Origin of the sequence: Streptomyces sp. CB02261 (assembly GCF_001905665.1) — a bacterium.
Classification (GTDB): Bacteria; Actinomycetota; Actinomycetes; order Streptomycetales; family Streptomycetaceae; genus Streptomyces.
In genome coordinates this window covers 110,931-159,299 of the sequence record NZ_LIVX01000015.1, presented here as the reverse complement: position 1 = coordinate 159,299, position 48,369 = coordinate 110,931, and the positions used below count along the sequence as shown (strand labels likewise).

The 48,369-nt window shown below is 72.3% G+C and carries 49 protein-coding genes and 1 riboswitch (1 of these 50 cut by a window edge); of the genes, 20 read left to right on the top strand and 29 right to left on the bottom strand.

Annotated elements, in window-relative coordinates:
* The 12 genes from AMK29_RS34720 to AMK29_RS34665 all read right to left on the bottom strand — a co-directional run.
* On the bottom strand, positions 1–1,233 hold a 1,233-nt coding region (locus AMK29_RS34720), incomplete at its 3' end, for a homocysteine S-methyltransferase family protein (RefSeq protein ID WP_158071377.1).
* On the bottom strand, positions 1,230–2,213 hold the full coding sequence (locus AMK29_RS34715) for a carbohydrate kinase family protein (protein WP_073820062.1): 984 nt from the start codon (positions 2,211–2,213) through the stop codon (positions 1,230–1,232). The genes AMK29_RS34720 and AMK29_RS34715, both read right to left, overlap by 4 nt.
* A 1-nt stretch (position 2,214) precedes the next feature.
* A complete protein-coding gene (gene metK / locus AMK29_RS34710) occupies positions 2,215–3,423 on the bottom strand; it encodes a methionine adenosyltransferase (protein ID WP_073820061.1) in 1,209 nt (402 codons plus the stop codon).
* On the bottom strand, positions 3,420–3,671 hold the full coding sequence (locus AMK29_RS34705; protein ID WP_073820060.1) for an acyl carrier protein: 252 nt from the start codon (positions 3,669–3,671) through the stop codon (positions 3,420–3,422). The genes metK and AMK29_RS34705 overlap by 4 nt, the downstream gene beginning before the upstream one ends.
* A gap of 19 nt (positions 3,672–3,690) precedes the next feature.
* Positions 3,691–4,128 carry a holo-ACP synthase gene (gene acpS / locus AMK29_RS34700; RefSeq protein WP_079197252.1) on the bottom strand — a complete coding sequence of 146 codons (438 nt, stop codon included), beginning with the start codon at positions 4,126–4,128 and terminating at the stop codon, positions 3,691–3,693.
* Between the two features lies 1 nt (position 4,129).
* Positions 4,130–5,029 (bottom strand): hypothetical protein, encoded by a 900-nt coding sequence (locus AMK29_RS34695; RefSeq protein ID WP_073820059.1) that lies wholly within the window; start codon positions 5,027–5,029, stop codon positions 4,130–4,132.
* A gap of 52 nt (positions 5,030–5,081) precedes the next feature.
* The gene (locus AMK29_RS34690; protein WP_073820058.1) at positions 5,082–5,975 is read right to left on the bottom strand and encodes a diiron oxygenase; all 894 of its coding nucleotides are present in this window, start codon (positions 5,973–5,975) and stop codon (positions 5,082–5,084) included.
* Positions 5,976–5,998: 23 nt separating this feature from the next.
* Positions 5,999–7,042, bottom strand: a complete 1,044-nt coding sequence (locus AMK29_RS34685) for a class I SAM-dependent methyltransferase (RefSeq protein WP_073820057.1) — start codon at positions 7,040–7,042, stop codon at positions 5,999–6,001.
* A 91-nt stretch (positions 7,043–7,133) separates the two neighbouring features.
* Positions 7,134–7,985, bottom strand: coding sequence for a class I SAM-dependent methyltransferase (locus AMK29_RS34680; RefSeq protein WP_073820056.1), 852 nt, complete (start codon positions 7,983–7,985; stop codon positions 7,134–7,136).
* A gap of 78 nt (positions 7,986–8,063) precedes the next feature.
* A complete protein-coding gene (locus AMK29_RS34675) occupies positions 8,064–8,603 on the bottom strand; it encodes a MaoC/PaaZ C-terminal domain-containing protein (RefSeq protein WP_073820055.1) in 540 nt (179 codons plus the stop codon).
* 121 nt (positions 8,604–8,724) lie between these two features.
* Positions 8,725–9,894, bottom strand: a complete 1,170-nt coding sequence (locus AMK29_RS34670) for a trans-sulfuration enzyme family protein (protein ID WP_241845816.1) — start codon at positions 9,892–9,894, stop codon at positions 8,725–8,727.
* Positions 9,895–9,970: 76 nt separating this feature from the next.
* Positions 9,971–11,410 carry an MFS transporter gene (locus AMK29_RS34665; RefSeq protein ID WP_073820053.1) on the bottom strand — a complete coding sequence of 480 codons (1,440 nt, stop codon included), beginning with the start codon at positions 11,408–11,410 and terminating at the stop codon, positions 9,971–9,973.
* A 176-nt stretch (positions 11,411–11,586) separates the two neighbouring features.
* On the opposite strand from AMK29_RS34665, the gene AMK29_RS34660 reads away from it, so the two are divergent.
* The 3 genes from AMK29_RS34660 (at position 11,587) to cpt (ending at position 14,229) form a co-directional block, all read left to right on the top strand.
* Positions 11,587–12,249 carry an HD domain-containing protein gene (locus AMK29_RS34660; RefSeq protein WP_073820052.1) on the top strand — a complete coding sequence of 221 codons (663 nt, stop codon included), beginning with the start codon at positions 11,587–11,589 and terminating at the stop codon, positions 12,247–12,249.
* Positions 12,250–12,449: 200 nt separating this feature from the next.
* On the top strand, positions 12,450–13,652 hold the full coding sequence (locus AMK29_RS34655; RefSeq protein ID WP_073820072.1) for a Cmx/CmrA family chloramphenicol efflux MFS transporter: 1,203 nt from the start codon (positions 12,450–12,452) through the stop codon (positions 13,650–13,652).
* Between the two features lie 55 nt (positions 13,653–13,707).
* Positions 13,708–14,229, top strand: coding sequence for a chloramphenicol phosphotransferase CPT (cpt, locus tag AMK29_RS34650; RefSeq protein WP_073820051.1), 522 nt, complete (start codon positions 13,708–13,710; stop codon positions 14,227–14,229).
* A gap of 66 nt (positions 14,230–14,295) precedes the next feature.
* Here the strand turns inward: cpt and AMK29_RS34645 are convergent, their stop codons facing one another.
* Together AMK29_RS34645 and AMK29_RS34640 are read right to left on the bottom strand one after the other, a co-directional pair.
* Positions 14,296–14,565, bottom strand: coding sequence for a DUF4031 domain-containing protein (locus AMK29_RS34645; protein ID WP_073820050.1), 270 nt, complete (start codon positions 14,563–14,565; stop codon positions 14,296–14,298).
* Positions 14,566–14,602: 37 nt separating this feature from the next.
* On the bottom strand, positions 14,603–14,959 hold the full coding sequence (locus tag AMK29_RS34640) for a hypothetical protein (protein ID WP_073820049.1): 357 nt from the start codon (positions 14,957–14,959) through the stop codon (positions 14,603–14,605).
* Positions 14,960–15,104: 145 nt separating this feature from the next.
* On the opposite strand from AMK29_RS34640, the gene AMK29_RS34635 reads away from it, so the two are divergent.
* Together AMK29_RS34635 and murQ are read left to right on the top strand one after the other, a co-directional pair.
* A complete protein-coding gene (locus tag AMK29_RS34635; RefSeq protein WP_073820048.1) occupies positions 15,105–16,022 on the top strand; it encodes a MurR/RpiR family transcriptional regulator in 918 nt (305 codons plus the stop codon).
* 86 nt (positions 16,023–16,108) lie between these two features.
* Positions 16,109–17,044, top strand: a complete 936-nt coding sequence (murQ, locus tag AMK29_RS34630; RefSeq protein ID WP_073820047.1) for an N-acetylmuramic acid 6-phosphate etherase — start codon at positions 16,109–16,111, stop codon at positions 17,042–17,044.
* A 28-nt stretch (positions 17,045–17,072) separates the two neighbouring features.
* Here the strand turns inward: murQ and AMK29_RS34625 are convergent, their stop codons facing one another.
* A complete protein-coding gene (locus tag AMK29_RS34625; protein ID WP_079197250.1) occupies positions 17,073–18,569 on the bottom strand; it encodes an alpha/beta hydrolase in 1,497 nt (498 codons plus the stop codon).
* A 101-nt stretch (positions 18,570–18,670) separates the two neighbouring features.
* Here AMK29_RS34625 and AMK29_RS34620 point away from each other — a divergent pair, with 101 nt between their 5' ends.
* Positions 18,671–19,123: a hypothetical protein gene (locus tag AMK29_RS34620; protein WP_073820045.1), complete on the top strand. Its 453-nt coding sequence runs from the start codon at positions 18,671–18,673 to the stop codon at positions 19,121–19,123.
* Positions 19,124–19,154: 31 nt separating this feature from the next.
* Here AMK29_RS34620 and AMK29_RS34615 read toward each other — a convergent pair whose 3' ends face one another.
* On the bottom strand, positions 19,155–19,625 hold the full coding sequence (locus tag AMK29_RS34615; protein WP_073820044.1) for an SRPBCC domain-containing protein: 471 nt from the start codon (positions 19,623–19,625) through the stop codon (positions 19,155–19,157).
* A gap of 153 nt (positions 19,626–19,778) precedes the next feature.
* Here AMK29_RS34615 and AMK29_RS34610 point away from each other — a divergent pair, with 153 nt between their 5' ends.
* Both AMK29_RS34610 and AMK29_RS34605 read left to right on the top strand, forming a co-directional pair.
* Complete coding sequence (locus tag AMK29_RS34610; RefSeq protein WP_073820043.1) at positions 19,779–21,449, top strand: hypothetical protein; 1,671 nt, start codon at positions 19,779–19,781, stop codon at positions 21,447–21,449.
* Complete coding sequence (locus AMK29_RS34605; protein ID WP_073820042.1) at positions 21,439–23,136, top strand: hypothetical protein; 1,698 nt, start codon at positions 21,439–21,441, stop codon at positions 23,134–23,136. Before AMK29_RS34610 ends, AMK29_RS34605 begins: the two co-directional genes overlap by 11 nt.
* A gap of 114 nt (positions 23,137–23,250) precedes the next feature.
* Here the strand turns inward: AMK29_RS34605 and groL are convergent, their stop codons facing one another.
* From groL to thrC, 4 genes are all read right to left on the bottom strand, one after another.
* On the bottom strand, positions 23,251–24,879 hold the full coding sequence (groL, locus tag AMK29_RS34600; RefSeq protein ID WP_055598877.1) for a chaperonin GroEL: 1,629 nt from the start codon (positions 24,877–24,879) through the stop codon (positions 23,251–23,253).
* A 331-nt stretch (positions 24,880–25,210) separates the two neighbouring features.
* Positions 25,211–25,414, bottom strand: a complete 204-nt coding sequence (locus tag AMK29_RS34595; protein ID WP_015035246.1) for a cold-shock protein — start codon at positions 25,412–25,414, stop codon at positions 25,211–25,213.
* 485 nt (positions 25,415–25,899) lie between these two features.
* Positions 25,900–26,175, bottom strand: a complete 276-nt coding sequence (locus AMK29_RS34590) for a MoaD/ThiS family protein (RefSeq protein WP_055642141.1) — start codon at positions 26,173–26,175, stop codon at positions 25,900–25,902.
* Between the two features lie 14 nt (positions 26,176–26,189).
* Positions 26,190–27,500, bottom strand: coding sequence for a threonine synthase (gene thrC / locus AMK29_RS34585; RefSeq protein ID WP_073820041.1), 1,311 nt, complete (start codon positions 27,498–27,500; stop codon positions 26,190–26,192).
* Positions 27,494–27,652: riboswitch (SAM riboswitch) on the bottom strand. (Overlaps the previous gene by 7 nt.)
* A gap of 120 nt (positions 27,653–27,772) precedes the next feature.
* On the opposite strand from thrC, the gene AMK29_RS34580 reads away from it, so the two are divergent.
* The 3 genes from AMK29_RS34580 to AMK29_RS34570 all read left to right on the top strand — a co-directional run bounded on the left by AMK29_RS34580 (position 27,773) and on the right by AMK29_RS34570 (position 31,610).
* Positions 27,773–28,714 (top strand): glucosyl-3-phosphoglycerate synthase, encoded by a 942-nt coding sequence (locus tag AMK29_RS34580; RefSeq protein WP_073820040.1) that lies wholly within the window; start codon positions 27,773–27,775, stop codon positions 28,712–28,714.
* Positions 28,715–28,752: 38 nt separating this feature from the next.
* Positions 28,753–30,120, top strand: a complete 1,368-nt coding sequence (locus AMK29_RS34575) for a hypothetical protein (protein ID WP_073820039.1) — start codon at positions 28,753–28,755, stop codon at positions 30,118–30,120.
* Positions 30,121–30,254: 134 nt separating this feature from the next.
* Positions 30,255–31,610: an alpha,alpha-trehalose-phosphate synthase (UDP-forming) gene (locus AMK29_RS34570; RefSeq protein ID WP_073820038.1), complete on the top strand. Its 1,356-nt coding sequence runs from the start codon at positions 30,255–30,257 to the stop codon at positions 31,608–31,610.
* Here the strand turns inward: AMK29_RS34570 and AMK29_RS34565 are convergent.
* Positions 31,600–31,944: a winged helix-turn-helix transcriptional regulator gene (locus AMK29_RS34565; RefSeq protein ID WP_073820037.1), complete on the bottom strand. Its 345-nt coding sequence runs from the start codon at positions 31,942–31,944 to the stop codon at positions 31,600–31,602. The two genes, AMK29_RS34570 and AMK29_RS34565, sit on opposite strands and share 11 nt — an antisense overlap.
* Positions 31,945–32,042: 98 nt before the next feature.
* Here AMK29_RS34565 and AMK29_RS34560 point away from each other — a divergent pair, with 98 nt between their 5' ends.
* The gene (locus tag AMK29_RS34560) at positions 32,043–32,927 is read left to right on the top strand and encodes an NAD(P)-dependent oxidoreductase (protein WP_073820036.1); all 885 of its coding nucleotides are present in this window, start codon (positions 32,043–32,045) and stop codon (positions 32,925–32,927) included.
* Positions 32,928–32,998: 71 nt separating this feature from the next.
* On the opposite strand, the gene otsB is transcribed toward AMK29_RS34560, so the two are convergent.
* Genes otsB through AMK29_RS34545 form a run of 3 tightly spaced genes read right to left on the bottom strand, consistent with a single transcriptional unit; the run spans position 32,999 to position 35,471 of the window.
* Positions 32,999–33,841, bottom strand: coding sequence for a trehalose-phosphatase (gene otsB / locus AMK29_RS34555; protein ID WP_073820035.1), 843 nt, complete (start codon positions 33,839–33,841; stop codon positions 32,999–33,001).
* A 58-nt stretch (positions 33,842–33,899) separates the two neighbouring features.
* A complete protein-coding gene (locus AMK29_RS34550) occupies positions 33,900–34,169 on the bottom strand; it encodes a DUF3263 domain-containing protein (protein WP_073820034.1) in 270 nt (89 codons plus the stop codon).
* Between the two features lie 18 nt (positions 34,170–34,187).
* The gene (locus tag AMK29_RS34545) at positions 34,188–35,471 is read right to left on the bottom strand and encodes an ABC transporter substrate-binding protein (RefSeq protein WP_073820033.1); all 1,284 of its coding nucleotides are present in this window, start codon (positions 35,469–35,471) and stop codon (positions 34,188–34,190) included.
* A 218-nt stretch (positions 35,472–35,689) separates the two neighbouring features.
* Between AMK29_RS34545 and AMK29_RS34540 the strand changes: the two genes are divergently transcribed.
* From AMK29_RS34540 to AMK29_RS34525, 4 genes are all read left to right on the top strand, one after another.
* Entirely contained in the window at positions 35,690–36,640 is a 951-nt protein-coding gene (locus tag AMK29_RS34540) for an ROK family protein (RefSeq protein ID WP_073820032.1), read from the top strand.
* Positions 36,640–37,785 (top strand): N-acetylglucosamine-6-phosphate deacetylase, encoded by a 1,146-nt coding sequence (gene nagA / locus AMK29_RS34535; RefSeq protein WP_073820031.1) that lies wholly within the window; start codon positions 36,640–36,642, stop codon positions 37,783–37,785. The genes AMK29_RS34540 and nagA overlap by 1 nt, the downstream gene beginning before the upstream one ends.
* A gap of 152 nt (positions 37,786–37,937) precedes the next feature.
* Positions 37,938–38,864, top strand: coding sequence for a 1-phosphofructokinase family hexose kinase (locus tag AMK29_RS34530; protein ID WP_073820030.1), 927 nt, complete (start codon positions 37,938–37,940; stop codon positions 38,862–38,864).
* Between the two features lie 155 nt (positions 38,865–39,019).
* On the top strand, positions 39,020–39,436 hold the full coding sequence (locus tag AMK29_RS34525) for a hypothetical protein (protein ID WP_073820029.1): 417 nt from the start codon (positions 39,020–39,022) through the stop codon (positions 39,434–39,436).
* Between the two features lie 105 nt (positions 39,437–39,541).
* On the opposite strand, the gene AMK29_RS34520 is transcribed toward AMK29_RS34525, so the two are convergent.
* Positions 39,542–40,519: a carbohydrate-binding protein gene (locus AMK29_RS34520; RefSeq protein WP_073820028.1), complete on the bottom strand. Its 978-nt coding sequence runs from the start codon at positions 40,517–40,519 to the stop codon at positions 39,542–39,544.
* A 117-nt stretch (positions 40,520–40,636) separates the two neighbouring features.
* On the bottom strand, positions 40,637–42,331 hold the full coding sequence (gene cdgB, locus AMK29_RS34515; RefSeq protein WP_073820027.1) for a diguanylate cyclase CdgB: 1,695 nt from the start codon (positions 42,329–42,331) through the stop codon (positions 40,637–40,639).
* Positions 42,332–42,587: 256 nt separating this feature from the next.
* Here cdgB and AMK29_RS34510 point away from each other — a divergent pair, with 256 nt between their 5' ends.
* Complete coding sequence (locus AMK29_RS34510) at positions 42,588–43,151, top strand: flavin reductase family protein (RefSeq protein WP_073820026.1); 564 nt, start codon at positions 42,588–42,590, stop codon at positions 43,149–43,151.
* 116 nt (positions 43,152–43,267) lie between these two features.
* Here AMK29_RS34510 and arfB read toward each other — a convergent pair whose 3' ends face one another.
* A complete protein-coding gene (gene arfB, locus AMK29_RS34505; protein ID WP_073820025.1) occupies positions 43,268–43,705 on the bottom strand; it encodes an alternative ribosome rescue aminoacyl-tRNA hydrolase ArfB in 438 nt (145 codons plus the stop codon).
* A gap of 115 nt (positions 43,706–43,820) precedes the next feature.
* Here arfB and AMK29_RS34500 point away from each other — a divergent pair, with 115 nt between their 5' ends.
* Together AMK29_RS34500 and AMK29_RS34495 are read left to right on the top strand one after the other, a co-directional pair.
* Positions 43,821–44,396, top strand: a complete 576-nt coding sequence (locus tag AMK29_RS34500; RefSeq protein ID WP_073820024.1) for a TerD family protein — start codon at positions 43,821–43,823, stop codon at positions 44,394–44,396.
* Positions 44,397–44,509: 113 nt separating this feature from the next.
* Positions 44,510–45,037, top strand: a complete 528-nt coding sequence (locus tag AMK29_RS34495; RefSeq protein ID WP_073820023.1) for a GNAT family N-acetyltransferase — start codon at positions 44,510–44,512, stop codon at positions 45,035–45,037.
* Positions 45,038–45,046: 9 nt separating this feature from the next.
* On the opposite strand, the gene AMK29_RS34490 is transcribed toward AMK29_RS34495, so the two are convergent.
* On the bottom strand, positions 45,047–46,453 hold the full coding sequence (locus AMK29_RS34490; RefSeq protein WP_073820022.1) for a M1 family metallopeptidase: 1,407 nt from the start codon (positions 46,451–46,453) through the stop codon (positions 45,047–45,049).
* A 238-nt stretch (positions 46,454–46,691) separates the two neighbouring features.
* Positions 46,692–47,231 carry a GlcG/HbpS family heme-binding protein gene (locus AMK29_RS34485; RefSeq protein ID WP_073820021.1) on the bottom strand — a complete coding sequence of 180 codons (540 nt, stop codon included), beginning with the start codon at positions 47,229–47,231 and terminating at the stop codon, positions 46,692–46,694.
* 421 nt (positions 47,232–47,652) lie between these two features.
* On the opposite strand from AMK29_RS34485, the gene AMK29_RS34480 reads away from it, so the two are divergent.
* On the top strand, positions 47,653–48,369 hold the 5' portion of the coding sequence (locus tag AMK29_RS34480; RefSeq protein ID WP_073820071.1) for a sensor histidine kinase. It continues 396 nt past the right edge of the window; only the first 717 of its 1,113 coding nucleotides appear in the window; its start codon is at positions 47,653–47,655; the stop codon falls past the right edge of the window.

Genomic DNA, 48,369 nt, shown 5'->3' with positions numbered 1-48,369 from the left:
GATCGGGAGGGTGGAGGCGGTGGCGAAACGGCCGGCCAGCTCCTCCATGTCGGCGACGCCGTCGCGGCCCACGTAGTCCACGCACAGGTCGAGCATGTGCGCGCCCTCGCGGATCTGGTCGCGGGCCATCTCGACGCAGTCGTCCCAGCGCGCTTCGAGCATCGCCTCGCGGAACTTCTTCGAGCCGTTGGCGTTGGTGCGCTCGCCGATCGCCAGGTACGCGGTGTCCTGCCGGAACGGCACATGGCTGTACAGGGACGAGGCGCCCGGCTCGGGCGTCGGCCGCCGGTCGAGGACTGCGGCGCCCCGGACCCGGTCCACGATCTGCCGCAGGTGCTCCGGGGTCGTCCCGCAGCAGCCGCCGACCAGGGCGGGCCCGTAGTCCCGTACGAACGCCTCCTGCGCGTCGGCCAGTTCGGCCGGGGACAGCGGGTAGTGGGCGCCGTCGGAGGTGAGGACGGGCAGGCCGGCGTTCGGCATGACGGAGAGCGGGATGCGCGAGTGGCGTGCCAGGTGCCGCAGGTGCTCGGCCATCTCCGCCGGGCCCGTGGCGCAGTTCAGGCCGATCATGTCGATGCCCAGCGGCTCCAGCGCGGTGAGCGCCGCCCCGATCTCGGAGCCGAGGAGCATCGTGCCCGTCGTCTCCACGGTGACCTGCACGATGACCGGGAGGTCCAGGCCGGCCCGGACCAGGGCGCGGCGGGCGCCGACGACGGCCGCCTTCGTCTGGAGCAGGTCCTGCGAGGTCTCGACGAGGAGGGCGTCGGCGCCGCCCCTGATCAGGCCCTCCGCGTTCTGCTGGAAGGCCTCGCGGAGCGGCTCGTACGTCACGTGGCCGAGGGTGGGCAGCTTCGTACCGGGGCCCATGGAGCCGAGGACCCAGCGGGGGCGGCCGTCGGCGGCCGTGTGCGCGTCCGCGGTGGTGCGGGCGATCCGGGCGCCGGCCTCGGACAGCTCGTACACCTGGTGCTCGATGCCGTACTCGGCGAGCGCCGCGAGGTTCGCTCCGAAGGTGTTGGTCTCGACGCAGTCCACGCCCACGGAGAAGTAGGCGTCGTGGACGGAGGCGACGATGTCGGGGCGCGTGAGGTTGAGGATCTCGTTGCAGCCCTCCAGGTTGCGGAAGTCGTCCAGGCTCGGGTCGGCGGTCTGGAGCATGGTGCCCATCGCCCCGTCGGCGACGACGACCCGCTTGGCGAACTCGTCCCGGAGCGGGGGCCGGGCAGTGCTCATGACAGCCCCCGCAAGGGGGTGACCAGCGTCGCCGTGCAGCCCACCCCGTACGTGGTCCTGATCCGGTCCAGGAGCGGTTCCCGGTGCAGCCGGTACTCCTGCGTCCCCACGTAGTCGAGGACGGTCGCGGCGACGGCGCAGCCCAGCTGCGCCGCGCACCGCTCCGGCACGCCCCACAGCGTCCCGGCGAGGAACCCGGCCCTGAAGGCGTCGCCGACGCCGGTAGGGTCGACGACGGCGGGGACCTCGACCGCCGGCACGGCCAGCGGTTCGCGGCCCTCGCCGCGGATGCGGACGCCGGCCTCGCCGTGGGTGGTGATCCAGGTGCCGACGCGGCGCAGCACCTCCGGCTCCGCCCAGCCGGACTTCTCCAGGAGCAGGGCCGTCTCGTACTCGTTGGTGAACAGGTACCGGGCTCCGTCCACCAGCTCCCGCACCTGGTCCCCGTCGAGCCGCGCCAGCTGCTGCGACGGGTCGGCGGCGAAGGGGATGCCGAGGTCCCGGCAGGTGCGGGTGTGCCGGAGCATCGCCTCGGGGTCGTCCGGGGAGACCAGGACGAGTTCCAGGCGGCCGGTGCGGGCGACGACGTCCCTCAGGTCGATCTCGCGCGCCTCGGCCATCGCCCCCGCGTAGAAGGTGGCGATCTGGTTCTGGGCCCGGTCGGTGGTACAGACGAACCGGGCGGTGTGGAGCGACTCGCTGACGCGCACCGAGTCGGTGTCCACACCGTGGTCCTTCAGCCAGACGCGGTACGGGTCGAAGTCGGCGCCGACCGCGCCCACGAGGACGGGCCGGAGGCCGAGGACGCCGAGTCCGAAGGCGATGTTCGCTGCCACTCCGCCGCGCCTGACCTCCAGGTTGTCGGCGAGGAACGACAGGGAGACCCGGTCGAGCCGGTCGGCGAGCAGCTGCTCGCTGAACCAGCCGGGGAAGGTCATCAGATGGTCGGTCGCGATGGATCCCGTGACAGCGATGCGCATCTCAGGCCCCCGCTGCCTTCTTCAGGGCCTCCACGCGGTCCGTGCGCTCCCAGGTGAACTCGGGCAGCTCGCGGCCGAAGTGGCCGTACGCCGCCGTCCTGGCGTAGATCGGCCGCTTGAGGTCCAGGTCGCGGATGATCGCCGCGGGCCGCAGGTCGAAGACGGCGCCGACCGCCTCCTGGATCCGCTCGTCCGGCAGGGTGCCGGTGCCGAAGGTCTCCACGAAGAGGCCGACCGGTTCGGCCTTGCCGATCGCGTACGCCACCTGTACCTCGCAGCGGCGGGCGAGGCCGGCCGCGACGACGTTCTTCGCGACCCAGCGCATGGCGTACGCGGCCGAGCGGTCCACCTTCGACGGGTCCTTGCCGGAGAACGCGCCGCCGCCGTGCCGGGCCATCCCGCCGTAGGTGTCGATGATGATCTTCCGGCCGGTGAGTCCGGCGTCGCCCATGGGGCCGCCGATCTCGAAGCGCCCGGTCGGGTTGACCAGGAGGCGGTAGCCGTCGGACTCCAGGACGACGCCCTCCTCGACGAGCTCCTTGAGGACGTGCTCGACGACGTACTCGCGCACGTCCGGGGCGAGCAGGCCCTCGACGGAGATGTCGGCGGCGTGCTGCGAGGACACGACGACCGTGTCGAGGCGGACCGGGCGGTCCCCGTCGTACTCGATGGTGACCTGGGTCTTGCCGTCGGGCCGCAGGTACGGCACGGTGCCGTTCTTGCGGACCTCGGTCAGCCGGCGCGACAGCCGGTGCGCCAGGGCGATCGGCAGCGGCATCAGTTCGGCCGTGTCGTCGCAGGCGTAGCCGAACATGAGGCCCTGGTCTCCGGCGCCCTGGGCGGCGAGCTCGTCGCCCGCGCCCTCGACCCGGGACTCGTACGCCGAGTCGACGCCCTGCGCGATGTCCGGCGACTGTGCGCCGATGGACACCGACACCCCGCAGGAGGCGCCGTCGAAGCCCTTCGCGGAGGAGTCGTAGCCGATGTCGAGGACGGCCTCGCGGACCAGCTTCGCTATCGGCGCGTACGCGGTGGTGGTGACCTCGCCGGCGATGTGCACCAGACCCGTGGTGATCAGGGTCTCCACCGCCACCCGCGAGGACGGGTCCTCGGTGAGGAGCGCATCGAGGATGGTGTCGCTGATCCGGTCGGCGATCTTGTCGGGGTGGCCCTCGGTCACCGACTCGGAGGTGAAGAGGCGGCGGCTCATGCCTGGACCTCCACCGCGGCCGTGAAGAAGTGCCGCTCGATGGCGGCGAGGGTACGGATGGACTCGACCTCCAGGGTCTCCATCTGGATGGCGGTGCCGCTCTCCTGCTCCAGCAGGAAGACGAACTCGACGAAGGACAGCGAGTCGATGAGCCGGTTCTCGATCAGGTCGAGGTCGGGCGCGATGTCCTGGCGCTCGGGGTGACGCGCGAGGATCCAGCTCTTCACCGTCTGCAGGCCGTCGGCCATGGTTGAACTCCTTTAGCTGCTACTGGATGGGTGTGGCGGGGGCGATGATCGGGGCGGCCACCGCCACCGCGTAGTCCACGTCGTGGCTGATGGACACGGTGATCTCGGTGATGCCGGACGCGGCGGCCATCTCGGCGGCCGACCGGTGCAGCTCCACGAGCGGCCAGCCGCCCTCGGAGCGCCGCACCACGATGTCCGGCCAGGGCAGGAACCTGCCCCTGACCCGTAGGGTCTTGAAGGCCGCCTCCTTGGCCGCGATCCGCCCGCACAGGCTCAGCACGTCGAGCCCGGAGGAGGTGCGGCAGTCGGCGAGCTCGCCGGGGGTGAGCATCCGCTCGAAGAACCGCTCCCCGTACTGGTTGAGGAGCGTGCGGACACGGTTGACGGACACGATGTCCATGCCGAGGTTCGCCCACCCCAGGCCGCCCGCCGGCGGGGCGGCGGGACGGGCCGGCACGTCAGATCACCGGCCCGGCCGCGCCACTCGCACCGGTCCGCGCGCGGGCGTTCGCGTCGAGCACCGCCCGTGTGGCGGCGTCCCAGCCGCCGTGGCGGCGGGTCAGTGCGGACAGCCAGCGTTCGAGGCCGAAGGCGACGCAGCTGGTGAAGGCCGGTCCGCCGGACGACCCGAGCGTGATGTCGCACCGGTCGCCGAAGAAGTTCCGGTGGGTGTTGACCGAGGCGATGGCCAGGTCCTCGTACAGGAACTCGTACTTCACCGGGGTGAGCCGCTGGAGCAGCGCCTTCGAGCCGCCCTTGTCGAAGAACGGGTCGCAGGCGGCCTCCTTGCGCAGCGGCAGGTCGAGCGCGGCGGCGAAGCCCTGGATCTTCTCGGTGAAGTCGGCGAGGTGGGTCTCGGCGTGTTCGCGGGTGCCGATGGCGACGATCTCCCGCATGCGGAAGCCGAGCTGGCGCCGCATCCCCTCGTAGTGGGTCTCCTTGCGGAAGCACCAGGAGCAGATGGTGACGAGGGTGTCGTCGGCGACCCGGGTGCCCTGGTGGTCGAGGTAGACGGCGTAGCAGGACGCCGAGGGCAGTCCGAGCGCGGCGGGTTCGAGGGCGTCGCTCGGGAAGCGGCCGGTGTCGGCGGAGAAGGGCGCGGTCTCCCGGCGTTCCAGGTCGAGCGGGGTGGCGACGACGGCCTGGTGCGGGAAGTTGTCGTAGTAGTCGAGCTTCGCGAGGTCGGCGGCCGGCAGGAGCGGGGGCATGGTCATCGGGCGGGCGCCCGCGGTCACGCCCCAGCTCTCGAAGGTGTCGTCGAGGAGCCGCAGCAGGCGGGTCCCCTCCGGGCCGAGCGAGGGCAGGCCCCTCGCCTGCCCCGGGGCTGCCCCGGCGGTCGCGGGGGTCGTCACGGTCATGGTCACTTCACCTCTCGGGTGGGAGGTCCGGGGGCATCCCCTAGGGGCGCGCTCAGACGACGGGCAGGGTGTCGTCGGAGAAGATCCCGGTCCTCAGGAAGAAGGAGAGCGGCTTGCGGATGGCCTTGCGCTCGTGGGGGCGGCGGCTCGGGTCGGCGACCAGCGCGTTGCGCAGGGCGAGCGGGTCGGGGATGCCGGCGTCGCGGTACACGTGGGGGTTGTAGAGGGAGTTGACGCTGTAGACGACGTACCGCTTGAGGTACGCCTCCACCTCGCGGACCCGGTCGGCGCTCACGGCCTGGCACATGCGGCTGTACAGGAGGGAGACCAGCTCGCGCCCGAAGGCGATGTGGCGGGACTCGTCCTGGTGGTGGATGCGGTTGACCTCGCGGATGGTGTGGCAGAGGGACTCGTCCTTCGCCATCCGGGAGTTGTAGTGGTCGACGAGCTCCTCGAAGAAGAGGATGCGGGTGAAGACGAGGAAGTTCTCCACCTCCGGCTCCCAGGCCGCGTCGGCGCGCATGGCGGTGGAGCCGTAGATCTTGTTGCCGTAGCGGCGGCAGAACTCGGAGAAGAACCACATGTGTTCGTTCTCCTCGCCGATGAAGTGGTGGAAGAAGTCCGAGGGCACCTCGAAGCCGGGCATGTGGATGCGGCCGACGACCTCGATGAGCAGCTCGCGGATGCCGTGCACGTTGAGGCTGTAGAAGTTGACGGACTCCCACTTCGACAGGCGCTGCAGCGTGTCCTCGCCGAGGGTGTCGTAGTGCTCGGTGCCGTAGACGGTGAGCAGCTCCGGCGTCATCCAGAAACGGTTCTCCTCCAGCGTTTCGGGCCACTGGAAGGTCTGGTACGGGTTGTAGTAGTCCTCGACCGAGCGCTCGCTGAGCCGCTCCAGGACCTCCAGGAACCGGTCGGTGACGGGCAGGGGGGCGGTCACGCCCATGGCGGTAACTCCTCTTGGTCGGATTACGGGCGGACTTCGTAGACCGCGTTGACCGGGGTCTCCGTGGCGCGGCGCCAGCGGGTGAAGCCGGCCTCCTCCGCGATGGCCCGGAAGGCCTTCTCGCCCGAGTGGTTGCCGAGCGCGTGCGGGCCGCGCTGGGCGACCGCGACGGGCAGGCACATCACGGCCGACAGGGCCATGAACATGCGGGCGGCGGGCGTCTGGACGTCGACGTCCTGCGGGGACACGTTCGACTCGACGAGCATCCAGGTGCCGTCGGCGTCCAGCGACTTGTGGACGTGCCGGGCGGCGGCGACCGGGTCGCCCATGTCGTGCAGGGCGTTGAAGAAGCACACCAGGTCGTAGCCGGAGCCGGGGTAGTCGTCGGCCGACGCGACCTCGAAGACGACCCGGTCGGAGAGTCCGGCCTCCTCGGCCAGCTCCCGCGCGATCGAGATGGCCTCCTCCGAGTAGTCGAAACCGTGGACGGTGGCGTTCGGGAAGGCGCGGGCGATGAGGAGGGTGGTGTGGCCGACGCCGCAGCCGACGTCCGCGACCGTGCCGCCGTCCGCCAGCTTGTCGGTGACCTGGTGGAGGGCGGGCAGCCACTCCGGGACCAGCTTGTGCTCGTACGTCGGCTGGAAGAAGGAGCCCATGCCGGTGTCGAGGGCCGCGTCGTGCTCGGCCCAGCCGACGCCGTCGCCGGTGCGGTACGCCTCGACCAGCAGGTCCTCGGTGGCGTACAGCGCCTTCAGGGCGGTGAAGAACCCGGCGGCGTACGTGACGGCCTTCGGGTCGGCGAGCACCTCGACGTGGTCGGCGGGGAGCGTGTACGTGCGGGAGCTCGGGTGCCGCTCGACGTACCCGGCGGAGAGCTGGGCGTGCAGCCACTCCTCGACGTACCGCTCGTTCGTGCCGGTCGCCTCCGCGAGCTGCCCGGCGGTCAGGGGACCGCCGGCGGCCAGCGCCTTGTACAGGCCGAGGCGCTCGCCGAGGGCGACGGTCAGACCGCGGACGGCCGCGCCGGCGTCGGTGATGACCCGCTGGTGGAAGTCGTGGGCGGTCATGCGGCGGCCTCCGAGTCGTGTGCGGTGGTGCCCGGCAGGTCGCAGGTGCTGTGCCGAACCGGGGGACGACCCCCGGACCCCCGACGGGCGGTCATGCGGCCACCTCCGAGTCGCGTCCGGTCGCGCCCGGCAGGTCGCAGGTGAACAGGAAGGAGCGGGGCACGCGCGGGACGGACCGGGCCGGGACCGGGTAGGGCCAGCGGTCGAAGTCGGCGCCCGGTTCGCCGGGCTGCTTGACCTCCCGTACGGACCAGCCGCAGTCGTCGAGCAGCGCCTCGGGCTCCTCGGTGCCGAACAGCCACGGGTTGCCGTCCTCGTCCAGGGCCTTCATGAAGCCGCGGGCGAGCGGGTTCTCCAGGGCGGCCCTGGAGATGACGTCGCCGAGCAGCACGGAGCCGGGGGCGGCGTGCGCGGAGAGCGTCGAGATCAGGGTCCGTACGGCCGGCTCGGGCAGGAAGAAGAGCAGGCCCTCGACGACCCACAGGACGGGCTCGTCGCTCTTCCAGCCCGCCTCCTTGAGGGGTCCCGTCCAGTCCTGGGTCAGGTCGACGGGGACGGTGACCCGGGTGCGGCCGGCCGGCCGGGGCTCGCCCGCCAGCATCTCGGCCTTGGCCTCCAGGAGGGCGGGGCGGTCGAGCTCGTAGACGGTGACGCCGTCGGGCCAGGGCAGCCGGAAGAAGCGGGTGTCCATGCCGGCGGCGAGGAAGACGACCTGGCGGATGCCCCGCTCCTCCACGGCCCGGACGATGGCGCGGTCGAGGTAGGTGGTGCGGATGGCGAGGAACGGCACGGTGCCGCCCCCGGCGTAGCGCTCCAGCAGTTCGAAGCCGATGCGGTCGGCGACGGTGCGCGCGTAAGGATCGGCGAACAGCCGGTCCTCGCGCTCGGTCTCCAGGGCGCGCGCGGCGGCGGTCCACTGGGCGGTGCGGGATACGGCCTCCACAGGAGGTCCCCCTTCAGTTGGTTTCCGGTGATACGGACGGCCGTGTTCAGGGGCAGGGCCCGACGAAAAACGGTCTCGTCAGGCGCTCATGACGGGGGCACAGGTCGTGGCCGGTCGCGCACAGGCGACGGGGTCCTCGGCCGCGGGCATCGACGACAGATGGCCGGCCTCGGCGTCGGCGGGGCGCCGGCGGAAGATGCTGTGCAGGATCATGCTGAACACGGCCGTCCCGTCGGGGGCCACCAGGGTGCACCGCGGTTTGACGGTGCCGGTGGCGGGGTTGAACGGCGACGGGGTGGATCCGAGGATCTCGACGCGCGCGGCGAGGACGTCGCCCGGGCGGACGGGCCGCAGGTAGCGGACCTCGTCGATGCCGGGCGAGCCCATACAGGCGCTGTAGGCGAGCAGCCCGTCGACGTAGCGGCGCATGAACATCGCCTGGGTGTGGAACCCGCTCGCGATCAGGCCGCGGAACTGCGAGTGCTCCGCGAGCGCGGGGTCCGTGTGGAAGGGCTGCGGGTCGAAGCGCCTGCCGAACTCCAGCACCTCCTCCGTCGAGACGGTGACGGTGCCCAGCTCGTGGACGTCGCCGGGCCGGAAGTCCTCGAAGTAGCGCATCGCGCGCCCCCCTTGACCTAGGAGTGGTCTTTCCCTGGCGACATCCAATCTACGAATTGACCATTTATTTTGTCAACCCAAAAAAAGGCTCATGAGGATCCGGCTCCGCGTCCGACTCCCTTCAGCCGAGGGCCTGTTCGATGTCGGCCCAGAGGTCCTCCACGTGCTCGATGCCGACGGACATCCGCACCAGACCCGGGGCTATCCCGGCGGCGGCCAGCGCGGCCCCGTCCAGCTCGCGGTGCGAGGTCGACGCGGGATGCGTCACGAGGGTCTCCACCCCGCCGAGGGAGAGTGCGAGCCGGGCCAGTCGCACGCGCTCGACGAAGGCCCGGCCCGCCTCCCGGCCGCCCGCCGGCTCGAACGAGAGCAGCCCCCCGCCGCCCGCGAGCACCTCGCGCGCGACGGCGTACGAGGGGTGGCCGGGGAGCAGGGGGTGGTGGACGGCCGTGACGGCGGGGTGGGCGGTGAGCCGCTCGGCGAGGACGGTGGCGTTGGCGCAGTGCTCCCGCATCCGCAGCGGCAGCGTCGGGATCCCGCGCAGGGTCAGCCAGGCGGCGAACGGGTCCGCGCACGCGCCGAGTTCGACCGTTCGGGGCCACACCCGGCGCCGCAGGGCGTCGTCGGCGAACACGGCGGCGCCGCCGAGGACGTCGGAGTGCCCGGAGAGGTACTTGGTGGTGGAGTGGACGACGATGTCGGCGCCGCGCTCCAGCGGGCGGCACAGCACCGGCGAGGCGAGCGAGTTGTCGACGACGCTCGTCACCCCGAGCGTGCGGGCGGCGGCGAGCAGGCCCGGCAGGTCGGGGACCTGGCCGGTGGGGTTGGCGATGGTCTCCAGGATCAGCAGCCGGGTCGCGGGGTGCACGGCGGCGGCTTCGAGCTCGGCGGGATCGTCGCCCGAGATCCGTACGACCTCGATCCCGTACCGCCCGGCCAGGTCCCCGAGGACGGCGTGCGTCCCGCCGTACAGGCAGCGCTGGGCCACCACGCGGTCACCGGGCCGCAGGAGCGCGAGCAGCACCCCGCTGATCGCGCCCATCCCGGAGGCGAAGGCGATGGCCCCGGCGCCCTGTTCGAGCCCCGCGAGGGTCTGCTCCAGGGCCCGGACGGTCGGGTTGCCGCGGCGGCCGTAGACGTACGCCCCGTCCGGCCCGGCCATGGCGTCCGCGAGCTCGTCGGCGGAGTCGAAGGCGAAGGCGGAGGACAGCACGAGGGGCACGGAGAGCGGCCGGCTGCCGGTGGGCAGGGGTTCGTTGGCGACGTGCACGGCACGGGTGTTCAGTTCCACGGCTTTCCTTTCCGGATACGGGAAAGGGGCCGCCCGACGTCCGGCGACGGACATCGGGCGGCCCCTTCGGGGCGGTTCAGGCCGAGACCTTCTCGCTCTGCGGGGCGGGAGCGGCCGCGGCCTCGGCGGCGACCGTCTTGTCGCTCTTCATGACGAGCAGGGTGATCACACCGCCGGCGGCGGCGACGATCGCGGCGCCGATGAAGGCGGACGAGAAGCCGTCCGTCAGCCTGGGCAGGTTGCCGAGCTGGTCGGCGCCCTGCGACATGGCGACGGCGGTGAGGGCGGCGAGACCCAGCGCGGAGCCCACGTTGTAGGTGGTGTTGACGATGCCGGAGGCGAGACCGGCCTGCTCCTGCGGGGCGCCGGACATGGCGGCGATCATCGCCGGGATGTAGGCGAGGGACATGCCGAGCGCGGCGACCAGGGAGGCCGGCAGGACGTCGACGAGGAAGGTGCCGGTGGGCGGGACGGCCGCCAGCCAGACCAGACCGGCCGCGAGGACGAGGAGGCCGCCCGCGATGAGCGGCTTGGCACCGACCTTCATCATGAGCCGGGCCGTGATGGCCGTCATGAAGATCATGAGGAGCACGGTCATCGGGAGCAGCGCGGCACCGGACTCGAAGGCGCCGAAGCCGAGGACCTGCTGGAGGTACAGGTTGAGGAAGTACCACATCGGGATCCACGCGGCGCCGAGCAGCGTCATGGCCAGGTTGGCCGAGCCGAGGCGCGGGACGCGCCAGACGCTGAGGGGCATGAGCGGCTCGCCGATGCTCTTCTGGATCACGAAGAAGAGCGCGAGGAGGGCGGCGGCGCCGATCAGCTGGAGGATCGTGCCGGTGGATCCCCAGCCGACCTCGGGGGCGCGGACCACGGCGAAGACGGCGAGCGCGAGGCCGGCGGTGACGGCGACGGCGCCGAGGACGTCGACCGAGCCGCGGCGGGACTCGACGTTCGGGAGCACCTTGGTGGCGGCGAGGGTGGCGAGGCCGATGGGGATGTAGATGATGAAGACCCACTGCCAGCTCATCCACTCGGTGAAGACACCACCGAGGAAGACGCCCGCGGTGCCGCCTGCGGGGGCGGCGGCGCCGTAGAGCGCCATCGCCTTGCCGAGTTCCTTCGGGTCGTGCATGAAGAGCATCATCAGCAGGGTCATGGCGGAGGGCGCGATGAGCGCCCCGCCGACGCCCTGGACGGCGCGGCCCGCGATCTCGACCCAGGCGGTCTGCGCGGCGGCCGCGACGACGGATCCGGCGATCATGACGGCCCAGCCGGTGACGAAGATCCTGCGGGCCCCGACGAGGTCGGAGAGGCGTCCGCCGAGGAGCAGCAGACCGCCGAAGACGATGACGTAGGCGTTGAAGATCCACTGGAGCTCGCTCTGCGAGAAGCCCAGGTCCTTCTGCATCTCGGGGAGTGCGACCCCGATGATCGAGGTGTCCATGATGACCATGAACTGTGCGGCGGCGAGCACGACAAGTGCCCACCAGCGCCGGGGATTGACGGTTGACATTGCCCTGACCCTTCGCTCGCGTCGGGCCCCGAGCAGGCTCGGGGCATACCCCTAGGGGGTACCTGTGCGGAGCACCGTAGCATACCCATGGGGGGTATGTAAGAGTGAGCGGGGAGCGGTGGCGAGGGCGCGTGGGAAGCACCCGTTCCGCACCCCCGGGCGGGCAGAATGCCCCCATGACCGCCGAGGAACACCCCGAGCTGCTCCAGCGCTGGAACGCCACCCTGCTCGCCGCCCGCGCCGGACGCGTGGGCCCCGACCCCGCCCCGTACGGCCGGAACCTGCTGTCCCGCTGGGCCGAGCCGCAGCGCCGCTACCACACGGTCGACCACCTCCAGGCGGTCCTCGACCGCATCGACGAGCTGACCGACCAGGGCGGCGAGGGCGGCGAGCTGGAGCTCGTACGGCTCGCCGCCTGGTTCCACGACGCGGTCTACCGCCCCGACCGCTCGGAGAACGAGGAGCGCTCGGCCGCCCTGGCCGAGAAGGCCCTCACCGAGGCCGGGCTCACCGCGCACGAGGTGACGGAGGTGGCCCGCCTGGTCCGCCTCACGACCACCCACGACCCGGACCAGGGCGACCTGAACGGCGAGACCCTCTGCGACGCCGACCTGGCGATCCTCGCGACGGACCCCGATACCTACCGGGGGTACACACAGGCGGTCCGCGAGGAGTACGGCTTCGTCCCCGAGGAGGCCTTCCGCGCGGGCCGCGCCGCCGTCCTCCGCCAGCTCCTCGGCCTGCCCCGGCTCTTCCGCACCCCGTACGGGGCGGCGGTGTGGGAGGAAAAGGCACGGGAGAACCTGGAGAAGGAACTCGCGGAGCTCACGGCGCGCTGAGGCCGGGACGGCATCCGGCGCCCGTCTCGCATCCCGAGAAATCCACCGCACCCGGAATGACAGGTACGAACATCGGGTTGGCACATGTCATGCCGTCTCCCTCCGCCGAGCACGCCGAGCCCACCGAGCACCCCGAACCCGCCGACCCCACGACACCGACCGCCGCGTCGCCGGCCGCGTCGCCCGCCCCCGGCACCCGCATGCCGCTGGCCGTCTACATCCTGGGTCTCTCCGTCTTCGCGCTCGGCACGAGCGAGTTCATGCTGTCGGGGCTGCTGCCGCCCATCGCGGAGGACATGAACGTCTCCATCCCCCGCGCCGGACTGCTCATCTCGGCCTTCGCCATCGGCATGGTCGTCGGCGCCCCGCTCCTCGCGGTGGCGACCCTGAGACTTCCCCGGAAGACGACCCTGATCGCCCTGATCACCGTCTTCGGCCTGGGCCAGATAGCCGGCGCGCTCGCCCCGAACTACGCGATCCTCTTCGCCTCGCGCGTGATCAGCGCCCTCGCCTGCGCGGGCTTCTGGGCGGTCGGCGCGGCGGTCGCCATCGCGATGGTCCCGGTGGGCTCCCGTGCCCGGGCCATGGCGGTCATGATCGGCGGCCTCTCCATCGCGAACGTCCTCGGCGTCCCGGCGGGCGCCTTCCTCGGCGAGCACCTCGGCTGGCGCTCCGCGTTCTGGGCGGTCGGCGCGGCCTCCGCCATCGCCCTCGTCGGCGTGGTGACCCGTATCCCGCACATCCCGCTCCCCGAGACCAAGCCCCGCCTCAAGCGGGAGCTCGCCATCTACCGCGACCGCCAGGTCCTCCTCTCCGTCGCCGTGACGGCGCTCGCGGCCGGCGGCGTCTTCTGCGCCTTCTCGTACCTCGCCCCGCTCCTCACCGACGTCTCCGGCCTCGACAAGGGCTGGGTCTCGGGCGTGCTCGCGCTCTTCGGCATCGGCGCCGTCGTCGGTACGGCGATCGGCGGCCGCGTCGCCGACGCCCACCTCTTCGGCGTGATGCTCACCGGCATCGCCGCCTCCACCGCCTTCCTGGTGGCCCTGGCCCTCTTCGCGACGAGCCCGGCCGCGACCGTCGTCCTCGCCTTCCTCCTCGGCGTCTCCGCCTTCTACACGGCGCCGGCCCTCAACGCCCGCATGTTCAACGTCGCCGGCGCCGCCCCCACCCTCGCCGGCGCCACCACCACCGCCGCCTTCAACCTCGGCAACACCGGCGGCCCCTGGCTCGGCGGCACGGTCATCGACGCGGGCCTCGGCTTCGCCTCCACGGCCTGGGCGGGCGCGGCGATGACGGCCCTCGGCCTCGGCACGGCGGCGGTGGCCCTGAAGCTGCACCGGTCACCGTCCCGCGTGGTGACGTCCGGCGTCCCGCAGCCCGAGAAGGCCGCGGCCCGCTGCTGAAATCGGGTGCGCAGGCCGCCGCCACCCTCCTACGGTGGGCAGGGTGACCCCACAGATGATCATCCTCAACGGCGGTTCCAGCGCGGGCAAGTCCGGGATCGTACGGTGCCTCCAGGCCGTCCTGCCCGAGCCCTGGCTCGCGTTCGGCGTCGACTCGCTCATCGACGCCATGCCCCTGAAGATGCAGGGCTCCGACACCGGGATCGCGTTCGCCCCCGACGGCGGGGTGGACGTCGGGCCGGAGTTCCGCGCCCTCGAAGCGGCCTGGGCCACCGGCCTCGCGGCGATGGCCCGCGCGGGCGCCCGGATCATCGTCGACGACGTCTTCCTCGGCGGAGCGACCGCCCAGGAACGCTGGCGGACGTACGTCGGCGACCTGGACGTCCTCTGGGTCGGCGTCCACTGCGCCGGCACCGTCGCCGAGGCCCGGGAGGTTGCCCGCGGCGACCGCGTCACGGGCATGGCCGCGAAGCAGGCGACGACGGTGCACGAGGGAGTGGCCTACGACCTGGAGGTCGACACCACCCGCACGGAGTCCCTGGAGTGCGCGCGCACGATCGCGGCGCACCTCGCCTGAGGCGCGCGCCCCGCCCGCCCGGAGATGAACGGGCGGCGCTCAGGCCCCCGGCGGACCGGACGGCTCTCAGGCCACCGGGCGGCTCTTCGGCCGCCGCAGGCCCGCGTCCGTCAGGCGGCGCAGCAGTTCCTTGGAGCCGACCTCGATCGCGCCGCGCGCCACCGCGTCCGCGTAGCGGTCCGAGGGGATGTCGTAGTGGTCGCGCTCGAACGCGCGGGGCGGGGCGCCCATCGCGGCGGCGAAGGTGTGCAGTTCCTCGAACGAGACGTCGCTGACCAGGTGCGACCACATGCGGCCGTGGCCCGGCCAGGTCGGCGGGTCGATGTAGAGGGTCATGCCCCGCCCCCCTTCACCTCGTGCCGCGCCCGCCCTCTCACGTCAGCCCGCCCACCGGCGCGACCACCACGCCCTGCTTGCCGCAGACCCAGTGCGGGTCCGGGCCCAGCTCCGGTTCCACGTCCAGGGCGTGCGGGCCGCCCGTGGAGCAGACCGGGCAGAGCGGCCAGCGCCCGTACCGTTCGAGGAGGGCGTCCTGAACGTCCTGGGCAACGAGGCCGGCGACGTACGTCACGCCCTCGGGCCACTGCTCGACCCACCAGCGGCGGTGGGTCACCGAGTCCTCCACCATCGACACGACCTCGGCGGCAGCGACCTTCCGGGCCGCGAGGTCGGCCAGTACCAGTGCGCGAGCGGCGTGCAGCGCCTGCTCCACGGGGTCGATGTCGTCCATGCAGTCATTGTCACCCGTTCGGCGCGGCCGGTGCGAAGCCTCCGGCGGATCCGTCGGACCGGCGGACGGCACCTGCCGAAAGTCCCGCCCGGATACGGGCCCACGGGGCTTGTCCCCCCACCTCTCCGAAAGTATCTTTCAGCCTGTGACCAATGATGTGAAGGAAAGTTTCATGAGCGACGCGCCGCCCGCACCCGCCGCCCTCGCGGCCAAGGTGCGGACCCTCGCGCCGTCCATGACCCGCTCCATGCAGCGGGTCGCCGAGGCCGTCGCCGGAGACCCGGCCGGCTGCGCCGCGCTCACGGTCACCGGCCTCGCCGAGCTCACCGGCACCAGCGAGGCGACCGTCGTCCGCACCGCCCGCCTCCTCGGCTACCCCGGCTACCGCGACCTGCGCCTCGCGCTCGCCGGCCTCGCCGCCCAGCAGCAGTCCGGCCGCGCGCCCGCCGTCACCGCCGACATCGCCGTCGACGACCCGGTGGCCGACGTCGTCGCCAAGCTGGCCTACGACGAGCAGCAGACCCTCGCCGACACCGCCGCCGGACTCGACACCGTGCAGCTCGGCGCCGCCGTCACCGCCCTCGCCACCGCCCGCCGCGTCGACATCTACGGCGTCGGCGCCTCCGGCCTCGTCGCCCAGGACCTCGGCCAGAAGCTCCTCCGCATCGGCCTCATCGCGCACGCCCACAGCGACCCGCACCTCGCCGTCACCAACGCCGTACAGCTCCGCTCCGGCGACGTGGCCATCGCCATCACCCACTCCGGCTCCACCGGCGACGTCATAGAGCCGCTGCGGGCCGCCTTCGACCACGGCGCCACCACCGTCGCGATCACCGGCCGCCCGGACGGTCCCGTCACCCAGTACGCCGACCACGTCCTCACCACCTCCACCGCCCGCGAGAGCGAACTGCGCCCCGCGGCCATGTCGTCCCGGACCAGTCAACTCCTTGTCGTGGACTGCCTGTTCACCTGCGTCACACAGCGCACGTACGAGACGGCGGCCCCTGCCCTCGCCGCCTCGTACGAGGCCCTCGCCCACCGCCACTCCCCCCGCACCCGCTGACGCCCACGCGCCGCCGCGGCGACAGCCACGGCCACGACGCCAGCGCCCGACCTCAGCGCCGAACCACAGCACCGAAAGAGCCGCACGTGTCTGCTACGTACTCCGAACTCCGCGCCCAGCTCGCCACCCTGACCACCGAGGCCTTCCGCCCCGAGCTCGCCGAGATCGACCAGCTGCCGACCGCCGAGATCGCCGCGCTCATGAACGCCGAGGACCAGACCGTCCCCGCCGCCGTCGCCCGCCGGCTCCCCGCCATCGCCGCCGCCATCGACGCCACCGCCGAGCGCATGGCCCGCGGCGGACGGCTCGTCTACATGGGCGCCGGCACCGCCGGCCGCCTCGGCGTCCTCGACGCCAGCGAGTGCCCGCCCACCTTCAACACCGACCCCTCCCAGGTCGTCGGCCTCATCGCGGGCGGCCCGTCCGCCATGGTCAAGGCCGTCGAGGGCGCCGAGGACTCGAAGGAGCTCGCGGTACGGGACCTCACCGCGCTCGGCGTCACCGCCGACGACACCGTCGTCGGCATCTCCGCCTCCGGCCGCACCCCGTACGCCATCGGCGCCGTCGAGCACGCCCGCGCCCTCGGCGCGCTCACCATCGGCCTGTCCTGCAACACCGACAGCGCGCTCGCCGCCGCCGCCGAGCACGGCATCGAGGTCGTCCCCGGCCCCGAACTGCTCACCGGCTCGACCCGGCTCAAGGCGGGCACGGCCCAGAAGCTCGTCCTCAACATGATCTCGACGATCACGATGATCCGGCTCGGCAAGACCTACGGGAACCTGATGGTCGACGTCCGCGCCTCCAACGACAAGCTCCAGGCCCGCTCCCGGCGGATCGTCGCCCTCGCCACCGGCGCCCCGGACGAGCAGATCGAGGCCGCCCTCGCCGCCGCCGACGGGGAGGTGAAGAACGCGATCCTCATGATCCTCGCCGACATCGACGCCCCGACGGCCGCGCACCGGCTCCAGGACTCCCAGGGCCACCTGCGTGCGGCGCTGCACGCGACCGAGCCCCCCGCGTAACGCCCCCACCACCACGCCGGACGGAGGCTCAGCGGCAGAGCACGTCCCCGGACGATCGCACGCCCTCCGTGAGGAAACGGGTCACCGCCCGGTCCCCGCAGGCGTTCCCGTTGCCCAGGTAGACCCCGTGCCCGCCGTGGTCGACGGTGACGAGCCGCGCCCGGTCGCCGAGCGCCGCCCGCATCCGCAGCCCCTTGGTGTACGGCGTCGCCGGGTCGCGCAGGTTCTGGATCATCAGGATGTTCGACGGACCGCGGTCGGTGACGCGGACGGGCTTCTCGACGGCGCCGCCCTTCCAGAAGGAGCAGGGCGTGATGTTCGCCGGCATGCCCGCCGTCAGCGGGTGCCGCGCCCGGTCCGCCGCGACGGCCCGCCCGTACGCCGGAACGGACCCGGGCCAGTCCACGTCGTTGCAGATCACACCCACGGTGATGGCCGCGGCCTCGTCCGGCATCGCCCCCGCGAGCTCACGCGGCAGCACCGGCTCCCCCGCCGGGTCGAGCGCCTCCGTCACGAGCCGCGCGAAGGACGGGAAGGCCGCGTCGGAGTACAGCGCGGCCTGGAACGCCTGCAGCAGCACGGACCCCGTCAGCGGCACCCCCGGCGTCGTCGTGGGGCGCGGTTCCCGGTCGAGCCGGGCCGCAAGACCGAGGACGGCCCGCCGTACGTCCCCGGGCCGCTCCGCGAGCCGCAGCCCCTCGTCCGTCCGGTCCGGGTGCGCCGCCCAGGCCGCGAAGTCCGGCAGCCGGTCCTCGGCCCCCCGCGCCATGCCCTCAAGCCAGCTCCGGGCGACCCGCGCCGGATCGGGATCGCTGCTGCTGTCGAGGACCCAGCGGTCGGTGCGCCCCGGGTACTTCTCCGCGTACACGGCCGCCACATACGTCCCGTACGACACGCTCCACGCCGACAGCTTCCGCTCGCCGAGCGCCTGCCGCAGCCGCTCCAGGTCCCGCACCTGGTTCGCCGTCGACAGACCGCGCAGCATCGCCCCGCCGTTGCGGGCGCAGGCCTCGGCGATCCGCTTCGCGCGGGCCACGTTGGCGTCGATCCCGCCGTCCGCGTCCGGCCAGGACCGCAGGGTCACCATCCACCGGTCGTCCTCGGCGAGCCCGCACCGCGCCTTCGCGGAACCGCCGACCCCGCGCGGATCGAAGGCCACCAGGTCGTACGCCCCGTCCATCTCCTCCGCCAGCGCGGCCCCCTTCTGCGCGAGCCGCTGCACCCCGGAACTACCGGGCCCGCCGGGGATCACCATCAGCGTCCCGCGCCGCGCGTCCGGCCGTCCGGCGGGCAGCCGGGAGACGGCGAGGCCGATCCGCGCACCGCCGGGATCGGCGTAGTCGAGGGGGACGGAGAGCGTGGCGCACCGCTGCCCGGGCAGCGGCTTCACGGCGGGGTCGCAGTCACCCCACTCAAGACCGGCCGCGACGGCGGGGGCGGCCCCTCCCCCGCCGAGGGCGACACCGGCGACGGCGGCGGCGGAGAGGGCGAGCATCAGGGCCTTGCGTCCACGGTTCGTTGTCATGCGCACAGCCTCGCGAATCCCGCACCCCCACCCCATCCGGCAGGCACGCCGACCGAAGGTGGGGCCAACCCCCGCCCGACCGGCCCTGATTGACTGGACCCGTGAACGCACGCGAGACATACGGGACCCGCCCGGAGTACATCGGGGAGATCCTGGGGCTCCTCGGCGAGGACGCCGTGCGCCTCTCGTACGACGAGCACCGGGAGTTCGCGGCGACGAGCCTGAACCGCTTCCCGGCCATCGGCTCCGTCCGCCTCGACCGGAGCGTCGCCGACGTCGTCGACCGCCGCGACACCTTCGACGGGGCTACCCTCGCCTCCCTCCTCGACGCCCACGCCGGACCCGACGAACTCGTCGTCGTCTTCTGGGACAACCTCCTGCCCCCGTCGATCGCCCTGCCGGCCCCCCTGGCGGCCCGGCACGCGGCCGCGATCCTCGACGAGGGCCCCACCTGCTGGCTCCTCCTGACGGACAGCGGAACCCTGATCGAGTTCCAGGACGGCGAGGGCTTCACGACGGGCAGGCCCCCGGCGGCGACGGCCCGTACGACCTGATCCACGGCCCCGGCCGCTTCCCCCGCCCCCCTCACATCGTCCTCAGGTACTCCGCGAGCCGGTCGTACTGTTCCCGGACCCCCGCCTCCATGCCCGCCGCCAGGGCCTGGTCCCTGGTCTCGTTCGACGGCCAGAAGGACGTGCTGGTCAGGGCCGTACCGCCGTCCGGGGTCGCGTCGAAGGTGAGGGTCACCCGGACCGGGTCCCCGTCCGGCATCTGCTCGAACACCTCCGTGTAGTCGAGCCGTTCGGCCGGGACGATCTCCTCGTACGTGCCCGAGAAGACGATCTCCTGGCCGTCCGGGGCGGTCTGGCCCCAGCGCCACGCGCCGCCCGCCCGGAGGTCGATGTCCACGACCGTCGTCGACAGCCCGGACACCCCGTACCACTCCCGTACGTGCCCGGGGTCCGTCCACGCCTCCCAGACCCGGCCCGGCGGGGCGTCGAAGGTACGGGTGATGACCAGCTCCCGGTCGGCCGGTGTCGTCAGCAGGGTGACCATCGTGGTCTCCCTTCACGAAGGGGGCCATTCCAGGATCACCCCGGCACCGCGGTAAAGCGAGTGAACATGTTCAACAGACGGGCGCTACAGTGCTGCCACGCGGCCGCCTCGATCACGGCGACGCCGCCATCACAGACCTGTGGGGGGTCCCCTTTGCCGCGCTCAACGCGCAGGCTTCCGCACGCCTTCGTACGTGCCGCAGCCGTCTTCGCCCTCTCGGCGGGTGTCACCGTACCCGTCGTCATCCACGCCCCGGCCGCACACGCGGACTGGACGTCCATCACCGGCACCACCGAGGACGACGGGCGCTACACCGTCACCCTGCCCAGCTCCGCGCTGTGGGTGAAGGTCAGCGTCATGTCCTCGGCCGCCGCCGACGCCACGGTCCTCGCCTCGACCGAGGAGCTGACCCCGAGCGGCAGCTGGCTCTCGACGAAGAGCCCCGTCGTCCTGCCCGAGGGCACCGCCCTCGGCGACTACCCGGTCCGGGTCGACTACCGCCTCCCCGGCGAGACCACCAAGCGGTGGACCGCCGGCACCTACGGCCACAAGCCGCACATCGGCGTCGGGAAGCTCTCCTACGACCGCGCCGCCACGACCTGGGACGACCGCCGGGCCGTGCTCACCGGCACGACCACCCTGTGGAACCCGGCCACCGGCGAGCGCACCACCGCGCCCGAGGGCACGAAGGTGCAGGTCGACCTGCCCATCGAGAACAACTCCTCGTGGCGGACCGTCACCGCGGTCGCCACCGTCGGCGCCGACGGAACGTTCAGCCTGCCGGTCACGCCCAACGGCAGCATCCAGCACGGCTCGGCCAAGGTCGTGGAGACGGCACCCGGTCTCGACCCGGACAACCCCGTCACCACTCCGCACCTGCCCGCCTCGGCGACCCTCAGGTACCGGATCAGCTCCAACGTGAGCAAGTACCGCGTCCTCGCGAGCACCGACGTGCGCGTGACCGGCCGGGTGGAGCGCCTCACCCCGGACGGCTGGAAGCCCTTCGCCGGCGTCCCCGTCGTCGCCACCGGCCTCGAGCCCGGCCACGGCGAGTCCACCGCGGTGAACGTCCTCGGCGGCATCACCAGCGCGGCGGACGGCACCTTCTCCTTCAACGCCCGCCCGTACTACGTCACGGACGCCGTCTACACCTCGCTGCGGCCCTCGCCGTACTTCGCGACCAACCCGCGCCCGTACGACAAGAACGACATCGTCGTCCCGCAGCCGCTCTCGTACAACCCGTACCGCATCACGCTGGACGCGTACGGGAAGGTCACCGCCACCGGCAAGGTGTCCGCCGGCTACTGCGACAAGGCCCAGCCGGTCGTCCTCCAGTACTCGCGCGACGGCGGGCGCACCTGGGGCACCCTGCGCTCCGGGAGCACCGACTACTACTGCCAGTACAACCTCTCCGCCTGGGGCTACACCGACGCCCGCTACCGGGTGCACCACCCGGAGACGGACGAGTTCGTCGCGAAGAGCGGGGCGGTCATCCGCCTGGCCCGCTACGAGACGCGTTTCTCCGCCTTCACCATCACGCCCACCCGGCCCGTGGTGAACGGCAAGATGACCGTCTCCGGCACCGTCCAGCGCAAGGTCAACGGCGTCTGGAAGCCCTTCCCCGGCGCCAAGCTGGCCCTGTACCTGAAGCCCAAGGGTGACACCCAGTGGTACTGGGTCACCAAGAGCATCACCACCAACACCTACGGCAACTTCAGTTACCGCGCCACCGCCTACGAGGACGCGTCCTGGATCGTCGTCCTGCAGCCCCCGGCCGGATACTTCTTCAGCGAAAGTGCGGTGAAGTACGTCGATGCGCGCTGACCTCCGTCTCTCCGTCACCGCGGTGTTCACCGCGGCCGTCCTGGCCACCACGGCCCTGCCGTCGACCGCCTTCGCCGACGAGGCACCGGCCGCGCCCAGCCCGATCGGCGTCGGCCGCGCCGTCACCGACGACACCCAGCGCGGCACCTTCTCGGTGACCGCGTGGACCGACGCCCCCCAGGCCAAGGTCACCAAGGTCGCGGCCACCGTCCGGCAGGGCGACACCGTCTACGCCACGTTCCCCTCGCTGCCCGAGCGTCCCCTCTGGCAGACCGGGTACGGGGGCACCTACCTGCTGCCGGCGGAGAGCACCCTCAAGCTCGTCGAGGACGGCGGCACGCTCCCCTCGCTCGGCACCTACGCCATCGACGTCACGGTCACCGACTCGCTCGGCAACACGCACACCCGGGCCGACGCCGGCACGCTCGACTTCCGGCTGCGCCCGCAGCTCACCTTCGGCGTCGGCAAGCCCACCTGGACCGACAAGAACGTCCGCCCCCAGGGCACCCTGATCGGCATCGAGCCCGGCTCCGGCGACACCGTCCCGCTGCCCGGCCGTACCCTCACCGTCGCACCGGTCGAGCCGACCCCGGGGTCCCCCGTCACGGCCGTGACGGACGGGACCGGAGCCTTCACCGGCGGCCCGATCCCGGTGACCGACACGGACGGCCGGTTCGTCGCCACGTACGCCGAGGACAGCGACGCGGTGCACGGCAGCGTGTCGGAGTACCGCACGGTGTGGGAGTGGGTGTCCCACCGGGTCGCCGTCACCGCCGCCGCCGACAAGCGGCGGGCGCTCAACGGCGAGGCCGTCACCATCAGCGGCCGGATGACCGACCCGAACGCGGGGAACGCCCCGCTCGCCAACCAGCCGGTCCGGGTCTCCCTCGGCTACTACGCCTACGGGACCCCGTACGGCAAGACCGTCTACACCGACGCCGACGGCCGCTACACGGCCCGTCTCATCGCGGCCTCGAACCTGGAGTCCGGTGAGGCGTGGCAGGTCACGTCCCCCGACCCGTTCCTGAGCTTCCCCGAGCGCACGGGCGCGATCGCCATCCCGTGGGAGTCCCGCATCGACCTCGTCGGCGGCGGACTGACCCCCGACGCCCGGGTGTGGGTCACCGGCCTCTTCCGGTCCCGGTACACGACGGGCTCGCGCAACGTCGGGCTCGCCCAGTACGTGCAGCTGGAGCAGTCCGCCGACGGGAAGACCGGCTGGCGGAAGCTGGCCTCCGCCCAGGCGTACGACACCTACGGGCCCAACTTCTCCCTGTCCGCGAACAGCAGCGGCGGCTACTTCCGCGTCCGCCACCTGATCAGCGATGCGTACGCCGAGTCCAGCAGCCGCGTCTTCCGGCTCGTCCGCACCCCCACCCGCATCGCCGCCATGAACGCCGGCCCCGAGCCGGTCCGCAAGGGCGCGTACGTGACCGCCACCGGCACGCTCCAGCACCACACGCGCGGCGCCTGGCGGGTCTTCGGGAACGTCCCCGTGGCCCTGCAGTTCCAGGCGAAGGGGACGACGACCTGGCGACAGGTCGCCACCGGCCGCTCGGCCGCCAACGGCACGATCAGGCTGTCGGCGAAGGCCTGGTCCGACGGCAGCTGGCGCATCCGGTACTGGGGCGACTCCACGCACTTCCACTCGCCGGCCCCGTGGGCCGACTACATCGACGTGCGCTGACCTCCTTCGTACGGGCTCCCGCACGGGGAGCCCGTACAACGCCCGAGGGCGGCACCCCCACCAGGGGGTGCCGCCCTCGTTCGCGTTCAGCGATGAACCACCGATCCCGGAGGATCAGAAGTCCATGTCACCGCCCGGCATGCCGCCGCCGGCCGGCGCGGACGCCTTCTCCGGCTTGTCGGCGATGACGGCCTCGGTGGTGAGGAACAGCGCGGCGATCGACGCGGCGTTCTGCAGCGCGGAGCGCGTGACCTTCGCCGGGTCGATGATGCCCTCGGCGATGAGGTCGACGTACTCGTTGGTCGCGGCGTTCAGGCCGTGGCCGACGGGCAGGTTGCGGACCTTCTCCGCCACGACGCCGCCTTCGAGGCCGGCGTTGACCGCGATCTGCTTCAGCGGGGCCTCGAGGGCCAGCTTCACGATGTTCGCGCCCGTGGCCTCGTCACCCGTGAGGTCGGCCTCGAGCTTCTCGAAGACCGAGGAGGCCTGGAGCAGGGCCACGCCACCGCCGGCGACGATGCCCTCCTCGACGGCCGCCTTCGCGTTGCGAACGGCGTCCTCGATGCGGTGCTTGCGCTCCTTGAGCTCGACCTCGGTCGCGGCACCGGCCTTGATGACCGCGACGCCGCCGGCGAGCTTCGCCAGGCGCTCCTGCAGCTTCTCGCGGTCGTAGTCCGAGTCGCTGTTCTCGATCTCGGCGCGGATCTGGTTCACGCGACCGGCGACCTGCTCGCTGTCACCGGCACCGTCGACGATGGTGGTCTCGTCCTTGGTGATGACGACCTTGCGGGCGCGGCCCAGCAGGTCGAGGCCCGCGTTCTCCAGCTTCAGGCCGACCTCCTCGGAGATGACCGTGCCGCCGGTGAGGATGGCGATGTCGTTCAGCATGGCCTTGCGACGGTCGCCGAAGCCCGGGGCCTTGACCGCGACGGACTTGAAGGTGCCGCGGATCTTGTTGACGACCAGGGTCGACAGGGCCTCGCCCTCGACGTCCTCGGCGATGATCAGCAGCGGCTTGCCCGACTGCATGACCTTCTCCAGGAGCGGGAGCAGGTCCTTCACGGAGGAGATCTTGGAGTTGACGATCAGGAGGTAGGGGTCGTCGAGCGACGCCTCCATGCGCTCCATGTCGGTGGCGAAGTACGCCGAGATGTAGCCCTTGTCGAAGCGCATGCCCTCGGTGAGCTCGAGCTCGAGCCCGAAGGTCTGCGACTCCTCGACGGTGATGACGCCTTCCTTGCCGACCTTGTCCATCGCCTCGGCGATGAGCTCGCCGATCTGGGTGTCGGCGGCGGAGATGGAGGCCGTGGAAGCGATCTGCTCCTTGGTCTCGACATCCTTCGCCTGCTCGAGGAGGGCGCCGGAGACGGCCTCGACGGCCTTCTCGATGCCGCGCTTGAGGGCCATGGGGTTGGCACCGGCGGCGACGTTGCGGAGGCCCTCGCGGACGAGCGCCTGGGCGAGAACGGTGGCGGTGGTCGTACCGTCGCCGGCGACGTCGTCCGTCTTCTTGGCGACTTCCTTGACCAGCTCGGCGCCGATCTTCTCGTACGGGTCCTCGAGCTCGATCTCCTTGGCGATGGAGACACCATCGTTGGTGATCGTGGGGGCGCCCCACTTCTTCTCGAGGACGACGTTGCGACCCTTGGGGCCGAGGGTGACCTTGACGGCGTCAGCGAGCTGGTTCATGCCGCGCTCGAGACCGCGCCGGGCCTCCTCGTCGAACGCGATGATCTTGGCCATGTGAAGTGGTCCTCCCGGACATGGGGTGGATAACGCTCCAGGACCGCGCCGACGCCCGCGACGGACGGCCTCCGCGACTCCGTGTGGTTCCTTGCCCCACCCGGCCGGCGACCTCGTCGTGCTCGATCCTCGTAGCACTCTCACCTGCCGAGTGCTAACGCCAATGATTAGCACTCGACCTATGAGAGTGCAAGCGACTCTCGACGATCGGGACGTCAGGGGAGTGGTACGGGGAGGCCGGGGAGAGTCCGGGAAACGCACGAGGGGTCCGCATCCCCTCAGGGATGCGGACCCCTCGACGGCGTTGCGTCGGTGGCCGATCGCGCCGCGCTCAGACGGCGAGCTTGACCATGTCCGCCTGCGGACCCTTCTGGCCCTGCGAGATCTCGAACTCGACTCGCTGTCCCTCTTCGAGGCTGCGGTAGCCATCCATCTGGATCGCGCTGTAGTGGACGAAAACATCCGCACCACCGTCGACCGCGATGAAGCCGTAGCCCTTCTCCGCGTTGAACCACTTGACGGTGCCCTGAGCCATGCCTAACTCCCCTATTACTGGCCCTTGCGCGGGACCGCACTTCGCGGACCCGGGTCAGACCCTGCGCCGGAACGCGTCGACCGCGGCTGAATGTATCTGCCCAACTGCCCTCTGCAACAGGTCAATCGAGCGAGAATTCTGGGCGCCGCGGAATGGTGAATAGGGGGGAATCCCTTGAATTACGGGGCAAGTCGGGCCCGGCAAAGTACGCAGAAGGTACACAAGGCACACACACTTTGGCTGCTTCTTGTCGCGCGGGGACGCATTCTCATATGCGCCCGGCATGAGCAGCGGAGGGGACTTCCCCAACTCTACCGCGCTCAACCATGCAGAATTGCCCCCTCCGCTTTATGGCGCGGAAGGGGCAATTCGAGATCTTCGAGAAAGATGGGGCCGAGCAGCCGGCGTCAGCCCCGGGCACCGTGCCCGACGGTCAGCCTCCGGCACTGTGCCCGACGGTCAGCCTCCGGCACTGTGCCCGACGGTCAGCCTCCGGCGACGGCCGGGATGATCGAGACGCCCGCGCCCGCCGGGGTGGCCGTCTCCAGGCCCTGCTCGAAGCGCACGTCGTCGTCGTTCACGTAGACGTTGACGAAGCGGCGCAGCTTGCCCTGGTCGTCCAGGACGCGGGCGGCGATGCCCGTGTGGTTCTTCTCCAGGTCCGCGATGACCTCGGCGAGGGTCGCGCCCTCGGCCTGGACCTCGGACTGCCCGCCCGTGTAGGTGCGGAGGATGGTGGGGATGCGGACGTTCACGGCCATGTCTTCGTAACCTTTCAGAGCGCCAGGCCGGCGTCGCGGAACGCGTCCAGGCTCGGGCGGATGGTGACGGTCGCCTGAGAGGTGTCGGCCACCGCGTCCAGGGTCTTGAGTCCGTCGCCGGTGTTGAGGACGACGGTGGTCAGGTTCGGGTCGATCAGACCGTTCTCGACGAGCTTGCGCGCGACGCCTACGGTCACACCGCCCGCGGTCTCGGCGAAGATGCCCTCGGTCTGCGCGAGCAGCTTGATCGCGTCGACGACCTGCTCGTCGTTCACGTCCTCCACGGCGCCGCCGGTGCGGCGGGCGATGTCGAGGACGTACGGGCCGTCGGCCGGGTTGCCGATGGCGAGCGACTTGGCGATCGTGTTCGGCTTCTGCGGGCGGACGACGTCGTGGCCGGCCTTGAAGGCGACGGAGACCGGGGAGCAGCCCTCGGCCTGGGCGCCGAAGATCTTGTACGGCTTGTCCTCGACGAGGCCGAGCTTGATGAGCTCCTGCAGACCCTTGTCGATCTTGGTGAGCTGGGAGCCGGAGGCGATCGGGATGACGAGCTGGTCGGGGATGACCCAGCCGAGCTGCTCGCAGATCTCGTACGCCAGCGTCTTGGAGCCCTCGCCGTAGTACGGGCGGAGGTTGACGTTCACGAAGCCCCAGCCCTCGCCGAGCGGGTCGCCGATGAGCTCCGAGCAGAAGCGGTTGACGTCGTCGTAGTTGCCCTCGATGGCGACGAGGTCACCGCCGTAGACACCGGCCATGACGACCTTGCCCTGCTCCAGGTCGTGCGGGATGAACACGCAGGAACGGAAGCCGGCGCGGGCGGCCGCGGCGCCGACGGCGCCGGCCAGGTTGCCGGTGGAGGAGCAGGAGAGGGTGGTGAAGCCGAAGGCGCGGGCGGCCTCGATGGCCTGGGCGACGACCCGGTCCTTGAAGGAGTGGGTCGGGTTGCCGGAGTCGTCCTTGACGAAGAGCTTGCCGGGGGCGACGCCGATCTCGCGGGCCAGGTTGTCGGCCTGGACGAGCTTGGTCCAGCCCGGGTTCAGGTTCGGCTTGTCGGCGACGTCGGCGGGGACGGGCAGCAGGGGGGCGTAGCGCCAGATGTTGGCGGGGCCGGCCTCGATCTGCTTGCGCAGCGCCTCGGGGTCACCGGTGGGGAGGTCGTACGCGACTTCGAGAGGTCCGAAACAGAGCTCACAGGCGAAGATCGGGCCGAGGGCGAAGACTTCACCGCATTCGCGACAGGAGAGCCCGGACGCGGGACCGAGGTCGACGGTGGTGGCGGGGGTGACGGTCTGTACAGCCATGGAGGCGAGGCCCTTTCTCCTCATCTTTCCCATGACGAATTTTTCGCCATGAGACGGATTTGGCACCTTCCCTAGCCGGGAGCCTCGCGGGCGCAGCGCGACGACTGCGGACGAGACCGGCTGGAGGGTTGCCGGGGCTTCAACGGGCCGTTTCCCTCTGCCCCTCTGGATGAGCGGTATTCGGTTGTGTGACGCGGGCGGCACCCCGACATGCATCGGGCGTCCGCGTTGTTCAAGACTGTAACCGAAGGCATGGACGGTTGAGATGGTCGTCCGAACCGCGAGATGGAGATCACGTGCTGGAAGAGGTGGAGCGCTGGCTGGACCGGCGGTCCTGGTCGGTGGCCGATCGACCCCTGGAGCGGGTGCTCGCCGCCAAGCGCGGGACGACGGTCAGCGTGGTGCTGCCCGCGCTGAACGAGGAAGCGACGGTCGGGGACATCGTGTCCGTCATCCGGCGCGAGCTGATGAGCGAGTCGGTGCCGCTCGTGGACGAACTGGTGGTGATCGATTCGGGCTCCACGGACCGTACGGCGGAGGTGGCGGCCGCGGCCGGGGCGCGGGTGGTCGCGCGGGACGCGATCCTCCCCCGGATACCGGCGGTGCCGGGCAAGGGCGAGGTCCTGTGGCGGTCACTGATGGTGACCGGCGGGGACATCGTCTGTTTCGTGGACGCGGATCTGCGGGACTTCTCCGCGGACTTCGTGACGGGGATCGTGGGCCCGCTGCTCACCGATCCGGACGTGGACTTCGTGAAGGCGATGTACGACCGGCCTCTCGGCGACGCCCCTGGTCAGGGCGGCCGGGTGACCGAGCTGGTGGCGCGCCCGCTGCTCAATCTGCACTGGCCGCAGCTGGCCGGCTTCGTGCAGCCGCTCGGCGGCGAGTACGCGGCCCGCCGCTCGCTGCTCGAACGGCTGCCCTTCCCGGTCGGTTACGGAGTGGAGCTGGGGCTGCTCGTCGACGCCCTGCACACCGTGGGCCTGGACGCGCTCGCGCAGGTGGACGTGGGGGTGCGCAAGCACCGCCACCAGGACGGGCGGGCGCTCGGCCGGATGGCGGCGGCGATCTACCGGACGGCGCAGCTGCGGCTGTCGCGGGGGCATCTGGTGCGGCCGTGGCTGACCCAGTTCGAGCGGGACGAGACGGGGTTCACCCCGCGGACGTACGCGGTGGACACGGAGGAGCGGCCGCCGATGGCCGAGATCGTGGAGTACGCACGCCGCCGCGTGGCGTAACGCTCCATGATGATGTGTTTTGCCTACATTGCCCTTTTATGCGCTTCAGACAACATCACCTGGGCAGGGTGCTCGCGGCGGTAGGACTGATGGCGGGCCCGCTCGCGCTCGCCGCGGCCGGGCCGGCCGCGGCGGACGTGGTCGAGCCCTTCGGCGAGCGGTACGAGGAGTCGCTGTACGGCGACTTCACCACGATCGGCGGCGCGGTCCGCGCCGACAGAGCCGGCGGCCATGCCTCCGGCACCGGGCGGGTCACGATCCCGCCCGGCGCCGAGGTCGCGTACGCCCGGCTGTTCTGGGGTGGCAGCGACGGCACCCACACCGGCCCCGGCGGCGAACGGCTGCGGCGCTGCGCCCTCTCGGGCGGGGGCGTGACGGCCTCGCCCGGCGACCCCGCCACGACCGCCCCGGTGCTCCGGGTGGGCCCGGCTCCCGCGGCCCCCGTCTCGATCGACAGCATGGTCACCGAGCCGGCCGACACCGCCGGGCCGCACTCCTACACGGGCGAGTCCGATGTGACCGCCGCCTTCGAGGGCGTCACGGGGACGGACGCGCCGATCGCGGTCACCGGCCTCTGGGCCGCGCACGGCAGGGGCTGCACGGCCGGCTGGTCCCTGACGGTCGTCCACAGGTTCCCGCGCCCCGACCCGGCCCACGCCCCCCAGCGGCGGAGCGTCCACGTCTACGGCGGGCACGTCCTCCAGCGCGCGGACTCCCCCGCGACCAGGGTCACCGTCGACGGCCTCCACCGGGTCGCGGGCCCGGTGCGGGTGAGCGCGATGGCGCACGGGGGCGGGTGGAAGACCCGGCCGGGCACCTTCCTCGTCGACGGCGGGAGCGTCGTCGAGCGCCCCGCCGGCACCCACGGCAACCTCCTCGTCGGCGAGGCCGCCGGTGCCGTCCCGCCGGGCGCGACCTCGGCCGTCCTCACCTTCGCCCCGAGCGGCGCCACGTACGTGCCCTCGGCCCTCGCCCTCTCCGTACCGGTGGCGGTCCCGGTCCCGCCGGACCACCCGGCGAAGACCGGGAGCCCGGCGGCCGGGAAGGGGAAGCCGACCCAGGCGGGGCCGACCCCGTCCCGGGCGCCGGTGGACTCGGGCCCCACCCCCACGCCGACAGCGGCGGTCCCGACACCGACGCCGACGGGCGGGACCCCGGCGCCCGTGGACCGCACTCCGGCCCCGGTGGACCCCACGCCCCCGGTGACGCGGGAGCCCGCCGCCCCCGCCGACCCGCCCCCGCCGGCCCCCGGGCCCGCCGTGGACAGCGGGGACAGCGGGGACAGCGGCTCCATGGCCGAGACCGGCGGCAACGGCGAGCGGCTCTGGCTGCTCGGCGCGCTCGCCCTCGCGCTCGCGGCGACGGGCCTGGTCGCGAAGGCGGCGATGCGCGGCCGAGGCGACTGACCCGCCGCGCCCCCCTGACCCCACCCGCGCAGGCCCCTCCGCGCCCCGGCCGCCCGCGACCACCCTCCGTGGCCGGAACCACCCGTCTCGTATACGTACGTTTGAGCGTTTACGGGACGGGCTAGGTTCGCCACATGGCTACTGTGCTCGTCGCATCCAACCGGGGGCCCGTCTCGTACGTGCTCGGTGAAGACGGTTCGCTCGACGCCCGAAGGGGCGGCGGCGGCCTGGTCTCGGGACTGAGCGCCGTGTCCTCCCAGGACAGCCTGTGGGTGTGCGCGGCGCTCGGCGCGGGTGACCGCGAGGCCGTCCGGCGCGGTGTCGGCGAGCCCGGCGTACGGATGCTGGACATCGACCAGGACACGTACGCCGACGCGTACAACGGCATCGCTAACTCGGTGCTCTGGTTCCTCCACCACCATCTGTACGACGTCCCGCGCGAACCCGTCTTCGACGCGGAGTTCCGGCGCCGCTGGGACGCGTACCGGAGCTACAACCGCGCCTTCGCGGAGGCGCTGGCCGCCGAGGCGGACGACGGCGCCGCGGTCCTGGTGCAGGACTACCACCTGGCCCTCGTCCCCGGCCAGCTCCGCGAGCTCCGCCCCGACCTGCGGATCGCCCACTTCACCCACACCCCGTGGGCCTCACCGGAGTACCTGCGGATGCTCCCGGACGACATCCGCGAGGAGCTGCTGCGCGGCATGCTCGGCGCGGACCAGCTGGGCTTCCACACGAAGGAGTGGGCGGCGGCGTTCCGGGGCTGCGCGGGCGACCGCGCCGCGGACACCCGGGTCGAGGTGTACCCGCTGGGCGTCGACGGCGAGGAGCTGCGGGCGCTCGCGTACCGGCCAGGGGTCGACGAGCGGCTGGCCGGGCTCCGCGAGGAGGTCGGCGACCGGAAGACCATCGTCCGCGTGGACCGCACCGAACTGTCGAAGAACATCCTGCGCGGTCTGCTCGCCTACCGCGAGCTGCTGACCGCCCACCCCGAATGGCGCGACCGGGTGGTCCACCTCGCCTCCGCGTACCCCTCGCGGCAGGACCTGGAGTCGTATCGGGCGTACACGGCCTCGGTGGCCACCCTCGCGGACGAGATCAACGCCGAGTTCGGCACGCCGGACTGGCAGCCGGTCCTGGTCTCCGTCAAGGACGACTTCCCCCGCTCCCTCGCCGCCTACCGGCTCGCCGACGTGGCCCTGGTGAACCCGGTCCGCGACGGCATGAACCTGGTCGCGAAGGAGATACCGGTCGTCTCGGAGGGCGGCTGCGCCCTGGTCCTGTCGACGGGCGCGGGCGCCTACGACGAGCTGAAGGAGGACGCCCTCACGGTGAACCCCTTCGACGTCTCGGAGACCGCCGAGGCCCTCCACACGGCCCTGTCGATGCCGGCGGCCGAGCGCGCCGACCGCTCCAAGCGACTCGCGGCGACGGCCACGGCCCTCCCCCCGCAGCGCTGGTTCCTCGACCAGCTGGAGGCCCTCAGGGCGTAGCGTCCGCCCGGTCGCGCCCCCACGCGGCCAGCGGTTCGAGGGCCTCGTTGAGGCGGATGCCGTCCTTCGTCAGGGCGTACTCCACGCGGGGCGGCACCTCGTCGTAGGCGACGCGGTCCACGACGCCGTCCGCCTCCATCTCGCGCAGATGGGACGCGAGGACCTTCTCCGTGATGCCCGGGACGAGCCGGCGCAGCTCCCCGAAACGGCGGTGCGGCTGCTGGTGGAGCGCCCAGAGGATGAGCACCTTCCACTTGCCGCCGATCACCTCCATCGCGGTGTCGATCCCGCAGACGTGCCCACCGCCGGCCTCCGGCCGGTTCGACGTCGCCATACTCCCCACCCCTCCGACCTGCTCGCTCACCCCAGGGTAACCACCCACTTGCAAGTGGGTACTTGAGCAGGTCAGAGGTCGGCAGCAGCCTTGTCGACATGACACGGAACCCCGCTGAGAACTCCCCCGTCACCCTCCTCGGCCTCGGTGCGATGGGCACCGCCCTCGCCCGTACCTGGCTCGACGCCGGCCACCCGCTCACCGTCTGGAACCGCACCCCGGCCCGTGCCGAGGCGCTCGTCCCCGAGGGCGCCAAGGCCGCGGACAGCGCGGCCTCCGCCGTCGCGGCGAGCCCTCTCGTGATCGTCTGCCTCCTCGACGACGCCTCCGTCGGCGCGGCCCTGGACGGCGTCGACCTGACCGGCAAGGACCTGGTCAACCTGACCACCACGACCCCCGCCCAGGCCCGGGCCCGCTCGGCCTGGGCCGAGGAGCGGGGGGCCCGCTACCTGGACGGCGGCATCATGGCCGTCCCGCCGATGGTCGGTGTCCCGGAGGCCGGCGGGTACGTCTTCTACAGCGGCTCGCGGGAGCTGTTCGAGGAGCACCGCGAGACCCTCGCCGTCCCCGTCGGCACGAACTACGTCGGTGAGGACGCCGGGTTCGCGGCGCTGCACGACGTGGCCCTGCTGAGCGCCATGTACGGCATGTTCGGGGGCGTCGCGCACGCCTTCGCCCTGATCCGCAGGGAGGACATCGACCCGACCGCGTTCGCTCCGCTGCTCTCCGGCTGGATCGCGGCGATGGCGGGCCCCGCCGTGCTGCAGACCGCCGCCCAGCTCAAGAGCGGCGACCTCACCGCGGACGTCGTCTCCAGCCTGGAGATGCAGGTGGCGGGCACGGCGACCCTCCTGGCCACGGCCGAGCAGCAGGGCGTCAGCCCGGAGCTGATCGAGCCCTACTTCGCACTGATGCGCCGACGGCTGGCCGTGGGCAGCGGAGAGGAGGACCTGACGGGCCTGGTCGACCTGCTCCTGAGGTGAGCGGGCCGGGCCCCCGGCCCGCTCGGCCCCTCCTTGCCCGTGGCCCCGGGCCCCCGCCGGTCCGGCCCCGCTCAGTCCCCCCGTACCGCCGTCGCCAGCGCCGCCAGGAAGTCCACGACCTCCGACGGGCCCGCCACCGCGAGGTCCGCGCGCTCGGTGAGTTCCGGCACCTCGGTGGAGCCGCTGCACACCAGGAGGCCCGGGGTGCCGTCGGAGCGGAGCTTCTCGACGGCGGCGAAGGCGGGCAGGTCGCCCAGGTCGTCACCCGCGTACAGCACCGACCCGGCACCCACCTCCCGTACGTACTCGGCGAGCGCCACGCCCTTGTCCATGCCCGGGGGCCGCAGCTCCAGGACCATCCGGCCCGGTTCGAGCATCAGGCCGTGGTGGGTGGCGAGCTCGCCCAGCGGGCCCTTCAGCGCCTCGAAGGCCCGCTCGGGGTCGGAGGCGCGGCGGGTGTGGACGGCGACCGCGCGGCCCTTCTCCTCGATCCAGACGCCGGGCCAGGCGCCGGCCCGGTCCAGGAAGCCGGGGAGTTCGGCGCGGACGGAGGCCACTCCGGGGTGCGGGGCGGCGGCCTGGACGGTGCCGGTGACGGCGTCCCAGCGTTCGGCGCCGTAGTGGCCGAGGACCACCAGGTGCTCCAGGCCGGCCACACCGGCGAAGCCGCCGTAGCGGACGGCGACCCCGGCGGGGCGTCCTGTCACCACGGCGACGGAGGCGACCCGGGGGGCGAGGGCGGCGAGCGCGGCGACGGCGCCGGGGTGGGCGCGGGCCTGTTCGGGGTCGGGGACGATCTCGGCGAGGGTGCCGTCGAAGTCAAGGGCGACGACGGCCTCCTCGGGCCGCGCGAGAAACGCGGCCAGACCGTCGCGACCGGCGGATGTGGTCGGGTGCGGAAGGCTGCTGACCATGCCCCGACCCTACCCACGCGAGCCGCCCGTCGTCAGCGGGGCGTCCTCCTCGGCGGCCTCAGCGCCGCTGCTGCCGCTCGGCCCGGACCCGGCGCAGGCGGTTGACGGTCACCGGGTCGTGGGCGAGGGCGCGCGGATCGTCGAGGAGCGCGTTGAGGAGCTGGTAGTAGCGGGTCGGGGAGAGCCCGAGCCGCTCGCGTACCGCCCGCTCCTTGGCGCCGGGCCCGGGCCAGGAGCGCCGCTCGACGGCGAGGAGGGCCCGTTCGCGCTCACCGAGCCCGCTCTCGTCGTCGTGGGCGGCGTGCGCCGCTTCCCGGTCGTCGGTCATAGGACCAACCTATTACCCCTACTCGGCGTTCTCCGCCGCCGTCGCCAGTCGGCCGATGGAGCCGAGGACGTCGGCGGGGCGTCCGGCCGGGGTGACGGCCTTGCCGATGTTCTGCTTGATGTTCTCGCTGACCTTGGCCCAGGAGGTCTTGCCGACCGGCGGGAGCTGGCTGTCCGGGAGCGTCTTCAGGAAGACCCGGAGGTTGGCGTGCTCGGCGTCGGTCTCCATGCGGGTGGAGGCGCTGACGGTGACCGGCAGGAGGTCGTTGTCGCCGGCGAACTTCAGCACGTTCTCGTCGCTGAAGACGAAGTTCAGGAAGTCGCCGATCTCCTTGCGGTGACCGTTCTGCTTGAAGCCCATGATCCAGTCGGCGACGCCCATGGCGGCCTTCGCCGGACCGTCGACGCCGGGGAGCGGTACCTGCCCGACCTCGACGCCCTTCTTGGCGGCCTCCTTCAGGAGCGAGGGGTGGCCGTTGAGCATGCCGACGTCGCCGTTCGCGAAGGCGGCGAAGGCGGCCTTGCGGTTGAGCTTGGCGGGGGCGACGGGCCCGGTGAGGCCCTTGCCGACCAGGTTCTTCTTGAGCCAGTCGAAGGTGTGGACGTTGGCGTCGGAGTCGATGGCGTACCGGTCGGCGCCGTCGGTCCAGCCGCCGCCGCCGCTGAGCAGCCACATCAGGGCCTCGGCCTGCGCCTCCTCGGGGCCGAGCGGCAGCGCGAACGGGGTGGCGACACCGTTGTCCTTCAGCTTCTCGGCGGCGGCGGCGAGCCCGGCCCAGGTGGTGGGGGCCTCGGCGCCGGCGTCCTCGAAGAGGGCCTTGTTGTAGAAGAGGGGCCGGGTGGAGGCCACGAACGGCATGCCGTACTGGGTGCGCTTGTGCTCGCCGGCGGCGACGAGCGGGGCGAGGAAGTTGGCCTGTACGGGTATGGAGAGCAGCTCGTCGGCGGCATAGAGCTCGCCGGCGGCCGCGTAGTCGGCGTAGGCGCCGATCTGCGCGATGTCGGGGGCCTGGTCGGCCTCGACCATCTCGGCGACCTTGCGGTCGACGTCGTCCCACGACTCGACCTGTACCTCGACGGTGACTCCGGGGTGCTTGGCCTCGAAGGCGGCGACGAGGTCGGACCAGTACTTCTTGGTGGTGTCTCCGCCGGTGAGGTCGTAGTCGGCGGCGACCAGTCTCAGGGTCACGTCGCCGGAGTCGCCCCCGAGGGAGCCGCAGCCGGCGACCGTGGCGGTCAGGCCGAGTGCGGCGGCGGCCGCGGTCAGTCCAAGGAATCGTCGCCGCTCCACGGCTTCATCCACCTTTTGCTCGTCGTTGAGCTGCTCCGAGCGTCTTGTTCGCCCTGCGCAGGGCCGCAATTCTCTCCCGGCGGCCGACTGAGGTCTACACCACTGGGGTGTCACTTCCGCAACACCGGCGGGAGCATGGCCGTATGACGGGCCCCGATTTTGTATCCGTACGCAACAATCCTCGGCAGTGGACTAGACCTTTTGGGTACCCGCGCGCCAGACTGTCCCCCGTGAGACACGTCATCGCCCTGGATGTGGGCGGCACCGGCATGAAGGCCGCCCTCGTCGGGGCGGACGGCACACTCCTCCACGAGGCCCGCCGCGCCACCGGACGCGACCGCGGCCCCGAGGCGGTCGTGGAGACGATCCTCGGCTTCGCCGAAGACCTCCGCACCCTCGGCGCGGAGCGGTTCGGACAGCCCGCCGCGGCCGCCGGAGTCGCCGTCCCCGGAATCGTCGACGCCGAGAACGGCATCGCCGTCTACGCCGCCAACCTCGGCTGGCGCGACGTTCCCCTCCGCGAACTCCTCAGCGGCCGCCTCGACGGCATCCCCGTCGCCCTCGGCCACGACGTCCGCACCGGCGGCCTCGCCGAAGGCCGCATCGGCGCGGGCAACGGCGCCGACCGCTTCCTCTTCGTGCCCCTCGGCACCGGCATCGCGGGCGCCATCGGCATCGGCGACCGCATCGAGGCCGGCGCCCACGGCTACGCCGGCGAGATCGGCCACATCGTCGTCCGGCCCGGCGGCACCGCCTGCCCCTGCGGCCAGCGCGGCTGCCTGGAGCGGTACGCCTCCGCCTCCGCCGTCTCGCAGGCCTGGGCCGAGGCCAGTGGCGACCCGGACGCCGACGCCGCCGGCTGCGCCAAGGCCGTCGAGTCCGGCGACACCGCCGCCCTCCGGATCTGGCAGGACGCCGTCGACGCCCTCGCCGACGGCCTCGTCACCGCGCTCACCCTGCTGGACCCGCGCACGCTCGTCATCGGTGGCGGTCTGGCCGAGGCGGGGGAAACCTTGTTCACACCACTCCGGGCCGCGGTGGAGGAGCGAGTCACGTTCCAGAAGCTGCCCGCCATCGTCCCGGCAGCCCTCGGGGACACCGCCGGATGCCTGGGCGCGGGCCTTCTCGCCTGGGACCTGCTCGCCGACCAGCACTCCACCGACTCGGAGGTTTCCACCTGATGGCCGATCACAAGGTTCTCGCCGGCGCACACGTCGTGCTGCCCACCGGGATCGTCGAGAACGGACGCGTGATCGTCACGGGTGACCGCATCACCGGCGCAGCTCCCGAGGGCGCGCCCGTCGTGGACCTGACCGGCCACTGGCTCGTCCCCGGCTTCGTCGACATGCACAACCACGGCGGCGGCGGCGCCTCCTTCACCTCCGGCACCGTCGACGAGGTCCTCAAGGGCGTCCACACCCACCGGCTGCACGGCGCCACCACCGTCGTCGCCTCCTTCGTCACCGGCGAGATGGACTTCCTCACCCACCGGGCCGGGATGCTCTCCGAGCTCGCCGAGCAGGGCGAGATCGCCGGCCTCCACTTCGAGGGCCCGTTCATCTCCCCCTGCCGCAAGGGCGCCCACGACGAGACGCTGCTGCGCCACCCCGACCCGGCCGAGGTGCGCAAGCTGGTCGACGCCGCCCGGGGCCAGGCCAAGATGGTCACCCTCGCCACCGAGCTGCCCGGCGGCATCGACTCCGTACGCCTCCTCGCCGAGCACGGCGTGATCGCCGCCATCGGCCACACCGACGCGACGTACGAGCAGACCGTCCAGGCCATCGACGCGGGCGCGACCGTCGCCACCCACCTCTACAACGCGATGCCCGGCCTCGGTCACCGCGCGCCGGGCCCCATCGCCGCCCTCCTGGAGGACGAGCGGATCACCGTCGAGCTCATCAACGACGGCACCCACCTCCACCCCGCCGCCCTGGAGTTCGCGTTCCACCACGCGGGCCCCGCGCGCGTCGCCTTCATCACCGACGCGATGGACGCGGCGGGCTTCGGCGACGGCCGGTACATGCTCGGCACGCTCGAGGTCGAGGTGAAGGACAGCGTCGCCCGCCTCGTCGAAGGCGACTCCATCGCCGGCTCGACCCTCACCCTGGACCGCGCGTTCAAGCGCGCCGCCACCATCGACCGCCTCCCCGTCCCGGCGATCGTCGAGGCGATCTCCGCCAACCCCGCCCGGCTCCTCGGCGTGTACGACCGCGTCGGCTCGCTGGAGCCCGGCAAGGACGCCGACATCGCGGTCCTCGACGCCGAGTTCAACCTCAAGGGCGTCATGCGCAAGGGCCAGTGGATCGTGGACCCGACGGCGGCCTGAGCGGGGTACGGGCCGTCTGATCAGGGGTCATACGAGAGGCGGTCGGCCGGGGGTCTGGGCCAACCGCCTTTCGTTTGGCATGATCAGTGCCCGTCGGAACGTGTGTTCCGCAGGACTTCACACGGAGTACACGGAGCACGGGGGTCGAACAGGTGATTCTCACGGTCACCCTCAACACGGCGCTCGACCTGACCTACCGGGTCCCCGCCCTCACCCCGCACGCCTCGCACCGGGTCACCCAGGTCGTCGAACGCCCCGGCGGCAAGGGCCTCAACGTGGCCCGCGTCCTCGCCGCCCTCGGCCACGAGACCGTCGCCACCGGCTTCGCGGGCGGCGCGACCGGTGCCGTGCTCCGGGACCTGCTCGCCGCGACGCCGGTCCGGGACGAGCTGGTCGGGACCGCCGGCCCCACCCGCCGCACCGTCGCCGTCGTCGATTCCGCGAGCGGCGACACCACGCAGCTCAACGAGCCCGGGCCGACGGTCACGCCCGCCGAGTGGGCCGCGTTCCGCGTCCGCTTCACCGCGCTCCTGGACGGCGCCGAGGCGGTCGCCCTCTGCGGCAGCCTCCCGCCGGGCATCCACGTCGGGGCGTACGCGGAACTCGTCCGGCTCGCCCGCGCGGCCGCCGTGCCCGTCCTCCTCGACACCAGCGGCGAACCCCTGCGGCGCGGCATCGCCGCCCGCCCGGACCTGGTCAAGCCCAACGCCGAGGAGCTGGCCCAGCTCACCGGCTCCCGCGACCCGCTGCGCGCGACCCGCGACGCCCGACGCCGGGGCGCCCACGCGGTCGTCTCCTCGCTCGGCCCCGAGGGCCTGCTCGCCGCCACCCCCGAGGGCCTCTGGCGCGCGACCCCGCCGGCCCCGGTCAAGGGCAACCCCACAGGCGCCGGCGACTCAGCCGTCGCCAGCCTCCTCTCAGGCCTGGTGGACGCCACCCCCTGGCCCGACCGCCTCGCCCGAGCAGTCGCCCTGTCAGCGGCGACGGTCCTGTCCCCGACGGCCGGCGACTTCGACGCGCCGGCTTACGAGGAGCTGCTGCCGCAGGTGACGCCGGAACAGCTCAGCGACTCCGCGTAACGTCCGGCTGACGGCCCATCACCGACTCTCGCTCTCATTCAGGCAGGCGCCTCATGATCGAATACCGGCCACAACAGACAATCCCCGTGGACGCGCTTCGAACTAGCGAGCGATAATGTCGCGACCGCAATCAGTCACCGCTCAGGGGGAATCTCATGCGCCGTCACATCGCCACCACCGCCGGGCTCCTCGCCACAGCCGTGACCCTGTCCGTGTCGATGACGGGTACGGCCCACGCCGCGGAGTACACCGGGGACGCATCGTGCAAAACCACGGGCGCCCACGGTGAGATGACCTACTCGAACTACCACGGCCCCGATGCCAACGTGAAGATCCACTTCGCCCTGGACGACGTCCAGGCCGATGGTTACGGGGTACGGCTGCGGCTGGTGTCCACCGACGTCTGGGGAAAGACGCACTACTGGCCCTGGCGCACGAACACCCAGGGCTACGGGACGCGCAGCACGTGGGACACCACGGCCTCCCACCCCAACGGGCTCTTCAACATCGGGGTGCAGGTGGCCCGTGCCAACAGCGCGGGCACCATCGTCAACAGCTGCATCGGCTGGTAGGCCGCAAACCCGCCAGATTGATCACGCCGAGCGAAGGACCTGTGGGCGGCGCACATCGCGCCGCCCACAGGTCGACTCCGTATCGCCTCCGATGAAGGCGATTTCTCAGCCCTTTCCGGTGTGACCGGCTTCCAGGTAGACCTGGTCGAGGACCGCCTCGCAGGTATCGCCCGCCTCGCACGAGATCTTGAGCGCGTTCGTGCCCTTGTTCAGGTTCACGTAGGCGTACGTGTAGGTCCAGCTCTTCTCCCAGTCGCCCTCGGCGGCCTTCGCGAAGTTGGACATGTTCAGCCCTCGGGGCTGTTCGCTGTTGACCGTCAACGAGGTCTTGGCGTCCTTGCCCGGCACGCTGTAGGTGATGCGGAGCGTGTACTCGCCGGACTCCGGCACGTCGACCGACCAGCTGGCCGAGCCGCCCACCCCGTTGAAGCTCACGTAGGCGCCGTCAGCGCCCTTCGCTCCCTTTATGGTCTTGTCGAGGCTCGCCGGGCCACCCAGCTTGAGGATCGCCGCGTCCTGCTTCGGCAGCTCCGCCGGGGTCTTGTCCGCGCTCGGTTCCGGGGTGGGCTTCTCGGAGACCTGGGCGGGGGCGGTCGCGGTCGTGCCGCCGCCGGCCTGGTTGCCCTTGTCGTCCTTGTCGCCGCTGTTGCTGATCACGGCGGCCGCGATGCCGATCACCACGACCGCGACGACCGCGACGGCACCGACGAGGAGCCCCTTGGTGTTGGGGCCACGGCCGGAGCCACCGCGCTGCTGCTGCGGCGGCGGGGACTGTCGCGGCGGGCCGCCGTACGTCTCGGGGGCGGCGTACTGCGCCTGGGGCTGGCCGTACGGGGCCTGCTGCTGCGGCGGGACGTAGGCCTGCCCGTGCCCCTGGGTCGGCCCGCCGTACTGACGCTCGCCGACCGTTCTGACCTGGTTGTACGAGGTCCGGGGCACGCCGGGCTGAGCCGCCGCGGGGCCGGGGTAGCCGTAGCCACCACCCTGCGGGGGCTGTGCGCCCGCTGCCTGACCGTCCGCGTACAGGTAGCCGAACGGGTCGTCGTTCTCGGGCTTGTTCGCGCCGTCGTTACCGGCAGCCATCCGGGTTCCTCTCCATGCTCGCCAGCCGTCGCCGACCGGCCGAGCCTACCCCGAACGGACCTACCCCCGAAGCGGCCCCAGCGTCGCCGGGGGCATGCCGAGGGTGTGTTCCGCGCCTCAGCCCGCGCGCCGGTGGAGCTTGGCGCGGGAGCGTTTCTCCACGTACATCCGCTGGTCGGCGGAGTTCAGGACCTCTTCCACGGACATGCCGCATTCGGCCCAGCCGATGCCGAAACTCGCCCCCACGCGGACCGCCCGGCCGTCCACCCGGATCGGCGGAATGATCGCGTTGCGGAGGCGTACGGCCAGGTCGGCGGCGTCGGCCGCGCCGAGGCCGTCGGCGAGGACGACGAATTCGTCACCCCCGAGCCGGGCGACGGTGTCCCCGTCCCGCACGCCGGTGGTGAGCCTCCGCGCGACCTCGATGAGGACGGCGTCACCGGTGTGGTGACCGAAGCGGTCGTTGATCGACTTGAAGCCGTCGAGGTCGCAGAAGAGGACGGCGAGGCCCTTGGTGCCGTCGTCGGTCTCACCGCCCGAAGGGGCGACGAGGTGGACGTGGTGGTCGTACGGCCCCACGCCCCCGGCCGGCTCGAAGCCGAAGCCGTGCTCGTGTTCGTGCTCGTACGGCACCTCGTATCCGGAGGGGCCCGGGGCGCCGAAGGTCTCGTAGCCCCCGTCGCGAGCGGAGTCGTACCCGCCGGCCTGCGCCGCCACGGCCGGTGCCGCCGGGCGCTCGCAGAGCCGGGCGGAGAGCCGGGAGCGCAGCTCGGCGCTGTTGGGGAGGCCGGTGAGGGCGTCGTGCGAGGCGCGGTGGGCGAGCTGGAGCTCGTGGCGCTTGCGCTCCTCGATGTCCTCGACGTGGGTGAGGAGGAAGCGGGGCCCGTCGGCGGTGTCGGCGACGACCGAGTTGCGGAGGGACACCCATACGTACGTGCCGTCGCGCCGCCCGAGCCGCAGCTCGGCCCGGCCGCCCTCGGCGGAGGTCCGGAGCAGGGTGCCTATGTCCTCGGGATGGACGAGGTCGGCGAAGGAGTAGCGCCGCATCACGGAGGCGGGCCGGCCGAGGAGCCGGCACAGGGCGTCGTTGGTCCGGAGGAGCCGGCCGTGCTGGTCGCCACCCATCTCGGCGATGGCCATGCCGGAGGGGGCGTACTCGAAGGCCTGGCGGAAGGACTCCTCGCTGGCGCGGAGGGCCTGCTGCTCCCGCTCCAGGCGGACCAGGGCGCGCTGCATGTTGGAGCGGAGGCGGGCGTTGCTGATGGCTATCGCCGACTGGGAGGCGTACATCTGGAGCGCCTCCTGGCCCCAGGGGCCGGGGTGCCGGCCGTTGCGCGGGCGGTCGACGGATATGACGCCGAGGAGCTCGCGGCCGGAGCCCGACGCGTACATGGGGGCGTAGAGGCGGTCGTGCGGGTGCCACTCGTCCTCGAAGCGGGGCGCGGGGCCGTCGGTGTGCCACTGGGGGACGTCGTCCTCCATGAGCACCCAGCCCTCGGTGTGCGGGATGAACCGCAGGTCGCCCCAGGCGTCCGCCATGGCGAGGCGTCGCTCCCAGGAGGCGCGGGAGCCGACCCGGCCGGTGATCAGGGCCTCGGCGGCGGAGCTTCCGGCGAAGGCGGCGACGACGAGGTCACCGTCGGGGCGTACGAGGTTGACGCAGGCCAGCTCGTAGTTGAGACCGGCGACGACACCGTCGGCGACGGTCTGCAGGGTGTCCGCCAGGCTGCGCGCAGTGTTGAGGTCCGCCACGACCTGATGCAGCTGCCGCAGGGTCGAGAGACGGACGTACGGCTCCGACTCGGTCTCCATCGCTCGCTCTCCCCGAGACCTCGACAGCAACTCCAGGGTTCTCATCGGCTTCGTGTTGCACTGTCCCCGCCACTGAATCACAGCGAGCTGCGTAGCCGGTACACAGGGTCAGCAAATACTCGCCTCTGTGACTCAAGTCACAGCAGGTCATCGCGGGTCGGGCCGGCGCCGCCCCGGGTCCTAGGACCGGCGGGGGTGCCGGACTGGTCCCCCCGCCCGATGCGGCCCCCGGACCGCCCGGACTAGCGTGCGAGGTGTGCTGCAGAAGACGCCCGCCTCGCCCCCCGTGTCCGATCTGGCCATCCCTCATGCTGAGGGGGTGAGCAACGACGACTTCCGGGCGGCGATGTCCCGCCTCGCGGCGGGCGTGGTCCTCGTGACCGCGCACGACCCCGACGACGGCCCGCGCGGCGAGGACGTCGGCATGACGGCCACCGCCTTCGTGTCGGTCTCCCTCGATCCGCCCCTGGTCCTGGTGAGCCTCCGCAACGGCTCCCGCATGGACGACCTGCTCACCGACGTCCCTGTGTGGGCGGTGTCGATCCTCTCCGAGAACCAGCGGCACATCGCCGGGCGCTTCGCGATGAAGAACCGCGTCAGCGACCGGCTCCTCTTCGCCGACCTGCCGTACACCCGCGGCGGGACGAGCGGCGCCCCGCTGATGGGCGGCGCGCTGGCGACGCTGGAGTGCCGTACGGAGAGCCGTGTCGTGGCCGGTGACCACACGCTCGTCGTGGGCCGGGTCCTGGAGGTCGGCGCGGTGGCCGCGGAGGGCGGGCCGCTCACGTACTACCAGGGGAAGTACCGGCACCTGTCCTGACGGCCCCGGGCTCCGGTGGGCGCGGGCCGCGATCCGGTGGGCGCGGGCCGGGCTTCCGTGGACGCCGGCCGGGCTCCTGCGGGCGCGGGCCGGGTTTCCGGCGGGGCCGGCCGTGCTCAGCCCCAGTCGCGCGACTGGCGGGTGCGCTTGGTCTCCGAGCGCTGCTTCTTCTCCCGCAGCCGCCGCTCGTTGATCCCGCGCGGGATCTTCGTCGGCCTGCGGGGCTTCGGCGGCGGGGCCGTCGCCTCGGCGAGGAGCGCGGCCAGCCGGACCGCCGCCGTCTCGCGGTTGCGCCACTGGGAGCGGTGCTCCGAGGCGCGGACCGTCACGACCCCGTTGACGAGGCGGGTGGCCAGTCGCTCCAGGGCGCGGGCCTTCCACACCTCGGGCAGCGACTCGGTGGCCGCGAGATCGAAGCGCAGCTCGACCTGGGAGTCGCTGGTGTTCACATGCTGTCCGCCCGGACCCGACGAACGCGAGAAACGCCACTGGAGCTCGGCCTCGGGGAGCGAGACGGAGCCGCGGATGGGATACGGACCGGACATGCCCCCCATGTTCCCCGCAGGGGGCCATCGGAGTCATCCTGTTTTCGCCGGGAGGCCTCCGGGAACCGCCGGAGGCGCGCACGCGTTTCTCCAGGCGACGACATCACGATGAAAGGGACTTTCCATGGCTGTGAGCCTGTCCAAGGGCGGCAACGTCTCTCTGACCAAGGAGGCCCCGGGCCTCACCGCTGTCACCGTGGGCCTCGGCTGGGACGTCCGTACGACCACCGGCACCGACTTCGACCTCGACGCCTCCGCGATCGGTGTGGACGCCGCCGGGAAGGTCGCCTCCGACGCGCACTTCGTGTTCTTCAACAACAAGTCGACGCCGGACCAGACCATCGTGCACACCGGTGACAACCGCACCGGCGAGGGCGGCGGCGACGACGAGCAGATCAACGTCAACCTCGCGGGCCTCCCGGCGAACGTCGACAAGATCGTGTTCCCGGTCTCCATCTACGACGCGGTGAACCGCTCGCAGAACTTCGGCCAGGTGCGGAACGCGTACATCCGCATCATCAACCAGGCCGGCGGCGCCGAGATCGCCCGCTACGACCTCTCCGAGGACGCCGCCGTCGAGACCGCCATGGTCTTCGGCGAGCTCTACCGCAACGGCGCCGAGTGGAAGTTCCGCGCGGTCGGCCAGGGCTACGCCTCGGGCCTTGAGGGCATCGCCCGCGACTTCGGCGTCAACCTCTGACCCAGGAGGCCTCGCCCCCCGCGCCGTCCCCGGCGTATCCCGTCGGCCCCTGACGCGTCGACACGGTGAGAGCCCCGGTCCGGATTCCCGGCCGGGGCTCTACCCTTGCCCGCGTGATCGTCGAAGCCCTCGTGCCCAAGGCCCTGGAGGACGGTGCGGCCCTCCCCGCTCCGCTGCTCACCGAACTCACCGCGCTCTACGCGTCCGACGAGAGGTTCCAGCAGCTCAGCGGTGACGTCCCGGACCCGTCCGACATCCGCCCCGAGCAGGTCGCAGCCGCCCTCGCCGACGAGCTCGCCGAGCCCACCGCCGAAGTCCTCCTGGCCCGCTCCGAGGGCCGGCTCGTCGCCGTCGCCGTGACGCTCGGCCGCCACCCCGACCCGGCGGAACCGGAGCCGTGGCTCGGGCTCCTCCTGGTCCACGCGGACGAGCGGCGCGCCGGCCACGGGAGCCGGCTCGCCGCGTACGTCGAGGACCGCTTCCGCGCCGAGGGCCGCACCGGCCTCCGGCTCGCCGTCCTGGAGAACAACCCGGACGCGCTGGCCTTCTGGACCTCCCTCGGCTACGAGGAGACCGACCGGCGCCCGGACCGCGTCCACGGCCGCCCGTGCGTGGTGCTGCGCAAGGGCCTGGCCTCCTGAACCCGGCGGCTACGGCCGGTCCGGCTTCCCGTCGCCGTACAGCCAGACGTCCCACAGGCCGTCGAGGTCCCGTCCGGCGACGGCCTCGACGTAGGAGGTGAAGTCGGCCGTGGACGCGTTGGCGTGCCGGTACTTCGCGGGCCAGCCGCGCAGGATCTCGCCGAAGACCTCGTCCCCGACGGTCTCGCGCAGCTTGTGGAGGACCATCGCGCCCCGCTGGTACACGGGCGGGTCGAAGAGGTTCTCGGCGGCGGGCGGATCGGCCGGCGGGAAGGTCCAGTTGATGTCCTTGGCGAAGGCACGGGCGAAGCTGGTGCGCGCGGGGACGTGCCCGAACTCCTCCGCGTACAGCCATTCCGCGTACGTCGCGAAACCCTCGTTCAGCCAGAGGTCGCGCCAGGTGGCGGGGGTGACGGAGTTGCCGAACCACTGGTGGGCCAGCTCGTGGACGAGGATCGTCCGGTCGAAGGAGGACGCGGGGAACACGGGCCGGGTCTGGGTCTCCAGGGCGTAGCCGAGGGTGCCGTCCTCGGTGACGACCGCCCCGGCGGCCGTGAAGGGGTACGGGCCGAAGCGCCGGGTCTGCCGGTCGAGGATCTTCGGGATCTCGTCGAGGAGCGCGGCGCTGTTCGCCGCGACCGCCGGGTCGGCGGCGGTCAGCACGGGCACGGAGCCGAGGGCGGTCGCCGTGTCCGTCCGGTACCGGCCGATCGCGACCGTCGCCAGGTAGCTCGCCATCGGCTCGGGCGCCTTCCACACGGTGGTGACACGGCCGTCCGGCGCCGTGCGGCGGGCGGTCCTGACGCCGTTGGAGACGGCTTCGAGGCCGGCCGGGACGGTGAGGGTGATCTCGTACCCGGCCTTGTCCGAGGGGTGGTGGTTGCCGGGGAACCAGGTCATGGAGCCCACGGGCTGCCCGACCGCGACGGCCCCGTCGTCGGTGCGCAGCCAGCCCTCCCGGGTGCCGTCCGCGTCGGTGACCGCCTCGGGCACGCCCTCGTACGTGACGGTGGTGCGGAACTCCGCGCCCTCGCGGATCTCCTCGCGCGGCCGGAGCGTCAGCTCGTTCCCCGCCCGGTTGACCGCGGCGGGCTCGCCGTCGACCGAGGCGCGACCGACCGTGAGGCCGGCCAGGTCGAGGTTGAAGGCGCTGAGGTCCTGGCCGGCGCGGGCGGTGATCTCCGCGGTGCCGTCGAGCTTCCCGGTGCGCGGGTCGTAGGCGAGGGTCAGGGCGTAGTGCCGTACGTCGTAGCCGCCGTTGCCGAGCTTCGGGAAGTACGGGTCGCGCAGCCCGGCGGCCCCGGGGGTGCCCCGGACACCGCTCAGGGCCGTGGTGCAGCCGCCCGCGAGCAGAGCGAGGGTGGTGAGGGCGGTGGCGAGGGCCGTGGCCGCCGCTCGGGTCCGGCTGTGGTTCACGTACCGATCCTAAGCAGGACGGATACGGAAAAGGTGACGGCGCCCGGCGGGGGATCCGGGCGCCGTCACCGGCTGCGGGGCCGTCGGCCTTGTCGGCCTTACTCGCTTGTCGGCCTTGCTTGGCTTGTCGGCCGTGCTTGCTTGTCGGCCGTGCTTGCTTGTCGGCCGTGCTTGGCTCGTCGGCCGTGCTTGGCTCGTCGGCCTTGCTTGGCTCGTCGGCCTTGCTTGCTTGTCGGTCTTACTTGCCGAGGGCGGCGACGCCCGCCTGGGCGAACTTCTCGTCGAAGTCGCCGGAGGGGGCGCCGGCGACGCCGATGCCGGCGATGGGGGCACCCTTGGCGGTGACCGGGGCGCCGCCCGCGAGGAAGAGGGTGCCGGGGATGTCCTTGAGGTTGGGGGCGTTGGTGAGGCGCTTGGCGAGCTCGGAGGTGGGGGCGTTCCAGGAGACGGCGGTGAACGCCTTCTTCTCGGCGGACTCGTAGGACTGCGGGCCGGCGCCGTCGCCGCGCAGGGTGACGAGGGTGTTGCCGTTGCGGTCGACGACGGCGACGGAGACGCGCTGGTTCTCCTTCTCGGCGGCGTCCAGGGTGGCCTGGGCGGCCTTCGTGGCGGCCTCGATCGTCAGGTGCGTCGACTGCTGGAGGTTGTCGTTGCCGGCGTCGGCGCGGACCGCGGCGGCGGGGGCGGCGGCCGGGGCGGAGGCGTTCGCGGAGACCACGCCGAAGGTACCGGCGGCGATGACGGCGGCGGCGGTGGCACCGAAGAGGATCTTCTTCATGGGGAACTCCGTGAGGTGGGGTGCGTACGGGGAAGTCGGCCGAGCGGCGGGGCGGTGTGCCGTTCCTTCGCTCTGCGATCCATCCTGTGGCCGCAACCCGGGCCGTCCGGTCCACGGTCCGGCTGCCCCGCGCGCGCACACTGGAGGACGGCCGGGTCAGCCGATCGGCTGATGCCGCCGTGGTCCCACCGGGCCAGGATGGACCGATATCCCCAGGTCGGAAGGGCAGGAGGGCGGGAACGTGACACGGTCGGAGGAGACCGGAGGGCAGGACGAGAACGCCACCCGCCCGGCGACACCCGGACGGCGAGCCGGACGCACCCCCCGCCCGGCGGCCACCGGGCAGCGGGGCGAGGGTGGTGCCGGGCCGCTGCCGGCGGAGGCCGAGCGGGACCCCGACGCGCCCTGGCTGGCGCGGGTCATGCACATCGCCTTCTTCCTCCTCCTCGGCGCCTCGCTCGCCCGCTTCCTGCTGCGCCACCCCTGGGAGGACCGCAGTCCCTGGATCATCGCCCTCTCCGGCGCCCTCGCCTCCCTGTACCTCCTCGGCCCCGTCGTCGGCACCCGCGCCGCCCCGCGCCGGATCGCCTGGCTGGGCACGGTCGTCGCGGTCTGGATCCTCCTCGTCGTCCTCGCGCCCAGCTTCGCCTGGTGCGCGGTGCCGCTCTTCTACACGGGGCTCCGCACCCTCCCGGCGCGTGCGGCCCTCGGCCTGGTCGCCCTGCTCACCGTGTTCGTGGTGTTCGCGCAGGTCCAGCTCGCGCACGGCGGCTGGGACCCCAACCTGATCGTGGCGCCGCCTGCCGTCGCCGCCATCGCCACCGGGGTCTTCGTGTACTCCGACCGGCAGGCGGCGCGCCAGCGGGCCCTCATCGACGACCTGATCCGCACCCGGCGGGAGCTGGCCGCGATCGAGCGCCGCGAGGGCACCCTCGCGGAGCGCCAGCGGCTGTCGATGGAGATCCACGACACGCTGGCCCAGGGCCTGTCGAGTCAGCAGATGCTGCTGCAGGCGGCCGACCGCACCTGGGACGGCGACCCGGCGACCGCCCGCCGCCATGTCCGTACCGCCGAGGCGATCGCCGAACGCAACCTCGCCGAGGCCCGCCGGTTCGTGCACGACCTCGCGCCCGCCGAC

Coding starts and splice junctions, on each gene's coding strand:
- AMK29_RS34500 (WP_073820024.1), top strand. CDS start 43,821: ATGGCTGTGAGCCTGTCCAAGGGCGGCAACGTCTCTCTGACCAAGGAG.
- arfB (WP_073820025.1), bottom strand. CDS start 43,705: ATGGGGGGCATGTCCGGTCCGTATCCCATCCGCGGCTCCGTCTCGCTC.
- nagA (WP_073820031.1), top strand. CDS start 36,640: ATGGCCGATCACAAGGTTCTCGCCGGCGCACACGTCGTGCTGCCCACC.
- AMK29_RS34590 (WP_055642141.1), bottom strand. CDS start 26,175: ATGGCCGTGAACGTCCGCATCCCCACCATCCTCCGCACCTACACGGGC.
- AMK29_RS34565 (WP_073820037.1), bottom strand. CDS start 31,944: ATGGCGACGTCGAACCGGCCGGAGGCCGGCGGTGGGCACGTCTGCGGG.
- AMK29_RS34615 (WP_073820044.1), bottom strand. CDS start 19,625: ATGGTCACCCTGCTGACGACACCGGCCGACCGGGAGCTGGTCATCACC.
- AMK29_RS34665 (WP_073820053.1), bottom strand. CDS start 11,410: ATGTCAACCGTCAATCCCCGGCGCTGGTGGGCACTTGTCGTGCTCGCC.
- AMK29_RS34640 (WP_073820049.1), bottom strand. CDS start 14,959: ATGGACGACATCGACCCCGTGGAGCAGGCGCTGCACGCCGCTCGCGCA.
- metK (WP_073820061.1), bottom strand. CDS start 3,423: ATGAGCCGCCGCCTCTTCACCTCCGAGTCGGTGACCGAGGGCCACCCC.
- AMK29_RS34525 (WP_073820029.1), top strand. CDS start 39,020: ATGCGCCGTCACATCGCCACCACCGCCGGGCTCCTCGCCACAGCCGTG.
- AMK29_RS34645 (WP_073820050.1), bottom strand. CDS start 14,565: ATGACCCTCTACATCGACCCGCCGACCTGGCCGGGCCACGGCCGCATG.
- thrC (WP_073820041.1), bottom strand. CDS start 27,500: ATGAGGAGAAAGGGCCTCGCCTCCATGGCTGTACAGACCGTCACCCCC.
- AMK29_RS34575 (WP_073820039.1), top strand. CDS start 28,753: ATGCGCTTCAGACAACATCACCTGGGCAGGGTGCTCGCGGCGGTAGGA.
- AMK29_RS34685 (WP_073820057.1), bottom strand. CDS start 7,042: ATGACCGCCCACGACTTCCACCAGCGGGTCATCACCGACGCCGGCGCG.
- AMK29_RS34605 (WP_073820042.1), top strand. CDS start 21,439: ATGCGCGCTGACCTCCGTCTCTCCGTCACCGCGGTGTTCACCGCGGCC.
- cdgB (WP_073820027.1), bottom strand. CDS start 42,331: ATGGAGACCGAGTCGGAGCCGTACGTCCGTCTCTCGACCCTGCGGCAG.
- AMK29_RS34695 (WP_073820059.1), bottom strand. CDS start 5,029: ATGACCGTGACGACCCCCGCGACCGCCGGGGCAGCCCCGGGGCAGGCG.
- AMK29_RS34655 (WP_073820072.1), top strand. CDS start 12,450: ATGCCGCTGGCCGTCTACATCCTGGGTCTCTCCGTCTTCGCGCTCGGC.
- AMK29_RS34715 (WP_073820062.1), bottom strand. CDS start 2,213: ATGCGCATCGCTGTCACGGGATCCATCGCGACCGACCATCTGATGACC.
- AMK29_RS34675 (WP_073820055.1), bottom strand. CDS start 8,603: ATGCGCTACTTCGAGGACTTCCGGCCCGGCGACGTCCACGAGCTGGGC.
- groL (WP_055598877.1), bottom strand. CDS start 24,879: ATGGCCAAGATCATCGCGTTCGACGAGGAGGCCCGGCGCGGTCTCGAG.
- AMK29_RS34690 (WP_073820058.1), bottom strand. CDS start 5,975: ATGGGCGTGACCGCCCCCCTGCCCGTCACCGACCGGTTCCTGGAGGTC.
- AMK29_RS34625 (WP_079197250.1), bottom strand. CDS start 18,569: ATGACAACGAACCGTGGACGCAAGGCCCTGATGCTCGCCCTCTCCGCC.
- AMK29_RS34595 (WP_015035246.1), bottom strand. CDS start 25,414: ATGGCTCAGGGCACCGTCAAGTGGTTCAACGCGGAGAAGGGCTACGGC.
- AMK29_RS34660 (WP_073820052.1), top strand. CDS start 11,587: ATGACCGCCGAGGAACACCCCGAGCTGCTCCAGCGCTGGAACGCCACC.
- AMK29_RS34570 (WP_073820038.1), top strand. CDS start 30,255: ATGGCTACTGTGCTCGTCGCATCCAACCGGGGGCCCGTCTCGTACGTG.
- otsB (WP_073820035.1), bottom strand. CDS start 33,841: ATGGTCAGCAGCCTTCCGCACCCGACCACATCCGCCGGTCGCGACGGT.
- AMK29_RS34705 (WP_073820060.1), bottom strand. CDS start 3,671: ATGGCCGACGGCCTGCAGACGGTGAAGAGCTGGATCCTCGCGCGTCAC.
- AMK29_RS34520 (WP_073820028.1), bottom strand. CDS start 40,519: ATGGCTGCCGGTAACGACGGCGCGAACAAGCCCGAGAACGACGACCCG.
- cpt (WP_073820051.1), top strand. CDS start 13,708: ATGATCATCCTCAACGGCGGTTCCAGCGCGGGCAAGTCCGGGATCGTA.
- AMK29_RS34550 (WP_073820034.1), bottom strand. CDS start 34,169: ATGACCGACGACCGGGAAGCGGCGCACGCCGCCCACGACGACGAGAGC.
- AMK29_RS34485 (WP_073820021.1), bottom strand. CDS start 47,231: ATGAAGAAGATCCTCTTCGGTGCCACCGCCGCCGCCGTCATCGCCGCC.
- AMK29_RS34560 (WP_073820036.1), top strand. CDS start 32,043: ATGACACGGAACCCCGCTGAGAACTCCCCCGTCACCCTCCTCGGCCTC.